Consider the following 57671-nt stretch of genomic DNA (forward strand, 5'->3'; position numbering starts at 1 on the left):
AAAACGATTGCGAAAGTGAGCGATGATATTGGTCGCCGTCAAACATTTAATACTGCAATTGCAGCAGTAATGGAGTTGATGAATAAACTGACTAAGGCTTCCTTAGAAAGCGATCAAGATCGAGCGGTCATGGCGGAAGCATTAAGTGCAGTTGTTCGTATGCTTTATCCAATTACGCCACATATCTGCTTTGAATTATGGCAAGCACTAGGAAATGAAAGCAACATCGATACCGCTGAATGGGTGAAAGCTGATGAAGCCGCAATGGTAGAAGATGAAAAACTCATTGTTGTGCAAGTAAATGGCAAAGTTCGTGGAAAAGTGACTGTCCCAGCAACCTCTTCAGAAGAAGAAATTAAAGAGGCAGCCAAAACAGATCCTAATGTTGCAAAATTCCTTGATGGAAAAGAAATCCTTAAAGAAATCTATATTCCATTAAAAATGTTGAATTTTGTGGTTAAACTATAATCCGTAGAATCTGTGGAATATTGATATTTCACAGATTCTATCTTTATTAGTGTATGGATTTTAAATTTATACACTCCATAATAAAGGTAATTTTTATGATTAAATCAATCAAAGCATTGTTCATTGTAGCAAGCATTACCGCGCTTTCTGCTTGCGGCTGGCATTTTCAAAACGGTACATTAATTCCACAAGAATTACGAACTCTTACATTTGAAAGCCCCGATCCATACAGCGAAATGTCAGTAGCGATGCGCAATCAGTTACAAGCGAATAATGTTCAACTCGTCAATTCGACTCAAGGCATTCCTGTTTTGCGCATAAATAAATTCCGCACAAATGATGAAGTAGCCTCCGTCTTTAAACGCGGACGCGAAGCTGAAAAAGTATTGATGTTAGAAGTGGAAGCAAGTATTCGTTTAGCGAATGGTGAAAGTCACCCAATCACGGCAAAAGTCAACCGCACTTTCTTTGATAACTCTCGCGCAGCATTAGCTAAATCTAGCGAACGAGAAGTAATTTGGAATGATATGCGAGAACAAGCTGCACGTCAGCTCATTACTAAAATGGTTGCATTAGAAAAACAAGTGAAAAACAAATAATGAATCGCATCTTCCCTGAGCAACTTAATCAACATCTTTCCCAACGTTTAGCCAAAGTTTACTTTTTGGTAGGGCAAGATCCATTGTTACTGAGTGAAAGTAAAGATGCCATTTATAAAACAGCCAACCAACAAGGATTCGATGAGAAAAATAACATTCAGATTGATAGCCAAACTGACTGGGCACAACTCATAGAATCCTGTCAGTCCATGGGATTGTTTTTTAATAAACAAGTCATGGTATTAAATTTACCTGAAAATTTCACCGCACTTTTACAGAAAAATCTGCAAGAATTTATTTCGGTTCTACATGACGATATCTTGCTGATTTTACAAATTGCAAAGCTAGCAAAAGCAAATGAAAACCAAGCATGGTTTGTTGAACTAAACCAATATGAAACCAGTGCGATTCTTGTAAATTGCCAAACACCTACGGCTGAAAATCTCCCTCGCTGGGTAAAAAATCGTACCAAAGCGATGGGGTTAGAAGCTGATGATGAAGCAATCCAACAACTTTGTTACAGTTATGAGAATAACCTGCTCGCGCTCAAACAAGCTCTGCAGCTTTTAGATTTGCTCTACCCTGACCATAAACTTAACTACAATCGAGTAATTAGCGTCGTAGAACAATCCTCGATTTTTACACCATTTCAATGGATTGATGCTTTGTTAATAGGAAAAGCAAATCGCGCTAAACGTATTTTAAAAGGGTTACAAGCTGAAGATGTGCAACCTGTTATTTTATTACGCACACTACAGCGAGAATTATTTACGTTGCTTGAACTCACCAAACCACAGCAACGTATTATGACAACGGAAAAACTTCCAACTCAACAAATTAAGACTGAATTTGATCGTCTAAAAATCTGGCAAAATCACCGACCGCTCTTTTTAAGTGCGATTCAACGTTTAACCTACCAAAAGCTCTACGAAATTATTCAAGAGCTCGCCAATATAGAACGTCTTGCTAAGCAAGAATTTAGCGATGAAGTGTGGATTAAACTCGCTGATTTATCTGTAAAAATTTGTTTGTAGAGCACTATTTTTCAGCTGTGAATTCACATTCCTTGCAAGCAATAGATTAAAAATAAACCCCAGCTAAAAACTGGGGTTTATTTTAAAGATAATTATTCGCTTCATTCAGTAATCGCTGAATTAATTTTGCATTAGCTGGCGGGAACTGTCCTGCATCTAATGCACGTTGCTCAACCCAAAAACCTTCTTGCCCTTCTCGCCCAAAAGGCTCACCAATCCATTCATCTACAACATAAAAGAAAAAAGAAATAATCTTTGTTGGATATTCAAATTGGAAGCGCTCGTAAAGTTCAGCATTTAATACCACAATGCCAATTTCCTCTTCCAGTTCACGTTTTAAAGCCTGTTCTGGGGTTTCCCCCGCATCCACTTTTCCACCTGGAAATTCTAAAGATTGCGCAAAATCCTGTCCTTCTAAACGCTGCGTTAAATAGATCTGACCAAACTCATTACGAATAATACCTGCAGAAACTTGTATAATTTTTTTATCCATTTCTTCTATCCAATAGCATCTATGAAAAAAGTGCGGTGAAAAATCACCGCACTTTGGCTAATCATTAATGGCGAGCAGCACGACTACCATGACAATGCTTATATTTTTTTCCTGAACCACAAGGACAAGGCTCATTGCGTCCAATGCGACGATCTGAATAATCTTCAGAATCTGAATTTTGGATTGCCTGACCATTTTCATCCACAGGTAAATTATTTTGATTGATACGAGCAGCCATCTCCTGACGAACACGTTCAGCTTCTTCCATTTCTTCTTGAGTACGCACACGTACACGCGTTAACGTCGTGATGACGTGGTGTTTTAAAGAATCCAACATTTCCGTAAACATACGGAAAGATTCTTTTTTATACTCTTGTTTTGGATCTTTTTGCGCATAACCGCGTAAATGAATACCTTGGCGCAAATAATCCATCGCAGCTAGGTGTTCTTTCCAAAGCTCATCTAAGGTTTGTAACATGACGCCTTTTTCAAAGTTGCGCATGGTTTCTTCACCAGCTAGCGCTTCTTTTTCTTTATATTCTTTTTCGGCGACTTCTACGATGCGTTCACGCAAGTTTTCTTCGTGAAGATTATTGTCTTCTTCCAGCCAATGAGAAATTGGTAATTCCATACCAAACTCTTGAGCTAAACGTTCTTCAAGCCCTTTAATATCCCATTGTTCTTCCAAAGATTGCGGTGGAATATATTGATCAATCACGCTATTAAATACATCGTGGCGAATTGCGTTGATAGTTTCAGAAATATCATCATTATCAAGCAAATAATTGCGTTGCTCATAAATTGCATGACGTTGGTCATTTGCAACATCATCATATTCAAGTAGGTTTTTACGGCCATCGAAATGGAAAGCCTCAACTTTTGCTTGAGCAGATGCAATCACTTTCGCCAACATTTTCGATTCCATAGCCTCACCAGGCACGGTGAACGCTTTACGCATTAAATTGAGTTTACCCTCATTTAAATAAATGCGCATTAAGCCATCTTCCAAAGAAAGATAGAAACGAGAAGATCCAGGGTCACCTTGACGACCAGAACGACCACGCAACTGGTTATCGATACGGCGAGATTCATGACGCTCCGTACCGATAATATGCAAACCACCTGCTTTCATTACGATCTCGTGGTTCTTTTCCCACTCAGCTTTAAGCGCTTCAATTTGTTCTTGAGTTGGATTTTCTAATTTGGCAGCCTGCGCTTTCCAGTTACCACCAAGGATAATATCCGTACCGCGCCCCGCCATATTCGTTGCGATAGTCACCGCACCAGGATAACCCGCTTCTGCCACGATTTCCGCTTCTTGTTGGTGGAATTTCGCATTCAACACATTGTGTTTGATACCCGCTTTATCTAAAGCCTTAGATAACTCTTCCGATTTTTCTACTGAAATCGTCCCCACTAATACTGGTTGCTGGCGTTCTACACAATCTTTGATATCTTCAATAATCGCATTAAATTTATATTGTTCATTTTTAAACATCACATCTGTGCGATCATCACGAATCATTGGGCGGTTTGTTGGAATCACAACGGTTTCCAATCCGTAAATTTGTTGGAACTCAAACGCTTCGGTATCCGCAGTCCCCGTCATACCCGCAAGACGCTCATATAAACGGAAGTAGTTTTGGTAAGAGATTGACGCAACAGTTTGGTTTTCACTCTTAATTTCAACCCCTTCTTTTGCCTCAATGGCTTGATGTAAACCATCTGACCAACGACGCCCAGCCATTGTTCGACCAGTATGTTCATCAACAATCACGATTTCACCATCTTTCACAATGTAATCGACATCTTTTTCAAACAATGTGTGCGCACGCAAGGCTGCCATAACATGATGAAGCAATACGATTCGACCAGGAGAGTACAAAGAATCCCCTTCAGGCATTAAACCTTGCGCAATCAACCAATCTTCCACTTTTTCTTGGCCACGTTCTGTTAAGTGTGCCTGTTTAGATTTAAGATCTAAAGTAAAGTCCCCTTCGCCTTGATATTCTTCTGTATCTTCTTTTTCCTGTTTAATTAAGTTTGGAATCAGTTTATTGACTGCAATATAAAGCGCAGAACTGTCTTCCGCTTGACCAGAAATAATCAATGGCGTACGGGCTTCATCAATTAAGATGGAATCTACTTCATCCACCAGCGCATACCCTAAAGTACGTTGGAAACGCTCTTCTTTTGAGTGAGCTAAGTTGTCACGTAAGTAGTCAAAACCAAGTTCACTATTGGTTGCATAAGTAATATCTGCTGCATAAGCGGCACGTTTTTCTTCCGGCGGTAAACCAGGAATATTTACGCCTACACTCATGCCCAAAAATTCAAATAACGGACGGTTTGTTTCTGCATCTCGGCGAGCAAGATAATCATTCACCGTCACAACATGAACGCCTTTACCTTCAAGTGCGATTAAATAACAAGGCAAAGTCGCCGTTAATGTTTTACCTTCACCAGTGCGCATTTCTGCGATACAGCGATTAGTCAATACCATCCCACCAATAAGCTGAACATCAAAATGTCTCATACCAAGCACGCGCTTACTTGCTTCACGTACCGTTGCGAATGCTTCTGGTAAAATTTGTTGCAAAGTTTCGCCCGCACTTAAACGTTGACGGAATTCATCTGTTTTTGCACGAAGTTGTTCATCTGTGAGAGCTTCAAACTCAGGTTCTAATTTATTGATTTTTGCAACTTGTTTTCTTAATTTACGTAAAATACGGTCGTTACGGCTGCCAAAAATTTTCGTTAAAATGCTCATAATTTCTCTTTTTAAATATATAAGTTAAATAGTTAAATGCGTATGAAAAACTTTATTTCATGCACAATAATTTTTTAAAAATATCGCTATTTCAATAGCAATATTCTTCACAAAAAACAGAAAAATTAAATAAGCAAAGGGCCTGCTCGAATTGGCGCACTAGGATTCAACGCATCAGCTAAAAAGTGCGGTTGAATTTTAAGTTGTTTTTCAGTTTGGGGGGAAATTGAAGGTTGAGGAATGGCTTGTCGTTGCACTTCACGTGCAACTTTTACCGTCTCTAACGCTTGTTGAATTGAAACACTCGAGGAATAATTTTCCGCATTATTTTGATTTTCAAAACTTTGTGCGTTAGGCAAAGCAAAAATCGCGATGATACTTAAAAGTAATCGCGACCAAAAAGTCGGTTTGACAGTGCCTGAAATCATCGTCTCGTTGTTTATTATGAAAATTGCGTGTATTGTAGCGGAAATCTAAACTAATGTCATTTATGGGGGCAGACTTTATGGAAAACAAGGCTGAACGTTATCAAAAAGCAGTCAATATTATGGATGTGCTTGAGCAATCACCCTTCGCCCAAATAATGAAAAAAGGCCTTGCCATCAATGAACTTAATCAAAAATTTAACCGCATTTTTCCACAGGAATTTCACGGAAAATTTCGTATTGGTTCCGTTAACGGTAATAGTCTTTTTTTAGAAGTATCGAATGCAATAGTGCGTCAAGGAATCTTATTTCGTCAAACTGAACTTATAAAATTAATTCAAGAGGATTTTCCACAAATCATAAAATTGGATATCGTTATAAACCCTGAGCTATCAAAGATTACACCTTAAAAATCGCAATCAACTCTCTTACTTTTACTCGTTTTTCTGAGCTCTGGCTAATCGAACGTTGTACTTTCACACGTTTAAATTTAGCCCCCTTATAAATTTCTCGGGTAAATTTGGTATCGTGGTTAGATATTAAAACCGGAATTTGTTTTTCTTTTTGTGTGAATTTTGCGAGTTCAGCTAAAATGCGTTGATGCTCACAACTAAACTCATTACCCGCATAGCTCGTAAAATTTGAATCCTGCAATAAGGGAGCATAAGGCGGATCGCAGTAAATCACCGAATCTTTATCAGCTAATGCAAATGTTTGCTGAAAATCGCCACATAAAAATATTGCACTTTGTGCCTTATGTGCAAAATAACGTAACTCGTTCTCTGGGAAATAATGCGTTTTATATGCGCCAAAAGGCACATTAAATTCATTTTTGCTGTTATAACGACATAGTCCATTAAACCCAAAGCGATTTAAGTAGAGAAAAAGCACAGATCGTTCAAAAGGATCAGTTGAAGCATTAAATTGGCGACGTTTGTCATAGTAGTAATCAGGATCATTCGCATTAGGGGCAAAAAAAATGGTTTTACAAGCCTCAATGTAAACATCTACATTTTCTTTCACTATATTAAAAAGATTAATTAAATCAGGATTAATATCAGCCAAAATATAGCGCTCAAAATTTGAGTTTAAAAAAACGGCCCCTGCTCCGACGAACGGTTCAATAAGACATTGTTTTCTCTTAGGAAAGATATTATTAATTTCATCTGTTAAACGAAACTTCCCACCAGCCCATTTCAAAAATGGACGGTGTTTAAGTTTCGGTTTTAGGGAATGTTTTTTTGGACGTAACATCTTAGTCCATTTGGGTACAACGCTTAATAGCGTTTAACACAAGATCCTTATCAGTATCAGTTGCTATATAAGCTTGACCTAGTGATTTAAGTAACACCAGACGCAACTTACCTGCTAGAACTTTTTTATCTCGCATCATATGCGGTAGATAGTCCTCCGGCTGCATCGAATCCGGTGATAAGGTGGGCAAATTAGCGCGTGCGAGTAATTTTTCTAAGCGTGAAACATCTGCCACAGAAATATCACCCAACTGCTCGGAAAGCGCGGCAGCCATCATCATTCCGGTAGATACCGCTTCACCATGGAGCCAGTTACCATAGCCGAGATGAGTTTCAATCGCATGTCCAAAGGTATGACCAAGATTAAGTAAAGCTCGATCACCTTTTTCTGTTTCATCACGAGCAACTACATCCGCTTTAATTTGACAGCAACGAGCAATACAATGTTGTAGGGATTCGTTATTTAATGCAACAAGCTCATCAATATGAGCTTCAAGCCATTCAAAAAATTCGTAATCTAAAATTGCGCCATATTTTATTACTTCAGCCAACCCCGCATTTACTTCACGTTTTGGTAACGTGCCAAGAGTATGCGTATCAATAATAACCATAGAGGGTTGATAAAATGCACCGATCATATTTTTCCCAAGTTCATGATTCACTGCTGTTTTTCCTCCAACAGAAGAATCCACTTGGGAAAGTAAAGTGGTTGGAATTTGAATTAATCGTACTCCTCGTTGATAACTTGCTGCGGCAAATCCTGCCACATCACCAATCACACCACCACCTAGTGCCATAATTGTTGTATCACGCCCATGATTACCTTGTAAAAGCGCAGTAAAAATTAAATTTAAGGATTCAAGCGTTTTATACTTCTCACCATCGGGCAAAAGAACATGATCGACTTCGCACCCGCGTTTTTTTAGCGCAAATGTTACCGTATCTAAGTAAAACTGTGCTACCGTGGGATTCGTCACAATCATCACGCGATCTCCTCGCTTAACCGGATAACTGCGTTCATCTTGCAATAGTCCATTACCAATTAAAATTGGGTAACGACGCTCCTGTAATTCCACGTTTACGCACAGCATAAATTTATCCTTAGACACACTTAAAGTGCGCCATTTAATCCATTCATATTATCAATGAGATCAACAATCTGGTTTACCATTACTTTGGCATTTTGCTCATCCGTAGGTAGGGTGATGTCAGCTACTTCCTCATAAAGTGGATTACGAATTTTTGCTAAGTCTTCCAATACTTGACGAGGATCTTCTGCGCCTTGCAACAGTGGACGTTTTTTGTCACGCTGAGTACGTTGAAATTGTTTTTCTACAGTAGTTTCTAAATAAATTACAATACCACGTGCAGATAAATAATTACGGCTATCTTTAGAAAGCACAGCACCTCCACCAGTAGACAGGACAATCCCCTGCATTTGTGTGAGTTCGTTAAGAATACGTTCTTCACGTTTGCGGAAGCCCTCTTCGCCTTCCAGATCAAAAATCCAGCTAATATCTGCGCCAGCACGTTCTTCAATTACGGCATCTGAATCAACAAAATCCATATTTAACTGTTGCGCTAACTGACGACCAATCGTGCTTTTTCCTGCCCCCATTGGCCCTACTAAAAAAATATTACGTTTTTCCGCCATTGTTCTTATCTAGTTTAAAGGTGAAATAAAAATCTAATCTTTCTAACAAAAAATAAACAAGCCAAAATAAACTTCAGTAGTTAAAAAGATTTTCCCGAAATGGTTTAGATTATCGCAATAAATCCCCCTATTTTTCAACCTTTTGAGGGAATTTATTTTCTTTAACGAAAAAGGAAAATAAAAGAGTGGTGAAATTTACAACGCTTCCAACTTAAATGTATGCTAAACGCTGACGCACAATTTCAAATAAACATACCCCTGTTGCGACAGATACATTTAATGATGAAACTGAACCAGCCATTGGAATGCTAATCAGTTGATCGCAATGTTCACGCGTTAAACGGCGCATTCCTTCGCCTTCAGCTCCCATAACAAGTGCTAGTGGCCCTGTCAGTTTGCTTTGATAAATGGTTTCAGTGGCTTCGCCAGCAGTGCCGACTACCCAAATATTATGATTTTGCTGTAAATCGCGTAGTGTGCGAGAAAGATTGGTTACACGAATTAACGGCACGGTTTCTGCTGCACCACAAGCAACTTTACGCGCGATAGACGTTAATTGTGCCGATTTATCTTTTGGTACGATCACTGCCACTGCGCCAGCCGCATCAGCTGTTCTCAGGCAGGCACCCAAGTTGTGTGGATCCGTCACGCCATCTAAAACTAATAAAAGAGGATTTTGTTTATTCGCAAGAACTTCATCAAGATCATTTTCATTAAGTTCTTTTGCCGCTTGTACTCGAGCAATAACACCTTGATGAACCTCTCCATCGGCTTTTTTATCAAGGGTTTGTCGATTAACGAATTGCACACCAATTCCTAGGGAATAAAGCTCGTTTAAGAGTGGCTGTAGACGTTTATCTTCACGGCCTTTAAGTACGAAGACTTCAATTAAACGTTCTGGTGAATGAGTTAAAATACTATTAACAGCATGAATGCCGTAGATTTGTTCTGACATAAATTTCTCTTTTTCTTATTTGAATTTTTAATTCATTCCATAATGGGAAGTGAATTATTTTCGTTTTCTAGATGTTTTCTTCGAAACTTCTTTCTTTTTTACCGCACTTTTTCGTTTTTGGGATGCTTTAGTCGGTAGTTCTTTAAAAACTTTCTTGGCTTTTTCTTTCGCAGTTTTTCCAGCACGACGAGGCTTACGTTCACTCCCTATCAGCGAGAAATCGACCATTTTATTTTCTAAATGTACAGCTTCAACTTTGATGCGAACTTTATCGCCTAAGCGATATTGCATTCCGCTATTTTCGCCAATTAAACGCTGTTTTGCTGCATCGAATTGGTAATAATCGTTTTCTAAGGTGGAAATATGGACTAAACCATCGATGAATAAATCATCTAAGCGTACAAATAAACCAAATCCAGTCACAGATGAAATCACACCGCTAAACTCACCGCCAACATGATCTTGCATATATTCACATTTCAGCCAATCAGCCACTTCACGAGTAGCGTCGTCAGCACGGCGTTCCGTCATTGAACAGTGATTGCCAAGTAAATCCATTTCATCAAAAGAGTAATGATAACCGCCAGTATCCGTTGTTTTACGTTTTGCGCCTTGTTCTTTAGCGAGCAAATATTTGATGCCTCGATGAAGTGTTAAGTCTGGATAACGGCGAATTGGCGAAGTAAAGTGAGCATACTCTTCCAAAGCCAAACCAAAGTGCCCAATATTATCAGCATGATAGACGGCTTGATTTAATGAACGTAGCAACATTGTTTGAATAAGTTCATGATCTGGTCGTTCTTTAACTTTTTCTAAGAGGGCAGCATAGTCTTTTGTGGTTGGTTTTAAGCCACCTTCTAAAGTTAAACCAAACTCACTTAAGAAAGTGCGGAACGATGTTAATTTTTCTTCGCTAGGAGTGGCATGAATACGATATAACGCAGGCTCTTTATGTTTTTCCATAAAATTGGCTGCTGCGATATTCGCAAGAATCATACATTCCTCAATGATTTTGTGGGCATCATTACGAACAACGGGTTCAATGCGCTCGATTCGCCCCATTGCATTGAAAATAAACTTAGTTTCAATGGTTTCAAAATCGATCGCACCACGTTGATGACGAGCACCAAGCAACGTTTGATAGAGTTTATAAAGATCTTCTAAATGAGGCACAAGCGTAGAATAACGAGCACGTAATTCTTCATCGCCTTCGAGCATTTTTGCTACTTTGGTATAAGTGAGGCGGGCGTGAGAATTCATCACCGCTTCATAAAAGCGATAATCTGTTAGCTTACCTTTGGCAGAAATTTGCATCTCACACACCATACATAAACGATCCACTTGTGGGTTAAGAGAGCATAAGCCGTTTGATAAAATTTCAGGTAGCATTGGTACAACTCGGTTCGGAAAATAGACTGAGTTACCACGATTATGCGCTTCCACATCCAAAGCAGAACGTAAACGTACGTAATAACTGACATCCGCAATCGCTACCCAAAGTTTCCAGCCTTTGCCATGTTTTTCACAATAAACAGCATCATCAAAATCGCGAGCATCTTCGCCATCAATGGTCACAAGCGGCAAATTGCGTAAATTCACACGACCTTTTTTTGCTTCTTCAGGGACTTCTTCAGTGAATTTTTTTACGTATTTTTCCACCGCACTTGGAAACTTATGGGGAATATCGTGGTTACGCAAGGCGATTTCCACTTCCATTCCTTTCGCCATATTGTCACCTAGGATCTCTGTGATTACGCCAATTGGCTGGTTAAAACTGGCAGAACGTTCTTGCAATTCGACAACGACCACTTGTCCCATGCGAGCACCATTACGATGTTCATTTGGCACAAGAATATCTCGGCCAATTCTGCTGTCATCAGGCACCACATAACTAAAACCGTTTTCTAAGAAAAAGCGGCCCACAATTTGTTTTTTACGGCTTTCTAATACGCGCACAATTCGCACTTCACGGCGACCACGACGATCTAATCCAGCAGGTTGCGCTAAGACAAAATCCCCGTGCATGACTCTTTGCATTTGATGGTTTGGAATGAATAAATCATCTTTTTTGCCATCGACCTGTAAAAAACCGAAACCTTCGCGATGACCAATTACCGTGCCTTTAAATAAATCTAATTTTTCTGGTAAGGCATAGCGTTTACGTTTGGTGAACACTAATTGGCCGTCATTTTCCATCGCGCGTAATCGGCGACGCATCGCTTCTATTTGATCTTCATTTAGAATGGAAAGTGCGGTCAAAATTTCATCCCGATTCATCGGCGAATTATTGTCTCGAATAACGCTTAAAATGAACTCACGGCTCGGGATTGGATTGCCGTATTTTTCCAATTCTCGTTTGTAATGAGGATCTTGGCTGATTAAGTTTTTACGTTTTTTTGTCATTATTTTTTACAGTTTTAAAAAGTGCGGAGAGTTTGACACTGTAAGGGGGATAATGCAAGGAAAAGAAAATCTGCACTCATGATGAGTGCAGATAAAAAGTGAATTAAGCCGATTTTTTGGTAAAGCCAATATAGGCGCAGAATATAAATCCAAGAACTAAAGCGTAAGGAGTGAATTCACCAATGCCAGAACCTGAAGCTGCAAGGCTTAAACGGTGGGCAGCAGCTGAACCTAAAAGCATACCAAGCACAAAAATAGCGGAGTCATTATCGCCTTCACCAAGATGAACTAAATGTTTGCCAGGACAACCACCGCCAAGGGCGAAGCATAATCCGCAAAGTGCCATGCCGAGGAAGTTCCAAAGATATTGATTATGTGTGCCAGGTTGTTGTTCAAAGCCTAAATGGAATTGACCAAGTAAAGCATTTGTAATTGCGGCAAATACCACTAGAGCGATGACACCATTCAATAACGAAGAATCACGGAATAGAATGAAATTACGGAATGCGCCAATTGAGCAGAAGCGTGATTTTTGCATTAATGCCCCTACGATTATCCCCCCCACTAAAGATAATGCCCAAAATGCATGTTGTGTGCCAGGGCCTTTTTGTGAGAAATAAAGCGGTAAACCTTCGCCAAAACTAAATTGGGTGATAACGCCAATAAGTAATAATCCCGCAATAATGACAGAAATCCAGCCTGTAACAGGAGCTTGTTCTTTTGCTTTGCCGAGCGAAAATCCTCGATTACTAAAGAAAATTCCGCCTAGTACGCCGACAAATAAACCGATAACACCGGCAATCGCAGATAAATCGCCACCGCCTAAACGCAAATATGCGCGCCATGGACAACCTAAGAAAGTTAAGGCACCAATCATGGCAAACGCCCCTAAAATTAAGCGAATGAATGGTGATGAACCACCACGAGCACGGAATTCTTTTGCAAATAACGCACTCACTAACGCACCGAATATTAATCCAATGAGTTCGGGGCGAATGTATTGAAGTGGAGCAGCTTGATGTAAGCCAATGGAACCAGCCGTATCGCGTAAGAAACAGGCTGCGCAGAATCCCATGTTGCCGGGATTTCCGCTATAAGTAAGTAGTGGACCGATGATACCAAGTGCAGCACCTGCAACCACAGGCCATTTTGATCCTTTCATAATGAAACCCTTGTGATATCTAAAGTTAAACTAAATTGTGTACTCTCGAATACTCGAAAAGCATGTTCATTTTAATCTAAGAAGTTAAATGGTAAAGAATGTTTTGATGAAAAGATGAGATAAATCAAAAATTTGGTAGGAAGAAAGTGCGGTAAAATTTTATTGATTTCCGTAATAAAAATAAAAGATCTATACTAACCGCATTCATTTTTTATTCGGAAGATACTATGACAGAACGTTCAGCCAATATCATTACCCACGATCCTTTTGGTAGCTTACTTGGATATGCTCCTGGTGGCGTGGCAATTTATTCCTCAGATTACAATACTGCAGATGATAAAGAGTTCCCGAATGATGCGGCATTTCGGAGTTATCTAGGGCGAGAATATATGGGCTATAAATGGCAGTGTGTGGAATTTGCGCGTCGTTATTTATATCTCAATCACGGTGTTGTATTTGCCGATGTCGGTATGGCGTACGAGATCTTTTCTTTACGTTTTTTACGCCAAGTAGTGAACGATGCCTTGTTGCCCTTGCAGGCATTTGCTAATGGTTGCAAACGTAAACCTCAAGCAGGTTCCTTATTAATTTGGCAAGAAGGGGGAGAGTTTAAACACACAGGGCATGTGGCAATTATCACCGAGGTGTTGCCTGATAGCGTTCGAATCGCCGAGCAAAATGTGATTCATTCCCGCTTACCAAGTGGTCAGCAATGGACGCGTAAATTGCCGATGATTGTTTCAGAACAAGGTTATTTTCTACAAGATACTTTTGATGATACTAAAATTCTTGGCTGGATGATTCAAACAAACGACACTGAATTTTCAGAACCCCAACCTTTCCCAAAATCAACCGCACTTCGGTTACAAGCTCATCATATTGACAATCACGGTCAATTTAGTGGGAAATGGTTAAATGAAAATGAACCATTTGATATGGCTTATATCAAGGCGATGGGCGGGCATAAAGTGAGCCATTCTGATCAATATCGCTATTTTGCCATGTCTGAAAGTGCTCAACAGGAATTAATTCACGCCACGAACGAACTCCATTTAATGTATTTACATGCAACAGACAAGGTACTTAAAGATGATAATCTGTTGCGGTATTTCAATATTCCGAAGCTCCTTTGGCCACGCTTAAGACTTTCTTGGCAAAATCGCCGTTATCAGACGATTACAGGTCGTTTAGATTTCTGTATGAGTGAACGAGGTTTGAAAGTCTATGAATATAATGCAGACTCAGCCTCTTGCCATGCTGAAGCTGGCGATATTATGAATCGTTGGGCAAAACAAGCTGGTGGTGTATTAGGGGAAAATCCGTCCGATGGTTTGCGTAATGCGTTAGCTGATTGTTGGCAACATAGTCAAGCCTCAAAATTAGTTCATATTCTGCAAGATCATGATGATGAAGAAGATTACCACGCTATGTTTATGCAACAAGCATTGGTACAAGCAGGATTTCAAGCAAAAATTATTCACGGCACAGAAGGATTGCATTGGGATAATCGTGGTCGCCTGATTGATGATGAAAATAACCAAGTTCAAACCGTTTGGAAAACATGGGCATGGGAAACTATGCTGGAACAACTTCGTGAAGATGCAACAGGAATGGAAGTTGCTCCTCCTATTCGCACTGGTTATCCTGAAGATAAAGTGCGGTTAATTGACGTACTACTTCGCCCAGAAGTGTTGGTTTATGAACCGCTTTGGACGGCAATTCCAAGCAATAAGGCGATTTTACCTGTGCTTTGGTCTTTATTCCCTAATCATCGTTATTTGTTAGAGGCAAGTTTTCATCTCACACCAAACTTAATCCAAAACGGCTATGCTCAAAAACCAATTGCAGGTCGCCGAGGCGATAACGTTAAATTGATTGGTGAAAATAATTCCATGCTAGACACAACCGATGGGCAGTTTAGTCAGCAAGATAGTATTTATCAACAGCTTTGGTGCTTACCACAAGTGGAAGATCAATATTTGCAAATCTGTACTTTTACTGTGGGGGGACATTATGGTGGAACTTGCCTACGTTCTGATTCAAGTCGTGTCATCATGGGAAATAGTGATATGCAGCCTTTGAGAGTGTTGAAGGATAAAGTATTTTTTGGACAAAAGAAATAATCAGGTTACCGTGCATTACCTACGAAAATAGGGTAAAATTAGCGGATCTAATTTTTAAAGATTAGCGGAATTTTTACCGCACTTTACTAGAATTTATATTTTTCTATTTATAAGTTATAAGGCAACCATAATGCATAAAATCAATTTGTTTCGTCCAACACTTTTGGCATTAAGTCTTGCTTTTGCGAATTCTTACGCGCAAGCCTCAATGGTCCGTAATGATGTGGACTACCAATTTTTCCGTGATTTTGCTGAAAATAAAGGACAATTTTCAGTCGGATCTAGCAATATTCCCGTTTTTAATAAACAAGGTCAGAAGATTGCAACAGTATTACCCAATTTACCGATGCCTGATTTACATGTGGCAAATAGGGTAAGCGGTATTGCAACTTTGTTTAATCCTCAGTATATCGCCAGTGTAAAACATAACTTAGGTTATGGCTCGGTACAATTTGGTGATAGTGATAATAATTCAGATAGTCATTATTTTAATTATCTTATTACAGATCGAAATAATCATAGCGGATTGGATTTTCATGCCCCGCGGTTACATAAATTGGTGACCGAAGTCGCACCGATACCTCTAAATAATATTGCTTTTGATAATGCTAAAAAAACAGGACCACGCAATGGTGCTTTTTTAGATAAAAATCGTTATCCATACTTTGTGCGAGTAGGCTCTGGACGTCAATATTTAAGAAGTAAAGATGGTAAAGATAAAACATCTTTAACATCTGCTTATCATTATCTTACTGGTGGAATACCGCTCGCACCACGAGGATCAATGGACAATTGGATATCATTTAATGGTGATATTTATGATGGGCTAGCAACTTATGGTTTGCCTGGTGATAGCGGCTCACCGCTATTTGCTTATGATGCGAAGGAAAAACGCTGGGTATTAGCCGCAGTGCTATCTACTTTTGCGGGTTATGATCGGACCGAGAACATTTATACGATTATTCAACCTGATGTCATAGCACAAGCTTTTAAAAATGATGAGATTCAGATTCCACTTCGCGCTAAAGAGATCCAATGGCGGAATTTAGGTAATGGCGATAGTGTATTAAAAAATGGTGCTGAAAATATTCATGTAGCATTAGAAAATTCATCTAAGAAATCATTAGATCAAAATACGCAACGCCCTTCTTTAGATAACGGTAAGACTATTCATTTCCAAGGTGGTGATGGTTCAACTCTCATTCTTAAAGATAGTATTAACCAAGGTTCGGGGGCTTTATACTTCAATCAAAATGCCATTGTTCGCGCAGAAAATAATGATACAACTTGGCTAGGAGCGGGAATTGTCGTTGACGGTGATAAAACGGTTCATTGGCGCGTAAAAAATCCTATTAATGACCGTCTTTCAAAATTAGGAACGGGCACACTTTATATTGATGGTCAAGGCAAAAACCTAGGTGATATTAGTGTAGGCGATGGAACTGTAGTACTTGATCAAAAGTCGTTTAATGGACAGCAGCAAGCCTTTAATCAAGTTGGGATAACAAGTGGCCGAGGAACAGTTATTCTTGCCAATAATAAGCAGGTCAATCCAGATAATATTTACTTTGGTTTCCGAGGTGGGCGATTAGATGTTAATGGAAGTTCGCTCACTTTCCATCGTATTCAAAATGCTGATGACGGCGCAAAAATTGTCAATAATCACCGCACCTATGCCGCTGAAATTAATGTAATTGGTCGTAATGATGTAACGGCTCAAAATATAGAATGGGTAAAATGGGGGCAGGAGCCGACCACTTCGTTTGCGTTGTATGAATATAAAAATAATCATAGAAATAACCGATTCGATTATTTCCGTCTAAAAGATGGGAAAAATCCTCGAGCTTATTTCCCTTTGGATATGACAACTACCAATGATTGGGAATTTTTAGGTAACGACAGACAAAAAGTTGTAAGAAATGAGGTTTTAAAAGAAAACTCTAAAAAACGTTTAGATACGTTTAGTGGTTTCCTTGGCGAGTATGATTCTCAACGTTATAACGGTGCGTTAACGTTTAATTACAACCCTAACCATTACAATAGTGTGCTTGTATTGAACGGCGGTACGAATTTAAATGGGAATTTAAACGTATCAGCGGGGCACTTAGTACTTTCAGGCATCCCTACTCCTCACGCTTATGATCATTTAAACAAAAAAGAAGTTATAAATGAAAATAGTTGGATTAATCGCCAATTCAAAGCGCGTGAATTTAATGTTTCAGGCAATGCAAAACTAGAAAGTAGTCGTAATGTAAGCTTATTAGAAGGGAATTTCAACGCTCGACATCAAGCCCAAATTCAGCTAGGTTTTACCCAAGGTAAATCCAATGAATGCATTCGTGCATCTTATACAGGTTACACAGCTTGTTCTGAGAATAAGACTTTAGGGCATTTAGCTTTTAATAGTATGCCTGTTACAGTTGTATTCGGTAACATTGATTTAAAAAATAATAGCCAGCTTAATTTAGGTAAAGCGCATTTAGTTGGGCGTATTAATGCAGCCCCTACGACACAAATTTACTTACAACCTAATAGCCAGTGGTCACTCAACGGAAATAGTACAGTAGGAAATTTAGAGCTTTTACCTAATAGCCAGATCACATTAAATGCCAATTATGATGATGTAAATAAAAACTATCGTGGTTGGATTCAATTTAATGAGTTAACAATTAATGGCAAATTGACAGGGAATGGTCACTTCCGTTTCTTAACGAATGTGGCGGAACATAGAGGCGATCATATTACAGTAAATGGGCTTGCCTCGGGTTCTTATATCCTTTCTGTAAAAAATACGGGTAAAGAACCTAATGAAGTAAATCCATTAAGCCTTGTTAAATTAAATCATCCAAATCAGCGAATAGGGCAAGCTCGCTTCGCGCTTGAAAATGGTTATGTTGATTTAGGGGCATATCGTTATATTCTAGCTAATCGCAACAATGACTATCGACTATATAACCCATTGCGTGAGGCTGAACAGTCTTTTCAAGGTAGTGAGCAACTTATTGCAAATAGTCAGCGTGAATTTGAGAAAGTGCACCAATTACTTAATCAAAAACAACAAGAGCTAAATCGATTAAATGCTCAATACGAGGATGTGAAAGCAAAAGAAAATACTTATAAATCACATGTTGCACGATTGCTTTCAGATATAAACCAAAGCAATAATCAAATTGATAATGCTTTTAATGAATACAATCGTACGCCTCGTATCCGTTTTATTAAACGTCGACGATTATATGAGCAATTTACGCAATATAAGTCTAAATTAGAAAATCAACGTAATGAATATCGTAATATTAATTCACAAGTAAATTACTATTCACAACAAGTATCCTCAGTACTTGGAAGTGTGAATACTATAAAAAATGAAGTGAATTCACTTTCATCTCAAAAAAGTAATTTGCAAGCAGAATTAAATCGTTTACAAGCGGGTTATGCAAATAAAATTGCACAAGCTCAAAAACTTTGTACTGCCCAAGGGCTTTCATCTGATGTATGTCGAAAAGTTGCTAAAGTCGCAAATGATAGTGATCTAGCGGCTTTTGAAGCGGAGCTTGATGCAAATATTGAGCAAGTAGAATTCGCTCAACAAGCATTAGAACATGCTAAAGTATCTGGTGATGAAAGTGCGGTTCATTTTGCGCAAGAAAATTTGGATCAAGCTATACGATCTCTTGTTAATGCGCTTGAAGATACTTATACAACTTTAGGTGATATTAATCATTTCTTAGGTGAGATACCTAAAAATGTGGCAATACCTGTACAGGCTCAATTAATCAGTCGTTATTCCAATACGGCTTTATCAGAGCTTTCTGCAAACGTTAATTCGGTATTACAAATTGGACGAAATTTAGATCGTCATTTATTAAGCCAAGATAAATCTAATGTTTGGGTGAATACGGAAGCAAGTCAGAGAACTTATCGCTCCGACTATAATCGTCCATATAAGCAAAATTTAACTTTAACTCAAATCGGTGTAATACAGGCATTAAATTCGAATATGCAAATTGGTGCGGTGCTTTCTCATTCTCGCGCTAATAATGAGTTTGATGAAAATGTATCAGGTACAAGCCGACTAACTGGTATAAATGGTTTTGTTAAAGGCGAGTGGAATAATGATGTCTTTGCAAGTTTTGACTTAGGTTATGGACGCAGCCGTAACAATGTAAAATTTGACGAAGAAAACAAAACGTTCCACCGTAATATTTTGAGTGCAGGCGGAAATATTGGAGTTTCTCTAGACTGGGGAATTAATATCATACCTTCAATTGGTATGCGCTATTACCGTCTATCTACCACAAACTACCAATTAGACGGTGCAAATATCAACAGTAAAACGTTACATTTAACGACTTATCGTGCTGGCGTAATGTTAGATAAAACGTTTGATATAAATGGTGTAAAATTCACCCCGAGTTTCTCAAGCAATTACTATGATGCTACTCAAAGAAAACTTGCCATTCAGAGGGTATTAAGCGTCAATGATGTCGCATTAAAACAACAATTCGGACGTTATTTTACTCATGAACTTGGTTTTAATGCTCAAATGAAACAGTGGAATATAAGCACGAATATTGGAATGCTTAAGGGCTCTGATGTCGCACCACAGAAATTTGCTTCATTAAAGGTCGGTTTTACTTGGTAGCATTATCTAGTAAGTAAATAAAAAAAGTACGGCTATATTTTGCCGTACTTTTTTATTAGTAATAAACAAACTCTATCCATAATAAGAATATAAACGCAACATCACACTTTTATATTAGTTCTGCAGCAATCTTTCTCGCTAAATGATCAACTTCCAATACATCCTCAACATATTGAATAGTTTGCGGTGTAATCTTCTCAATAGTACGCTCATTAATTTTTGCAATATCCATAAAACTAATTTGACGATCTAAAAATGCTTGTACGGCAATTTCATTAGCTGCATTCATTGCTGTTGTCGCATATTGACCCGCAGCAAAGGCATCAATAGCCAGTTTTAAATTTGGATAGCGATTAAAATCAGGTTCAATAAACGTCAGTTCTTTAATTTTAAAGAAATCAAGAGGTTCTACTCCGGCAAAAGTGCGATGAGGATATGCCATAGTTTCTGCAATTGGTGTACGCATATCTGGATTTCCCATTTGAGCAATGACTGAGCCATCAACATAACGCACCATAGAATGAATAATCGATTGTGGATGAATAATGACTTCCATTTCTTCCGCACTTGCATTGAAAAGCCAGCGAGCCTCAATGTATTCCAAGCCCTTATTCATCATTGTAGCTGAATCGACAGAGATTTTTTTACCCATAGACCAATTAGGGTGCGCAACTGCTTGTTCTGGTGTGATACTAGCAAACTGTTCGAGAGGTGTGTAACGAAATGGCCCGCCAGAACCGGTGAGTATAATTTTACTTACACCTAATTCAGAAAGTGGGCAAAAACCGATTTTTTCTTGTGCTTCTGGCGGTAACGATTGAAAAATAGCATTATGTTCACTATCTACTGGTAAAAGCTTCGCACCATAGTTTTTTACGGCATCAATAAAAAGCTGTCCGCAGGTTACCAATGATTCTTTATTTGCCAGTAATACCCGTTTACCTTCTTTAACCGCAGAAAGAGTCGGTAGCAATCCTGCGGCACCAACAATAGATGCCATTATCTGATCTGCATCTGGATGTGCTGCAAGTTCACAAATAGCTTGTTGTCCTGCTAATACTTCCGTTGGAATATGATGTGCAATTAATTTCTCACGTAAAATTTTAGCCGCATTTACATCATCAAGAGCCGCAAAGTGCGGTCGGAATTTTATGCATTGTTCAAACATTGCTTCTACATTTTTTCCGCCGACGAGTGTAAATGCATGATATTTCTGAGGGTTATTTTCAATAACAGAAAGGGTACTTTTACCGATTGATCCCGTTGAACCAAGAATGACAATGTTTTGTTTTTGCATAGAATCTTTACCGCACTTTTGTTTATTATATTTTCATTGGTACGTCTAAATCCGCATACCTAATAAAATAAAGGCAGACAAAACTGTCTGCCTTTCGCATTTTTTATGATTAGAAATCCATTAATTCTTTTTCTTTATCCGCTAATACTTCATCTACTTTTTTAATGTAAATATCTGTGATTTTTTGGATTTCTTCTTCTGCTTTATGTTGTTCGTTTTCGCTGATTTCTTTGTCTTTTAATAATGCTTTGATTTTATCATTCGCATCACGACGCACATTACGAACCGCAACTTTACCTTGTTCACCTTCGCCTTTCACAATTTTGATTAAATCGCGACGGCGTTCTTCTGTTAATGGAGGAAGCGGAACACGGATTGTGGTACCCGCTGAAGATGGGTTTAAACCTAAATCTGAGGTTAAAATTGCTTTTTCTACCGCAGAGATTAAAGAACGATCAAAAACAGTTACAGCTAAAGTACGCGCATCTTCTGCCACTACGTTTGCTAATTGGCGAAGTGGAGTTGCTGCACCATAATATTCAACTTGAATTGCATCAAGTAAACTCGGTTGTGCACGACCGGTACGGATTTTCGAAATATGGCCTTTTAATGCTTCAAGGCTTTTTTCCATACGATCTTGAGCATCTTTTTTAATTTGGTTAAGCATTACATTGTCCTTTTAATTGACGAAAGTTAAAACGCGGTGATTTTACTGGATTTTTGTAAATTTTTGAATACATTTATCAGCTTGAAAACAGATAAAAAATGACCGCACTTCAGTCACCCAAAGTGCGGTTAATATTTTTAGTATTTTTAGTTAAGCTTTAGGACCAGCAGCAATTAAAGCTTTGCCTTCTTCGTTAGTTGCATATTTAACAAAGTTTTTCACAAAACGACCAGCTAAGTCTTCAGCTTTTGATTGCCATTGTGCTTTATCTGCGTAAGTATCGCGAGGATCCAAGATTGCAGAATCTACACCTGGTAATGCTTTAGGAATTGCTAAGTTGAAGATTGGCAATTCACCCATTTCAGCTTTTTCAATTGAGCCATCTAAGATTGCATCAATGATTCCACGAGTATCTTTGATTGAGATACGTTTGCCTGTACCATTCCAACCAGTATTCACTAAGTAAGCTTCAGCACCAGCTGCTTGCATACGTTTTACTAACACTTCTGCATATTGAGTTGGGTGAAGGGTTAAGAACGCTGCACCGAAACATGCTGAGAAAGTTGGAGTTGGTTCAGTAATACCACGTTCAGTCCCTGCTAATTTCGCAGTGAAACCTGATAAGAAGTAGTATTTAGTTTGTTCTGGTGTCAATTTAGATACTGGTGGTAATACGCCAAATGCATCTGCAGTTAAGAAAATAACTTTAGTTGCGTGACCTGCACGAGAAACTGGTTTTACAATGTTATCGATGTGATAAATTGGGTAAGACACGCGAGTATTTTCTGTTTTTGAACCGTCATCAAAATCAACAGAACCATCGGCACGAACAACCACGTTTTCTAATAATGCATCGCGACGGATAGCGCGGTAAATATCTGGTTCATTTTCTTCTGAAAGGTGAATGGTTTTCGCATAGCAACCACCTTCAAAGTTAAAGATACCAACATCATCCCAACCGTGCTCATCATCACCGATTAATTCACGTTTTGGATCGGTTGAAAGGGTTGTTTTACCTGTGCCAGATAAGCCGAAGAAGATTGCTACATCGCCATCTTTACCAACGTTGGCTGAGCAGTGCATTGCGCCAACACCTTTAAGTGGTAGGAAGTAGTTCATCATTGAGAACATTCCTTTTTTCATTTCACCGCCGTACCAAGTACCACCGATTAATTGAATGCGCTCAGTTAAGTTGAAAGCAACGAAGTTTTCTGAATTTAAACCTTGTTCTTTCCAGTTTGGATTAGTTACTTTAGAACCGTTCATTACAACAAAATCAGGTTCAAAGTTTTTAAGTTGTTCTTCAGTTGGGCGAATGAACATATTTTTCACAAAATGTGCTTGCCATGCAACTTCAGTTACAATACGTACCGCAATACGGTCGTGTTCGCTAGCGCCACAGAAACCATCAACCACAAATAAGCGTTTACGAGAAAGTTGGTTAGTCACCAAGTCTTTTAAGCTTTGCCATGTAGCTTGGTTCATTGGTTTGTTGTCATTTTTCGCTGCTTCAGATGTCCACCAAACAGTATCTTTGGTTTTTTCATCTAATACGATATATTTATCTTTTGGTGAACGGCCAGTGAAGATACCAGTATCTACAGCTACTGCACCAGTCGTAGTTAAAGTACCTTTTTCAAAGCCTCCTAAACCTGGATTGGTTTCTTCTTCGAACAATTGCTCGTAGCTTGGATTGTAGACAACTTCTTTTACGTCATAAATGCCTAGAGCTTCAAGTTCTTTTACTACTTTGTTTAAGTCTGTCATAAGTCACCTCTAATATTTAAGATTAAAATTTAACTGTCGCCTATTCTAAAGAATGTCAATGCAAAAAAATGTTAACTAGATCTCATTTTTGAAAAATCATGGCTTTTTATTACCTATTTTTAGGTGTATTTATGATATAGATCAAAAATCCCGACATGGCGTCGGGATTGTTTTTAAAGTTTTGTTGATTTTAATTTTCCAATTGCTTCTTTATTAAAGAAGTAGTGTGTACCACAGCACTCACATTGCATATCAATACTGCCTTTATGCTCGGCTAATATTTCGTCAATTTCTTCATCGGAGATGAGCAGTAATGCAGAACCAGAACGCTCTGCAGAGCAGCCACAGAAAAATTGTACATCTTGTGCTGGATAAAGATTGACGGTTTCTTCGTGATATAAACGATAGAGTAACTCTTCTGCAGGGAGACCAAATAATTCTTCATCTTTTACTGTTGCTGCGAGCGTAGTTAAATGCTCAAAATCTTCTGGTGTACCAGAACCATCAGGCATAATTTGTAATAACATACCTGCTGCCACTGGCTTTCCTTCATATTCTCCAGTACGAATAATTAATTGAGTTTGAAGCTGTTCTGAGCGTACAAAATAATCTTCTAAGCATTCAGTGATCGTTGGTTTATCCAGGCTAATTACACCTTGATAGCGTTCTCCTTCTTTTGGTGCAATAGTAATGACCAATACGCCTTTGCCAATCATATTGTGCAGACTCATATTTTCAGTGATGTTGCCATCCACTCGAGCAAGGGCGCGGATTTGTTGTTGATCATTGCCATTTACTAATGCTAAGCGTAATGGACCATCGCCTTGAATTTGTACGGTGATATTGCCGTCAAATTTTAGTGTGGCAGTAAGCAAATTAGTCGCTACCATCATTTCACCCAATAAATCCTGTACTGCTTTCGGATAGTGATGGGTATTTAATGTATCAGTGAATGTTTTATTTAAGCGAACCCATTCCCCACGAACCGCACGATTTTGGAAAAGATAACGGTAAAGCTTGTCATTGTCTTGAATATGTTTTTCCTGTTCTGTCATTAACTATTTCTCATCGATAATACATTGAAAAATATGCGGTAATTTTGCATACTTCTATGAGTTTAAACCTCAATAACTATATCCTAGTCTCTAAAATTATTAAATTGGAATGGTTGGCCTAATTCAGCGCCTTTAACAAGTTGAATGACAGCCTGTAAGTCATCGCGTGACTTACCTGTCACACGTACTTGCTCACCTTGAATTTGAGTTTGAACTTTGATTTTAGAATCTTTTACTAATTTAGTAATTTTCTTCGCCATCTCCGTTTCAATCCCCTGTTTAAGTTTGATTTCTTTACTATAAAGTTTACCGTGGTGTTCGCTTTCTGCTGGAATATCTAAAGAGCTGTGCTCAATACCACGTTTAATACAAGATCCAATTAAAATCTCAATTAATTGTTCAAGTTGGAAATCAGATTCTGTGGTAATTTTAATCGTTTCATTTTTTTCATTTAATTCAATTACTGCTTCTACACCACGAAAATCATAACGCGTGCTAAGCACACGGTTGGCATTTTCCACGGCATTACGGACTTCGTGTAAAGTGATTTCAGAAACAATATCAAAAGATGGCATAGTCTTCTCCCATTTTATTAAATTCTATCATTAGCACTTAAAAGGCATAAAAGTGCGGTTAAGTCGGCGAAGTTTACCACAATTTGCGCTTGTTGTTGCACTTTAGGTTTAGCATGAAACGCAACACCTAACCCAGCTACGTTCATCATTGCCAAATCATTTGCACCATCACCAATAGCAATAGAATGTTGTGAATCAATACTGTATTCCTCTAACAAACGTTGTAATGTTTTAGCTTTATATTGGGCATCAACCACATCGCCTTTAACTAAGCCAGTGAGTTTTCCATCTTCAATATCAAACTGATTGGATGCAGCAAAATCAAGCTGCAATAAGGCTTTCAAATAATCCGCAAAATAAGTAAATCCGCCTGAAGCAATTGCGGTTTTCCAACCATATTTCTGTAAGGTTTGGATCGTTTCAACTAATCCAGGCATTAGCGGTAAATGCTCTCTAACTTGCTGCAAAATGCTTTCTGGCGCACCTTTTAATGTCCCCACTCGACGACGCAAACTTTGCTCGAAATCTAATTCACCTCTCATTGCGCTTTCCGTAATCGCAGAAACAAGTTCACCAACACCTGCTAGTTTCGCAATTTCATCAATACACTCAATTTGAATCGCGGTAGAATCCATATCCATCACCAATAACCCAGCTTGAGACAATTTAGGGCTAAAATCTAATTTAGCTATATCTACTTCAACATCATGAGCAAAGTTAACAAACTCAGCAAACCACTGGCCTTTTAATAAAACGACAATATTTTGCTCCACCATCCAAACATCAAAAATCTGAAAATTTTGACCGCACTTTTGTTGAAATTTTTCCAGCTTAGTCATGTCCAACTTTGTGCCGTATAAGATAAAAGGTTCCCCATTCTGTATAGGCTCCTCGTTAACTAAAAGTGCGGTAGGAAGTTGTGGGTATTTTTGTGTAATGCTTTCGAAACGTTGAATTTGCATAAAAATCCTGTAAATTGTGGCGACTGAAAAGATTTTAACCGATGTGAGTTGAAAAAGTGCAAATAATTAAAGAAAAACTAATCAAATCAACCATGCTTGCAACGATTATTGTGCTAAGCCTAACTGCACTTGGCGTTATCTTATTTGGTGTGAAGCAATTTAAGCTGAGTTCACAATTTGCTAGCGTAAACCAAGTGGCGAACATCTCACATATTTTGGTTCGTCAACAAGCCAATTTATTTTCAGTTTTACTTACAAACAATGCCAAAACAGAGCAATTAACGGATAATCTTGATCAAATAGTCAAAGAAGACTTTATTTTAGATGCAAGCTTATATGATGGCGAAGGAAAATTACTGGCTCAAAGTCGCGAGACTCGCAATTCACCCGATGAAAATAACCAACAAATTGTGGAGCCACTTTACGCCCAAAGCGGCATTAAAGGATTTTTACGCGTCACTATTGATGCGCAATATACGCAATCTAACCAATCAAAAATTAATCAGATTTTTCACCAATTATATGGTGAACTCATTATTGTCTTTTTACTTGGCGCGCTGATGGCAAGCTCTATTCATTATTTTTTAAGTCACTATCGACGGACTTACCGCAAATCCAAAGAGAAAAAAAGTGCGGTAAATTTGAAAGTAAAATCGAGTAGCGCGCGTTTTCACCAGCGTCGCCGTAGAATTTGATTATTGTCACAAACTATTAAATTGAGTGCGGATTTTTGCTAAATTTCCTTCAGAAATAAGGTAGAATGCGCAAGATTATTTTTTCAAAGCGAATTATAACAGGAGAACAAAATGGCAACTCGTAGACAATTAGCCAATGCAATTCGTTTCTTATCAATGGATGCTGTGCAAAAAGCTAAATCTGGTCACCCTGGTGCACCAATGGGGATGGCGGATATTGCTGAAGTATTATGGCGCGACTTTTTAAAACACAATCCGACCAATCCTAAATGGGCTGACCGAGATCGTTTTGTACTTTCTAACGGCCATGGTTCTATGTTGATTTATAGCCTTTTACATTTAACTGGCTATGATCTTTCTATCGAAGATTTAAAACAATTCCGTCAATTACATTCTAAAACCCCAGGTCACCCAGAATATGGTTATGCGCCAGGTGTTGAAACCACAACAGGTCCATTAGGCCAAGGTATCACTAATGCGGTGGGTATGGCGATTGCTGAGAAAACCTTAGCAGGTCAATTTAACCGTGAAGGTCATGAAATCGTTGATCACCACACTTACGTGTTCTTAGGCGATGGCTGTTTAATGGAAGGGATTTCTCACGAGGCTTGCTCTTTAGCAGGAACATTAGGCCTAGGTAAATTAATCGCATTCTACGATGACAACAACATTTCAATTGATGGTCATGTAGATGGTTGGTTCAGCGATGATACCGCAGCACGCTTTGAAGCTTATGGCTGGCAAGTAATCCGTAATGTGGATGGCCATGATGCAGAACAAATTCGTCAGGCTGTTGTACTTGCACAATCAGAAAAAGAAAAACCGACTTTAATTATTTGTAAAACGATCATTGGTTTCGGTTCACCAAATAAATCAGCGTCACACGATTGTCACGGTGCACCATTAGGCGATGAAGAAATTGCATTGACCCGCAAAGCCTTAAACTGGGATTACGCACCATTTGAAATTCCGGCTGAATATTATGCTGAATGGTCTGCAAAAGAGAAAGGAGCTGCAGCAGAAAAATCTTGGGAAGAAAAATTTGCTGCTTATGCAAAAGCATATCCAGAACTTGCCGCAGAATTTACACGTCGTGTAAACGGTGAATTACCAGCAAACTGGGCGGCAGAATCTAAAGCGTTCATTGAAAAATTACAAGCAAATCCAGCGAGTATTGCAAGCCGTAAAGCATCACAAAATGCAATCGAAGCATATGCTCATGTGTTACCTGAATTCTTAGGTGGTTCTGCAGACTTAGCAAGCTCTAACTTAACGTTATGGAGTGGTTCTAAACCGATTCGTGCGCATGAAAACGTAGGTGGTAACTACATCAACTACGGTGTTCGTGAATTTGGTATGTCTGCCATTATGAACGGTATTGCCTTGCACGGCGGTTTCATTCCTTACGGCGCAACCTTCTTAATGTTCTACGAATATGCACACAATGCGGTGCGTATGGCTTCATTAATGAAACAACGCTCATTATTCGTTTATACTCACGACTCTATCGGTTTAGGTGAAGATGGTCCAACTCACCAACCTGTGGAACAAACTGCATCACTACGCTTAATTCCAAACCTTGAAACATGGCGCCCATGTGACCAAGTGGAATCAGCCATTGCATGGCAACAAGCGGTTGAACGTCAAGATGGTCCAAGTGCGTTAATTTTCACTCGTCAAAATCTTGCACAAATGGACCGCACTTCTGCACAATTAGATGCCGTTAAACGTGGCGCTTATGTATTAAAAGACTGCGAAGGTACACCTGAATTAATTTTCATCGCGACAGGTTCTGAAGTGGAATTAGCAGTGAAAGCAGCGGATGTATTAACCGGTGAAGGTAAAAAAGTACGTGTCGTTTCTATGCCAAGCACTAACCGTTTTGATAAACAAGATGCAGCGTACCGTGAAAGCGTATTACCTGCAGCAGTAACTAAACGTGTTGCGATTGAAGCGGGTATTGCCGACTTCTGGTATAAATACGTTGGCTTTGAAGGTCATGTGGTAGGCATGAATAGCTTCGGCGAATCAGCACCTGCTGATCAATTATTCAAACTCTTTGGTTTCACTGTTGAAAACGTGGTAGAGAAAGCGAAAGAGATTTTATAATTCCCTCATGATAAAAAGCGGTCAGCAAAAACTGGCCGCTTTTGATTTTCCTAAACTTCATATCAAATAGCAATATTTCCAAAATTATGTCAAAATTCATTGCATTTTGCGGATCGGTATTCATCATTTATTTTTGACCGCACTTTTAAGGAATCCACATGACTGTACCAACCTTATATCAGTGGCCTAAAGCCGAATTGATTTATCCTGATAGACCTAATAAATCTTATGCAGCAAAACGTTTACGTTATCGTCTTCGTTCACTCTTACATTGTCAAACAATAAAAAAATTTGAAGCCTTCGTTAATCAAACTCCAGTTCTGATTAGCTTGCTAACACAACGTCCCAATTATAGCTATCCCTTAGTTCATCGTTTTTTAGATAAACGTTTCAATACCCAAAAACGTTTATCAACCATTTGTGATAATTTTCTATTTGTACCACAAAAATTATCAAACCTATCTCCTTCTATTTTGGAAACCCCCATTTCTTTTGGTGAAATTATTCCTGATTTTGAATTGCTATTCATGCTAAGCAATCAGCAACCCATGGAAGGTTTTTGGACATTAGAGTTACGTTATAAACCCACTGATGCTGAAGTTTATCTACTCACATTTGGGAAGTTAGAGGAGGCATTGCTTATTGCTGTTGTGCAAGGCCCAAATTTTGAAGGCGCTAAAGAAATGGTAAAACAACTCACTAAAACTTGCCACGGATTACGCCCAGCCTATCTAATGGTTGAAATAATGAAATCGCTCACAAAAATATTAGGCTATGACAAACTTTATGGTATTCCTCAAAAATACCAAAATAAGTCTCGCTTTGTTCAAAGTAAACATTTCGTGGTTGATTATGACGCCATATTTTCAGAAGCTGGTGGTGAACGAAAAAATTATTGGATGTTACCTCTTATTAGAGATACAAACCTAGACGATGTTCCAAGTAAAAAACGCTCAATGTATCGTAAACGCTATGCTATGTTAGATGAAATTGAAACCACACTTAAAAATAAACTTCAAATGTAAATCTTCCGTGCAGATCAATGTCTGCACCTATTTTTTCTATTGAAAAATTTTTCCTTTTCGTCATAAATTTATGCTATCGTAGCTGAGATTATTTATTCCATTTCATTTGAATAGGAGAGACTGATGACAACTCAATTAGATTCACTTCGTAATATGACCGTTGTGGTTGCTGATACTGGCGATATTGAGGCCATAAAAAAATACCAACCACAAGATGCGACAACTAACCCATCTTTAATTTTAAGTGCATCTGCCCTACCACAATATTCACCACTTATTGACGAAGCTGTTTCTTACGCGAAAGCACAAAGCAATGACAAATCCCAACAACTCATCGATGCAGAAGATAAATTAGCGGTAAACATTGGTTTAGAAATTTTAAAAATCGTTCCAGGACGTATTTCTACTGAAGTGGATGCCCGTCTTTCTTATGACACGCAAGCAACGGTTGAAAAAGCACGTAAATTAATTGCACTTTACAATGCTGCTGGTATTTCAAATGATCGCATTCTGATCAAAATTGCATCAACATGGCAAGGAATTCGTGCTGCAGAAATCCTTGAAAAAGAAGGCATCAACTGTAACTTAACCTTATTATTCTCTGAAGCTCAAGCTCGTGCTTGTGCAGAAGCAGGCGTTTACTTAATTTCTCCATTCGTAGGCCGTATTTTAGACTGGTACAAAGCAAACTCCGATAAAAAAGAATATGCGCCAGCAGAAGACCCAGGTGTTATTTCTGTTACCAAAATCTATAATTACTACAAAGAATATGGCTACAACACCGTTGTGATGGGCGCAAGCTTCCGTAATGTAGGCGAAATTACTGAACTTGCAGGTTGCGATCGTTTAACCATTGCACCGGCATTGCTGAAAGAATTACAAGAAAATTCAACCGCACTTGTACGTAAACTAGAATACAAAGGCGAAGTAAAAGCGAAACCACAACCTCTTACTGAAGCTGAATTCTATTGGCAACATAATAGCGATGCGATGGCAGTAGAAAAATTAGCAGATGGTATTCGCAAATTTGCTGTTGACCAAGAAAAATTGGAAACCATGCTTTCAGCAAAACTTTAGTTGCATGAAAGTGCTAACATATCTTTATGTCAAAACTCGCCATATATGTATGGCGAGTTTTTTATTGAGAAATTAAAAATGAATTATTTCTGTATTGTTTCTTCTCTATCTTGATGTAAATCATCCTCATCGATTAACAATTCTGCCGTTTCATCATTTAAAGCCTGAGCATCAGCATGAGGTTTAATAAAAGGTTTTGGCGTCCAATACTTTTTCACAATTTCATTAGAAAAACCATGCAGAACTTCCTCATTTAGACGTTCTTGATCCAATGCTCGCACTTCTTTAATGACTTCATCAGCCTCAATCTTATCAATGCCAAGTTTCATCAATGTTGCTTGGCTAAGCGCAATGGCGGATTCAAAAGTTTCACGCACAATAAAGTCCACATCTTGCTTAATTAGGCTCACGGTCGTTTTTCTATCATAAGTGCGGGTTAAAATCGGCAAGTTTGGATAAGCCCCTTTAAGTTGGCTCACAATCGTTTCAATGCGATCTGTATCATTAATACCAATCACCACACATTTAGCTTTTTCAATTCCAGCGGCGTAAAGTACATCCAAACGAATACCATCACCATAATAGACTTTAAAACCAAATTTTGCCGCAGCACGGATATTTTCTATATTACGATCAATCACTGAAACGCTGATGCCACGGATTAATAATGTTTGACATACGATCTGGCTAAAACGCCCAAAACCAATTACAAGCACGTTATCTTCTAAATCATCAATAGGCGACAGATCGCTCGTATCTGGTTGAGTCGCCGATTTTCTCTCTCCACATTGCGCTAATTTACGAGTAATTTGTGTAATAAATGGAGAAAACAACATGGAAATAATTACCGCTGCAGTAAAAGTAGCGTTTTCATGGTTGCTCATTACGCCTGCTGTTGTTGCGGCAGAGAAAAGTACGAAAGCAAATTCACCACCGTGCGCCAAGAGTGACATTCTTCCTACTGCTTCTCTATGTTCTAAGCGAGTGATTCGGGCAACGACATAAACGGAAAGCCCTTTGCCAATAATGTAAAGAAATACAATTCCGAGTAGTAATAACCAGTGATTAAACACTAACATCAAATCCAATGACATCCCCACGCCCATAAAAAACAGGCCAAGCAATAAACCACGAAATGGCTCGATATCCGCTTCTAATTGATGGCGGAACGAAGACTCTGACAGCATAACGCCCGCTACAAATGCCCCCATTGCCATTGAAAGTCCACCTATTTCCATGGCTAATGCCGCGCCAAGTACAACTAATAAAGCGGCTGCTGTCATCATCTCGCGAATATGTGCTTTAGAAATTAATCGGAATAACGGATTCATTAACCATTTACCCGCAACAATCAAGCCGATTACCGCGCCTAATGCGATGCCGATTGACATCCAATCGGTATGAGTGCTTTCTTCAGAATGAGGCGCAAGAAACGCCACTGATGCCAATAATGGTACAATAGCAATATCTTCAAAAATTAAAGTCGAAATAATTCGCTGACCTTTAGATGTGCTGGTAATACAACGTTCTTCCAAAGTTTGCATCACAATAGCAGTTGAAGAAAGTGTAAATCCCATGCCTGCTATAAACGCGACTTCTTTCGGTAAATCGAGCAAATAAATTCCAGCTAAAGTAAGTAATGCACCACAGCATCCCACTTGCAAAAAACCACGTACAAAAATTGCTTTTCTCATTGCCCAAAGGCGTTCAGGGTGCATTTCAAGACCAATAATAAATAAAAACATTACCACCCCAAGTTCAGCCAAATGCACAACTGCAGCAGGATCTTGAATTATGCCAAATACAGAAGGCCCAATTAGACAACCAGCCACCAAATAACCTAACACACTACCAAGACCAAGGTGTTTAAATAGTGGCACAATGGTTACACTGGAAGCGAGTAAAATAACGGTTTTGATGAGTTCATGGTTAGCTAGATGCTCAATAGTATTCGACATAAAAACGCTCAATAAAACTGAAATGTAGCTTGTATTTTAGCCTGTTTTATTGAAATAAAGAACACATCAATTATCTAAACTTGCTATAATTCTTCACAACTTTTAACCGCACTTTTACTTATGACGTTACAATTTAATATTGTCGCCTTATTATTGGTGATTTTAATTATTCTCGGATTACTCAGCCATAATAGCGCGATCACAATTTCTGCTGCTGTCTTGCTCATTATGCAACAAACTTTTTTATCACAGTATATTCCTTGGATCGATCAATATGGTTTAAAACTAGGAATTATGGTTTTAACCCTCGGTGTCCTCAGCCCTTTAGTGTCAGGGAAAATTCCATTGCCTGAACTTTCTTCCTTTATTCACTGGAAAATGTTTTCCTCTATCGGCGTTGGTATTTTTGTAGCCTGGCTTGCAGGCCAAGGTGTTGACTTAATGACAAATCAACCCGTTCTCGTTACAGGGCTTATGATTGGTACGGTTATCGGCGTATCTTTCTTTGGCGGCATACCCGTTGGCCCACTTATTGCTGCAGGTATATTAGCTTTACTTTTAGGGAAAATTTAAATGAAAAACAAATATCTCACTCTTGCAGCTTTAAGCGGATTCTTCTGTGTCGCACTAGGCGCATTTGCGGCGCATGGTTTAAGCCATGTATTAGAAGCCAAAGCATTATCATGGATTGATACGGGTTTAAAATATCAAATGTTCCATACTATTGCAGTACTTGCCGTTGCATTATCTGCTTTACGTGACAACAAATTCGCCCGATTATCCATGTCTTCTTGGTTAATTGGAACCTTATTATTTAGTGGAAGTTTATATGCACTCGCTTTTGGAGCAAGTAATGTAATAGTGTGGATTACGCCTATTGGCGGAACTTTATTTTTAATCGGATGGATTAGCTTAGCTTACGGAAGTTTCAAAAGTAAATCGCTATGAAAAACAGATCGGTAAAACATGCATTAACTCCTTTACAACAATCCCTTTTTTCTCAATTAAATGACATCATGTTGGTAGATAAACGCCGTTTATCCGCCCGCATTCATGGTATTGGAAAAATTAAAAGCCAAGAGGCTCAACAAGCCGTTGCAGATGAAATCCAACAGCGAATTGAACAAGCAAGATTACGTGTAAAAAGCCGTAAAAGTGCGGTGCAAAATCCCATTGTTTTTCCAGAAAGTTTGCCGGTTAGCCAACGTAAAGCAGAAATTCAAAAACTGCTTTCTGAACATCAGGTCATTGTGGTGGCAGGGGAAACTGGTTCAGGTAAAACCACCCAATTGCCGAAAATGTGTTTGGAATTAGGTTTCGGCAATTTAGGTATGATTGGTCATACTCAGCCGCGTCGTATTGCCGCTCGTTCTGTGGCTGCGCGTATTGCGGACGAACTGGAAACGGAGCTTGGCGGTTTAGTTGGTTATAAGGTTCGTTTTAACGATCAAATCAGTGATGATACGCAAATCAAGTTGATGACCGACGGGATCCTGTTAGCTGAAATTCAAAACGATCGTTTCCTTAATCAATATTCTTGTTTGATTATTGACGAAGCCCACGAACGCAGCCTGAACAACGATTTTATTCTTGGTTATCTGAAACAGCTTTTACCACGTCGTCGTGATTTAAAACTTATCATTACCTCTGCGACCATTGATGTGGAACGTTTTTCCAAGCATTTCAACAATGCCCCGATTATTGAAGTCTCGGGCAGAACCTATCCTGTGGAAGTGCGTTATCGTCCCGTAGTGGAAGAAGACGATCAAGATCAGCTACAAGGCATTCTTAACGCGGTGGATGAACTGCAAGCGGAAGGTCGAGGCGATATTTTGATCTTTATGAACGGTGAGCGTGAAATTCGTGATACTGCCGAAGCTTTACAAAAACAAAACCTAAAACACACGGAAATTCTACCGCTCTTTGCACGCCTTTCTGCTCAAGAACAAAATAAAATTTTCCATCCGAGTGGATTAAATCGCATCGTGTTGGCGACCAACGTCGCAGAAACCTCATTGACCGTGCCGGGCATTAAATATGTGATTGATCCAGGTACTGCGAGAATTTCTCGTTATAGTTACCGCACCAAAGTACAACGTTTACCGATTGAACCCATTTCACAGGCATCTGCTAATCAGCGTAAAGGCCGTTGTGGTCGTGTAAGTGAAGGGATTTGTATTCGTTTATATTCGGAAGAGGATTTTAATTCTCGTCCAGAATTTACTGATCCTGAAATTCTGCGCACCAATTTAGCCTCCGTTATTTTGCAAATGACAGCATTGGGTTTGGATGATATTGAAGCTTTCCCATTTGTTGATGCGCCAGATAAACGCCATATTCAAGATGGTATAAAACTGTTGGAAGAATTGGGTGCGTTTGAAATGGTTCGCACTAAAGCGGGCGAGAAACGTCAATTAACGGCAGTAGGTCGTCAATTAGCTCAACTCCCTGTGGATCCTCGTTTAGCGAAGATGTTGCTGACCGCTGTCTCACAAGGTGCGTTACATGAAGTGATGATTATTGTCGCGGCGTTATCCATTCAAGATCCGCGCGAGCGTCCACAAGAAAAACAACAAGTTTCCGATGAAAAACATCGCCGTTTTGCCGATAAAAAATCGGATTTCTTGGCCTTCCTCAATCTTTGGCATTATCTACAAGAACAACAAAAAGAATTGAGTAAAAACCAATTCCGTCGTCAATGCCAAAAGGATTTCTTAAATTATTTACGTATTCGCGAATGGCAAGATATTTATCATCAAATTCGTTTAACCGTCCGTGAAATGGGCTTGCCGATTAATTCTGAAAAAGCAGAATATCAGCAAATTCATACCGCACTTTTAAGCGGTTTGCTTTCTCATATCGGTTTGAAAGAAACGGAGAAACAACAATATCTTGGCGCACGTAATGCCCATTTTGCAATTTTCCCCAATTCTGTGCTTTTCAAGAAACAACCGAAATGGGTGATGGCGGCAGAGTTAGTGGAAACCTCCAAACTTTGGGGGCGTATGGTGGCGGAAATCGAGCCAGAATGGATCGAACCACTTGCCGAGCATCTAATTAAAAAATCCTATTCAGAACCGCGTTGGTCGAAATCCCGTGGGGCGGTAATTGCCGATGAAAAAGTCACGCTTTACGGTGTGCCGATTGTGGCTGCACGACCAGTGAATTACGGTTCTATTGATCCGACGGTAAGCCGCGAGATCTTTATTCAATCTGCCTTAGTGGAAGGGGATTGGAATACCAAACATAAATTCTTCAAAGAAAATCAACGACTCGTTCGAGAAGTAGAGGAATTGGAACACAAAAGCCGCCGCCGTGATATTTTGGTGGATGACCGCACGCTTTTTGAATTTTACGATCAGCGTATTGGCACAGAAGTGGTCTCTCAAAAACATTTTGATACGTGGTGGAAAAAGGCGCAGCAAAAAGATCCTGAATTACTTAATTTTGAACGCTCATTTTTGATTAACGATGATGCGGAACAAGTGAGCAAGCTGGATTTCCCGAATTTCTGGCATCAAGGCAATTTAAAGCTCAAACTGACCTATCAATTTGAACCGGGTACGGATGCGGACGGCGTGACCGTGCATATTCCGTTGCCGTTGCTCAATCAAGTGGAAATGACGGGTTTTGACTGGCAAATTCCGGGCTTGCGGGAAGAACTGGTGATTGCGCTGATTAAGTCTTTGCCGAAATCTTATCGCCGTAATTTTGTTCCGGCACCAAATTATGCCCAAGCTTTTTTAAGTCGCGTCGTGCCGTTGGAAAAACCGTTATTGGATACGCTGATTTATGAATTGCGTCGCATGACGGGCGTCACCGTAGAAGCGGAACATTGGAATTGGGAACAAATCCCGAGCCATTTGAAAATGACTTTCCGTGTGGTGGATGAAAACGGCAAGAAAATCGCCGAATCTATGAATTTAGACGAGCTGAAATTTAGCTTAAAAGATCGTGTGCAAGAAAGCATTTCTGCCGTGGCGGACGATGGTATTGAGCAAAGCGGACTGCATATTTGGAGTTTCGCCGAGCTGCCGCAGTGTTATGAACAAAAACAGCGCGATTTCAGTGTGAAAGCCTTTCCTGCCATTGTGGACGAAAAAGATGCGGTGGGCATTAAACTGTTTGAAACGGAATTTGAACAAGCGGTGGCAATGCAACAAGGTTTACGTCGCTTATTGTTGCTCAACGTGCCGTCACCGATTAAATATCTGCATGAAAAATTGCCGAATAAAGCTAAATTGGGGCTGTATTTTACACCATTCGGTCGCGTGTTGGATTTGATCGATGATTGTATCGCTTGTGCCGTAGATAAACTGATTGCCGATTTTGGCGGTTTTGTATGGGATGAAGCCGGTTTTGAAAAATTGCGTGATTTTGTTCGAGAAAACCTTAACGAAGTGACCGTAGATATTGCGCAGAAAGTGGAGCAAATCCTATCCCTTAACCATGCCTTAAACCAACGTTTAAAAGGCAAAATGGATTTCACTATGGCCTTTGCGTTGTCGGATATTAAATCACAACTTGCGGATCTTATTTATCAAGGTTTTGTGCAAAAAAGCGGTTATGATCGCCTACCTGATTTACAACGTTATTTACAAGCTATTGATAAACGTATCGATAAACTGGCTCAAGATGTAAATCGTGACCGTGCCGCGATGCTACGCGTGGAACAAGTACAACAGGCTTACCAACAATTGCTAGCTAAACTGCCGAAATCTAAACCGATTTCTGATGAAGTTGCGGAAATTCGTTATATGATCGAGGAATTACGTGTGAGCTTATTTGCACAGCAGTTAGGCACAAAGTATCAGATATCAGATAAGAGAATTTTGAATATAATGAGAGAAATATAAATAAAGATACTCATAGAAATAATATAAGCAATATGTAATTACTCTATTTTACTGGATTACAAGCTTACTATTCAAATAGTACCTATCTAGAGATGTAGTTCGTTTATTTAATTAGGAAACCTATTTAGCATAATAATTATCTGATAAATACCATTCTACTGTTTTACGAAGTCCTTGTTCAAAGGTTATTTGCGGTTTCCAGCCCAATTCTTCATGAATTTTAGAACAATCCAATGAATATCGCACATCGTGACCTGGTCGGTCTTTTACAAAAGTAATTAAATCTTCGTAATACTTAATGTGATTAGGCTTATTTAGCACCAGTTCTTCGAGTAGTTCACAAATCATTTTAACTACTTCAAGGTTCGTTTTTTCACAATTTCCACCAATATTATAACTTTCCCCGACTCGACCTTTTGTCAAAACTAAATATAAGGCTTGAACATGATCTTCCACAAATAACCAATCACGAATTTGCTGCCCATCACCATAAATTGGCAAAAACTTCCCCATCACAGCATTTGAAATCATTAAAGGAATGAGCTTTTCAGCATGTTGATAAGCCCCATAGTTATTGGAACTGTTTGTGATAATCACAGGCAAACCATAAGTACGATACCAAGCGTGCACCAAATGGTCACTCGCCGCTTTTGAGGCTGAATAAGGACTACTCGGATGATAAGGGGACTGTTCGGTAAAGGCTGGTTCGGAAAGGGATAAATCTCCATACACTTCATCAGTAGAAATATGATGGAATCGAAAGGTCGTTTTTTTAGTTTCGTCTAAGGTATGCCAATAATTCTTAGCAACCTCTAACAAGGCATAAGTCCCCATAATATTGGTTTGAATAAAATCAGCCGCTCCCGTAATAGAACGATCGACATGACTTTCAGCTGCCAAATGCATCACCGCATCCGGTTGATATTTCTCAAAAATGCTTTCTATCGACTTAAGATCACAGATATCAACTTGCTCAAAAGTATAACGAGGATTATTTGCTACCTCTTTCAAAGCTGATTGATTTGCCGCATAGGTCAGTTTATCAATATTGATAACAGAATCTTGAGTCTGATTAATAATATACCGAATAAGGGCGGAACCGATGAAGCCGGAACCGCCGGTGATGAGGATGCGTTTCACTAATAAGCTCCAGTTTTATTCCAAACAACTTTCACTGTTTTAAGTAAAATCACAATATCATTCCATAAAGACCAATTTTTAGCATACCAGGTATCGAAATAAACGCGAGTATCATAGCTCACGTTATTTCGCCCACTGACTTGCCATAAGCCAGTCATTCCAGGTTTAGCCATAAGGTAATAATCCACATCTTCTTGATAGTAAGGCAATTCCTTTTTCACTATTGGACGAGGTCCGACTAAACTCATTTCACCTTTAAGTACATTCCAAAGTTGAGGTAATTCATCTAAGCTTCTTTCTCTTAACCATCTGCCTATTGGTGTAATGCGTGGATCATCTTTAAGTTTAAAGTCTTTTTCCCATTCTAATCTAGCACTTTCATCCATTGCTAAAATCTTTTCTAACACTTCATCTGAATTATTCACCATTGTTCGAAACTTCAAACATTTGAATTTCTTTTTGTGCTGACCAATTCTTGAATGCTCGTATATGAAATTACCGCCATCTCTTGTGATTATAAAATATAAAGGAATACAAAATGGTAACAATAAAAGTAAGAGAAAAGATGAGCCTAAGATATCAAAGGTTCTTTTTACAATCTTAGATGAACGTTTTGCTAAATTATTATTTACTCTAAAAAGCACCATTTCCTGGCTAAATAAAAAAGACATATCCGTGCCATAAAGTGGAATACCTCGAAAATCAGGAATTACTGAAATAGAACGGCATCCTTTACGAATTAAATAACGTAACCAAAAATCTTGCTCAACTTTCTTTTCCTCATCAATCGCCAGAATAAACTGAGTAAATTCAGGTGAAACCAATTCCATTAGCCGTTCAGAGTTATGGTCCATGATAGGGACCCCCTCTAGAAACTCTGAATGATCATCTTCCGTTGTAACAAAAAATTTTATGTCGAATCCTAAATACGATTCATCATTTAAAGCGTTAAATACCGCTTTAGCATTTTTCCCATTGCCTATAATGATAGTTTCTTTTAGATACATGCCGCTTTTTATTAAAAGATTTTTTACAAAAATTCGGGAGAAAGGAAGTCCTACAAAGATACAAATCCAAGTTACAGACCAGAAATAACGGGAAACATATAGACGAGAAAAGGCAACAATTGCTAATTCAATAATGAAAAGAATCAATAAGGTACGGATAATTTCTTTTAATTCAAACCAAAACGGTTTGCGGTAAGTATAGTGCCGTAATCGTATCCAAAACCATAACACACCAACGAAAGATACACAGGCATGAATCAATACATAGTCATTAAATTCTTCCAAAGGAAAATAAAAACGGCCGCCACGAGTAATATCTAACACTTCATAGGCAATAAATAATGAACTAAAAAGTGTTAAAAAATCAGTAGCTAACAAAATAAATTTACACCACGTAATTTTATGCATAGTGAAATCCTAATCTTAAAAATTTCCGTTTTAATAAATTAATCGCTTTTTTTAACAAATTCTCGCCTTCCAAATTAACTACCGGAATTTCACAAAACTTTAACTGATGATGAACCAACCAAACATTGAATAGGCGCTCGGCGATAAAACCAAATACTCTTTTTTGGTAGCTATCATACTGGGTTATATCTATTCGCTTTTCTAATTCAAACAAAATAGGGAAAAGCCACTTACAGTATTCTGATGCGTTCTCTGATGACATAACAAACATATTATAAATATGAATCTTTCGGCCTTGCATAATTGTATCAAAGCTCGTTATGTACTCAGGATGCAATTCAGAAATAATTTTCCTTGTACAATTCAGATCCTTAACATGATGGGCATGTTGGTAGTGAGAATAAATTGATTCAATAAAATAATTTCGTTTTTTCGGTAAAATCGCATCATATTTTTCTAGAAGAGATAGCAACTCTCTTTCTGATGCAATATGCTGTTTCTTCAAACATAACTCTTTACCTGCAAAATAACGCCGATAGTGTACTAACCCAACATATTGGTTATTTTTAAAGATACCATTTTGCCAAGCCCAATAAAGTCCGGTTAATTCACAAAAACTACTATTTTTTTCAGCTATATTCACACCAACACTATCTTGGTAAAACCTTTCATTTTTTAAATCACTTGTAGTCTCCCCTCCCACAAAAAGCGGGCAATAGCATGCAGAATCTGGAAACTCGTAGTCTTTATGCGTAATCACTAATACAGTAAGTTTTTGCATGTTATTTTAAGTAATCCTTGTGATGAAAAAAATTACCAGTAAGCCCGTGCCACATTGCACGCCAAGCAAATAGTAAACGAGAAAGACTTGGCTGAGTAAATGCATAAAACCAAGTCGTTTTAACAAAAAAAGTCAGAGCATAAATAAACCCTTTATGCTTGGCAAAAGTAGCAATTGTATTACGACAAAAACAATATTGTTTTAAATCTGAATGTGCATTATTAAACCGTAATTTACCCCAAAACATTGGTTCTGATATAGAGCTGGCTATAGGGTGATAAAACAATGCATCAATCACTGTCAAAATTTTGGCACGGTATGCCTCCGCACGCAGAGTATATTCTCGCTCATCTCCCCAAATAAAGTACTCCTTCATAGGAAATCCCATTTGTTGGACAAGATCTCTTCCGATTAATGTACCATTAAAAGGCAATACTGTATCCTTAATTTGATTATCTATTTTGAAAGACTGAGGAATATCAGAGTAATGATCGAGTACTTGCAAACTATTTGGTAAACGTAAGCTAAAACTTAGTTTCTCTTTGCCTTCACAATCAAGCACAATCGGACCTATATAACAATTCTCAGTAGTGTAAGGTAAGAGTTTTTCCAAACATGTTTCAGCTGGAAATCCATCATCATCCATTAACCAAATATAATCAAAACCTTGTTCAAACGCATACTTAATTCCTTCATGGAATCCACCTGCACCGCCCATATTTTCGGATAACGTGATTAAAGTAAAAGCATCATTGTTTATCCAACCATGCTCACCTAAAAAATCGGCTGTACCATCAGTACTGGCATTATCAATCACCACAATATGAGATAAAGGGTGTGTTTGAGCTTTCAGTGCATTTAAACAATTTAATAATAATGCTTTGCGGTTAAATGTCACAACCACTGCACAAATTGATTTTTCAGTATGCATAATTGACTCAATTTTATTTAAACAAAAGCCATACACGAAATCGTATATGGCTTGATGATAGACTCGCTATACTTTAGTCCATATTTACATAAAAAGGTTTAAGTACAGTCTGTTTTTCTAATGATTCTCTTACAACATCAGCTGTTTCTAAGGCTTCTTTAATCGTCACATCCATATCTAAATAACGATAGGTACCTAAACGCCCTACGAAAGTCACTTGCGTTTCTTTATTCGCCTTTTCAACATATTGTTGCAAGAGTACTTTATCTTTCACTAAACGAATCGGGTAATACGGAATATCATTTTCACCACATAGACGACTAAATTCACGATAACAAATTGTTTTCTCGTGTTGTTCCCATGGTGCAAAATGTTTGTGTTCTGAAATACGAGTATATGGTACTTCTTCATCACCATAGTTAATTACCGCATTACCTTGAAAATCACCCTCATCGCGGAATGCTTCAAAATCTAAAGTACGATAACCTAAGCGACCAAGTTCAAATCCAAAGTATGCATCTAACGGACCTGACCAGAAAATGTGATCAAATTCTGCCTTCATCGATTCAGCAAATGGCGTATTTAAACGCACTTCAATATTTTCATGATCTAAAATCGCTTCCACAACTTGCGTATACCCCTCTTTCGGCATACCTTGGAATTTATGTGCGAAGTAGTTATCGTCATAGTTAAAACGTACAGGTAAGCGTTTTAAAATGCTTGCCGGTAACTCTTTTGGCTCTACACCCCATTGTTTTTTGGTGTAACCATAGAAAAACGCTTTATACAAATCCTTACCGACAAAACGCATTGCTTGCTCTTCAAAGGTTTGCGGATCAGTAATAGACAAATCTGCTTGCGCCTCAATTAAAGCTTTTGCTTCTTTCGGTGAGCACGTTTTGCCAAAGAATTGGTTAATCGTATGCAAGTTAATTGGGAGAGAATACACCGCACCTTGGCTAATCGTTTTTACACGATTAACAAATGGCATAAACTCACCAAAGTTGTTCACATAATTCCATACTCGCTCATTATCAGTATGGAAAATATGTGGGCCATAAACATGCACCATTACATTTGTTTCAGCATCACGTTCAGAATGGCAGTTGCCTGCCACATGGCTACGAGAATCGATAACAACTGTTTTATAACCTTTCTCTGCTAATTCACGAGCAATAACGGCATTTGAGAAACCAGCGCCGACTAATAAGAATTTTTTCATTATATTCACCTAATTTAAGATTTAGTCATAAAAGTACGATATAAACGCAGAGCATTTGCAAGCATTGCATCTTGTCTATGGGGTTTATCATAATGTAATGGTATCATTGATAAAAATAATAAAATTGTAGGAGCTATAATATCTTCATGTTGAATATTTGGTATTATTAATTGCTTCATGAAAACAGCTTGTATTTTTTCTAAACGAGCATCTAAGTTAAACGTTAATTTAACACCAATATCATTATTTTTTTCTAAATTAAATGAGTCCGCAATAATAAAATCATATAATCCAATAAAAGAATGACAAAGTTTAGCCAAATCATAACTTTGATTTCCATAAATTGTTAATTCATGATTAATATTTAATCCTCTAGGATCTATGACTTTTATTGAATTACTACGAGAATCATACATTATATTACTAAAACATAAATCACCATGAACTACTGACGGTATTATAGGAAGTGCTAATGCTTTATTTACACAGTCTTCCGCAATTTGCCACAAAGAAGGCAAGTCAATACCATCGTAACGAGTCGGCTTATATAAGTCTAGACCTACTTGCTTTGCATATGCTATCAAGCGCTCGTATGTTTTATCTGCATAAAGTGCGGTAGAATCCTGATTGATTTTTTCAAGAAGCACTTCATCTCCTCTAGGAAAATATTTTCTTGATTCACTCATATAAAATGAGATCAATCCTAAAACTTTCTCCCAAAAAATTACCGGATTTCTTCCATGCACAAAAATTTCATTCAATGGAAGTATTGGTAAATACTCTGTTTCATAAAACGGATTATCTTGTTCTGTTTTACCAACTTGAATAAGCTGTGGAGTAAATCTTTTTAATCCCGCAGGTAAAGCCTTAAACCAATTTGCTTCAGCCTCAATTTTTCGTGGCGGTGAGCCCGATTTCCACACAACACCGTCCTCTATTTTTAATGAATTAAATGCTCGTTGGGTTGTTATAAGTGAACGCGATTTAAAGTAGGTATTAATATGTCCAAAGTCGTACCACGATGATACATCTTCGTATTCAATACCATTTTCTTCTTCATAAATATTGACGGCTTGGGAAAAATCACCTTGAGATAAGGCTAAAGCCCTTACAAATGCTTTAGGATTACTAAAGGAAAAAAAACCACACCACACCGCATTATATTTTTCATTAAATTGCCAGATGTAATCATCTTCCGCTTTTGCTAAAGCAATGCAATTTTCATTTTGAGGAAATGAGCCTAGTAGCGTATCTCCATGTAGTAAACGTAAAGGTTCGTTATTATCCCCGATGGTATTCAAGACATAAAGAAGAGCCATTCCTAACGAAATGCCATCTTGAACAAAAATAGGCTCGATATTTAGCTCATCTAGCAGCAATGATTCTTCTATACTTAATGCATAAGTACTCGGTAAAGAAACCACTATTTTAATATCTTTTGAAAACTGCTCACGAAGCATACTAATCTGATGAGTTAATAATTTCTTATTACCTATAGGTAAAAAAACCGGGGGGATTGCACCAAATTCATTACGAAATTCAGCATTAACATAGGCCGCAGAATTAATTAGAATCATATTCACCATCCATTTTTATTAATTTACGGATTTCATCATAACTCATAGAACTAAATTCATCTGGACGAATTGCACGATCATCGACATAAAAACCATCATGTCCACACCACGGCTTACCAACATAAATTTCATCATAAGGTACATTATGACGCTCTAACCAATCAATAATTATAGGTAATGTATTAACATTAATTTTTCCCACATTCCCTTCATAGGTTCTCATATTACGACTAGAACTAATAATTATCTCAAAGCCTTGAGCTTTATATTCTTTTAATTTTTCAATAACTGAAACAATGGGCTTAGCATTCTTATAATCACCATTTTCAGTTAAGGTGATAGTATTATCTAGATCCATGATAAGTCGTTTCATATTAAGCATCCCCTTTTAATAATTGTTGGTATTCATCTGGAGTTCCACAGAATAAGATACGTTCATTTTCAATTAAATCATAGAAGACTATCGAACCAACTTCGATTAAATCATTATAAAGTGGTGCAATATAATATTCATTCTTTGTCGTTTTTTGATTTTCTTTTGCAGAAAGAAATAATTTCTCAAATACTGACTTTCTCTTAAAATAATAAAGGCCATCACTGCATAAATCAGAAATCCGCTCTTTTTCAGTCGTGCAGATTACCTTTTTAGAATTCTCTTCTGCTAAAGCAAAAGACCAATGCTCTCCTTCACCTTTAAAAACCTCTAAATAACCATCACAGTCATTCACCCACTCAGGTTTAACAAAATCAATTATGCGAGAATCAATATTAAAAATATAAATCTCTTCATCATGATCGAGCTTATTAATTCCTTGGTATACCGTATCTGCCTGTCCGAGTGTTTCTTCTGGCAAACAAACTAATTCGTAATCTAAGATACCGAGCTCAACTATCGCTTTCTCTAAGAATTGTTTAGTGTCATAAACATCTCGATAAATAAAAACAAACTTATCAGTTTTAAAATATCGCTCAAATGAGCGAACTGACCAAGAAAAAACAGTTTCACCGTTTAAATCTAATTGATATTTTGGTTTTGTATAACCTGCTTTAAAAAAACGGGAACTTAGTCCCGCCATTGGAATAATAAACATATTTAACCTTATTATTTATGAAGTATATTTCACTCTAAGTGACATAAATGGTTTCTCTATTAAATTAAATATCAACATAGATATCAAAATAATAGGAATCATTCGAACACAAGACTGTAATAATGAGTCACTTAGAGTATTAGGTGATACAAAACCTAACAACTTATTAACGAATATTCCCACAGGAAGATGAATTAAATATAGAGAAAAGCTGATCTCTCCCAATTTAGATAATATAGTATCTAATAAATTATTAAATTTAATCCCAACTAAAAAATAAGAACATACCACCCCTCCCCATAACAATGCCTCTATGCTAAATAAAAGTGAAGCTACGTAAGGGTTATCTTTATTTAAAGTAAATAAATAGGTTAATAATGTAAAAGATATTAAAGTTAAAAAGATAGAAAATATATAAGAATGGAATAAATTTAAGTATCCTCTATTCCATAATACAGCAAATATCATACCTATAACAAATTGATCTAATCGACCTAAAATTGTATGGTAAAAATTCCAATACATAGGATTTGGTACAAGATTAGCTACATTTATTCTAATAAGAATAGATAATAAAACTATACCTAACAAATACTTTAGACCATATCGTTTGAGAAATAGCGCCAAGAATGGGAATATAAGATAGAATTGGAATTCAACACTAATCGTCCATATAGGACCAACTGGAAAAAACTCATGTCCCCATCCTGTACCAGGATTTCCTGTATTTAACTGTAAAGTCAATACTCGAAATATATCCATAGGTGTAGAATTAGCTCTATTTATAGCAATTACTATTGCCACCAACACAATTAATAAAGGAAATATCCTTAATATTCGATTATAAATAAACCCTTTATAATTAATTTTTTTATTACCTATATCACTTATAATACAAAACAGGAATCCAGTTAAAAATAAAAATAAACTTACACCTGTAGATCCTTTTTGAAGCCAAGTTATAAAAAAGTTAGTAATTAAGCCAGCATCTGGACTAACTGCAATATTACCACTGAAATGATGAAATATAACAAGTGTAGCTGCAAAAAATCTTAAGTGATCTATTCTAGAAAAATACGAACTATTGAGTGATTTCATAATAATTATCTAAAAAGTTTATCCCAACTATCACGTTCTTTTGAACTTTCTCTAAACTCTAATAATTTAGAACGATAAGATTCAATATTACGTATCAAATGAATATAATTTTTAACAAATCTAATGGCCAACCGAATACTTTTACCTCTTTGTAAAGTTGCTTCTTCCATTGTTCGATTCAATGTATTGAATAATCTTACTTTTTTTCGACCATAGAAAAAAATAGGCTGCCTTTCAAAACCATACTTAGATGAACCTTCAGTGCCTAATCCAAGATAAGATAAAATTATGCCTAGTAATTTTGTTGATTTCTTATGAAAACGCGGCTCAGTATAATAATAATCAACATCAGAAACAGTGACTGTATTTTTCTTAAGCTCTTTAAGTGTTTTCATAGCCCATTGATGCAAATCGGCAGGATCTTTTTTATACTCCTCATTTATCACATGCTCTAATGCCAACACATTAAATTCAGCAGCCACATAATTAAATGTAATCAAATTCTTTATAAATTTTTTCAATGAAAATAATTTAATCAAATTATAATATCTTTGGTAAGAAAGAAGGGCATTCATAATCATATTACGTGGAAGATAATAATCTTCCATAATTTCATTGTATTTTAAGATAAATGGATCATGCCAAACATTAATACCATTTAAAGAAACAATTTCTTTATTATTTCTCATTGAAAATTCAATATCATCACCTCTAACAAAGATTGGTAAAGGCAACCCATTTTCTTTAATTAATTTAGTTGAAAATGCAGAAAACCACCAACCAGATAGGCCGTAGATACTTTCCGAAAATGTATTATTTAATGCAACCCCACGATCCCGCATATCTTGGAAATGCCCTTGGTGGTGAAAGCCATTATTATCTAAAATTGTATTTCGTTCATATTGCAACCAACGTTCATCTGATGAAAACATTGAACCAGCCAACATCACATCAAAATACTCAGGTCTAATAAATTGAAAGAAACGATAGGTTCTTAATAAAGATTCAAAGTGAAAGTTGATATCATCATCCATTAATAACACATGGGAACTATTTGACTCAATTGCTTTACAAATAGAATGCGTAAAACCACCTGCGCCTCCCATATTCTTACTTTTATAGATATGAATATTTTTGTACTCTTTATTCAGTTGAATTGGATCACCATTATTTGTAATTATTACATCCATATTCAATCCATTTTTATCAATACCTGTTTCAAGAACATCAGCTGATTTTTGAATATAGCTTTGTCTATTATAAGTACAAATACAACAAGAAAGTTTATATTCTTTATTAACAACTTCCGACTCTGTAGTAAAGCAAACATTACTAATAATACTATCCACATCATTTGCTCTAACACTTACATAGAGCACTTTTTGCATATTGAATTGATCAATTCTAATCTTATGATGTTTTTCTTTATCAGAAGATAAAATTTCTTGATGTAAATCCTGCTCATATTGATAGAATGTATGGCGATAATCTAACCCTATCAAGTTAATCTGAATATTTCCTTTAAAGGAAAACTCTAGATACAGATTATCTAGAGAACAATATCTTAACCATTTTTCAATAGAAAAAAAGTTAAAGTAAGTATCAAATGCAATACTATTATATGCCTTAATTTTAATCGTTTCATTATTCAATAAAGCATAGTTATTTCCTCGTACATATAAATGAGAAAGCTCTAGAGAATGTGGATAAAATATAACATTTTGTAAAACAATAGACATTTTTAATTCAGACCTCTAATGTAAATTCTTAATGGATTATTAATCTCTCTCTCAACTCTTTTTACTGCAAAAAGATTATTTGAATTAAATATTTTCCATTTATTATCACCATCGTATAAATACTCAAATTTCTCTAAGTATTTGATATCATTATTTCTAATTGCCTCAATATCCTTAGGTTTAATCTCATAAAATTTACTCCTAAAGAAAATTGTATTTACAATCTTTCTTAATAGGTCATTGCGATGAATTCTTTTGTACTTCATAAAGAACTTCCACAATTTGCTATCGAATCGGTGTACTTCTGATAATACGTAAGGTAATCCATCTGACTTTATATTCAAAGCATTTGCCAACGATGAAAATACGATTTCTTCTCTAGGATAGTGAAGCTGGCTCTCTAATAAATTATGCTTTTCACATAACTCTATTATTCTCATAAGTAAATCAATCTTATACATACTCCCTTCAATTTGAGAACCTATGATCATTGATGAATTATGCAATTTTAATAAATTAAGGAGTTTTTTGTCTTGCTTTGCTACAGCACCGACCCACCAATAAGTAAAAAATGAATTTACCCTTCTGAAATTAAATAGATAATCTTTACCTTTCAAATATTCTTCTATTCCTAATTTAACAAACATATCATTAGATGAGTGAAACAAAACATGAGCATCAGAACTGATATTATTATAAATATATTTAATATTTAAAAAATGGGCTGAAATAATCCCTCCCCAAGTAGTTTGAGCTTGATTAGGGTTTACATGATAGTTATCTACTTTACCTCTTAAATACTCTTCTAGTTCAGATAAAGCAAAATTTGCTGACTTAGAAACATGGACAACTACTTTTGCTGAAGGGAAATACTTTTGAATATTCAAAAGCTGCTCCAAAATAATATCCTTTTTTTCATGCACAAGTAATGAAATTATATACATAAAATACCTATAAAATTAATATATTGATTTAACGACAAGTTCTTAATCGAGGTTTATTATTTTTTCTAATAAAACTAACATCACACCCTAAATGCCTATATAAACTAGTATGTTTTTCTAATCTTCTAGGAAGAATACCTTCTATATATTTAAGTTTATCATAAACAATATCCTGAGCTGATATAAAATCAATGTGGTGATCATATTCATCTCTAGAAAATTGTTTATTACAAACCAGTTTATCCATAGAATAAACAAAGTCTGGTAAACAATTGATTACTGGTAGTAATGCTGACAATTTAACAGCAAAATCAAATAATATCTTCCCTCTAACTAACTCTGAAATTTGATCCAAGCCAAAAACATCTTTCCAGAATGATTTTGGTAATTTAGGAGGAGGAGATGTAAATACGGCATAAATATGACAAAAACCCAAATTATTCAGATACTCTTTGAGAGCCAAGATTCCATCAATCATCTCCTTAATAAATAGCGGAATATCATAAAAACCAGAATTAGCCATTTTATACGGTAAATTAAAATCAGTATCAACAGAACCAAAATGGAGTAAAATAACACTATCTTTGGGAATTTTAATTAATGTATTCAAATATGGTTTCATTTGCTCATTAATTTTTCTTAATCCTCTAGCAGACCAGCCTGAAGCCCAAAATGGCAAGTAATTCTCATTATCACCAAAGATATAATCAAAAATTTCTGTTGAAGATGAACCAAAAGCAACAACTTTTCTCTCATTCTCATTCTGAATAGGTAAGCTATCCTTAACAAATGTTGCTTCTTTATCTAATATTGGAAATAATGATAAATAATTACTGAATTGCTCACCTTGAACAATTCTTAAAATACCATTACAATCAGCAATATAATACATTTGCATCCCTGGATTTGTACAGAATAAAGTAACGGAATTATCAATGACTTGAAACTTGAAACTTGAATCGTATAAAAATAATTCATCTGCCTCATATGATGAATCTATAATAATACCATCTCGATGACGAGCAAACTCTCCTGTCATCACATTTATTAAAGAAACTGCTTCAGATAAATCAAACTTATGAGGATTTACGAACTTATATAAATTACAACCTAAATAAATATACTTACCTTTTATCATGTTTATTTACCCTCGTATTTTTGAATAATATCTTCTGCCCTCCCTTGCGCTACGACATGTCCCTTATCCAACCAAATTACATTTTGACAAAGCTCTTTCACTTGCTTACTAGAATGAGATACAAAAAGTAATGTCGTACCATTTTGAAGTAATGACTCCATACGCTTCCTGCATTTTTCTTGAAATGCTATATCTCCTACTGCAAGTACCTCATCCACAATTAAAATGTCAGGTTTAACAATTGTGGCTACAGCAAATCCTAGCCGAGCAGCCATACCAGAAGAAAAGTTCTTAATTGGGACATCAATAAAATCACCTAGTTCAGCGAATTCAATAATTTCATTAAAATGCATCTCCATAAAAGCTTTTTTATGCCCTAATAATGCACCATTTAGATAAATGTTTTCTCTAGCTGTTAACTGTGGGTCAAATCCAGCTCCTAGCTCAATAAGTGGAGCAATTTTACCATGTACTTTTACAGTCCCCTTATAAGGTTTCAAAATGCCACAAATCAACTTTAAAAGTGTCGACTTTCCCGAACCATTGGCACCGATTACCCCCCAAGATTCCCCTTTTTTAACTTCAAAATTAACTTCTTTTAATGCTAAAAACTCTTGAAACATAAGCTCACCTTTTAGCATCTTAATCACATATTCTTTTAAGCCATTATAGTTTTCAGTCGCTTTATTAAATCTAACTGTTGCATTTTTTACTTTAATTATTGTTTCAGTATTCATCATATATATAAAATAAATTCATCTTGTTTTTTATTAAAATACCAAGCTCCCAAATACAAGACAATAAGAGCAGTTATAAAGCCAATTAGTATAGTTTCTAGATTTGGAAATCTTGCATATAGAATAATATCTCTAAATTGTTCTATATAACCATACATAGGATTAGCATTTTGATATAATATACGGTATTCTTCAGGAATAATTGACACCGGATAAAATAAAGGTGTCATATAAACCCACATAGAAATAAAAACGCCCCATAAATATTGGATATCTCTAAAAAATACTGTAATTGAAGCGAGCCATAAGCCCAAACCTAAACTAAAAATAAATACTTGTAAAATAACTATTGGAAAAAATAAAAGACACCAAGAAAATTCTGCATTAGTAAAAACCATCACAATCACTAATGCACCTAGAGAAAAAAACAAATTAACAAGAGAACTTCCAACTTTTGATATCGTGAAAATATATTTAGGCACATAGGTCTTCTTTATTAAAGAAGCATTTCCAGATATGGATCCAACAGACATATTTGTTGCTTCAGTCATAAAAGTAAATAAAAACTGTCCTGAAATCATATAAAGAGGGTAATTAGGAATATCAAATCGAAATAGATTAGAAAAAACAACAACAAGAACCATCATTAACATTAATGGATTCAAAATACTCCACAGATACCCCAAATAACTACGACGATATTTAAGTTTTACATCCCTTATAATCAATTGTTTTAGCAATTCATCGAAAGCCAAGAATCGGCGAAATTTACCTAAAAACTTATTTAGCATAATCTATATCCTATCTATAACCAGATGCTGATTATACACTAATTCAAAGCTATATCACATACAAAAAGTGCGGTCAAAAATTACCGCACTTACCTTGTTCAATATCTAATCTAATTAAGCATAATACATCTCAAACTCAACAGGATGTGGTGTCATATTTAAACGTTCTACTTCTTTACGTTTAATGTTAATAAATGCTTCGATAAAGTCTTTCGCAAACACACCACCTTGCGTTAAGAATTCATAGTCTTTTTCTAACGAATTCAGCGCTTCTTCTAATGAGCTTGCGACTGCCGGAATATCTTTTAATTCTTCAGGTGGAAGATCATAAAGATTTTTATCCATTGCATCGCCTGGGTGGATTTTGTTTACTACGCCATCAAGGCCAGCCATCAATAATGCAGCGAATGCAAGATATGGGTTTGCCAATGGATCTGGGAAACGTGCCTCAATACGGATCGCTTTAGGACTGGTAACAGCAGGGATACGGATTGAAGCAGAACGGTTGCTTGCAGAGTAAGCTAATAATACTGGCGCTTCAAAACCTGGCACTAAACGTTTGTATGAGTTAGTGCTAGGGTTAGTGAATGCATTTAATGCTTTAGCATGCTTAATGACACCGCCGATGTAATAAAGCGCGGTTTCAGAAAGACCGGCATATTTATCACCTTGGAAAATATTTTTACCGTCTTTGCTTAATGACATATTACAGTGCATACCAGAACCATTATCACCTGTGATTGGTTTTGGCATAAAGCAAGCGGTTTTGCCGTGTTCTAATGCAACGTTTTGCACCACATATTTATAGATTTGTGTTTCATCTGCTTTTAAGGTTAAGTTGTTGAATTTCGTTGCGATTTCATTTTGACCTGCTGTCGCCACTTCATGGTGGTGAGCTTCGATAACTAAGCCCATTTCTTCTAAAATTAAACACATTTCAGAACGAATATCATGAGCCGTATCAATTGGTGCCACCGCACAATAACCACCTTTTCTCAATGGACGATAAGCATTGTTACCACCTTCGTATTTTTTGTTGGTGTTCCAAGCTGCTTCAATGTCATCAATGGCGAAAGAAGCGCGGTTCATTGATACATCAAAACGCACATCATCAAATAAGAAGAACTCTGGCTCAGGACCAAAGAATGCTTGATCAGCAATACCGGTTGAACGCATATAGTTTTCAGCACGAATAGCAATTGAACGCGGATCACGATCATAGCTTTGCATGGTTGTTGGCTCATAAACGCTACAACGAATTGAAAGTGTTGGGATCTGCGCAAATGGATCGACTACTGCAGTTTCAGCAATTGGCATTAAAAGCATATCGGCTTTGTTAATGGTTTTCCAACCTTCAACAGAAGAACCATCGAACATTTTACCATCTTCAAACATATCTTCATCGACAAGGCTAACAGGGATCGAAACACCGTGTTCTTTACCTTTAATGTCGGTGAAACGAAGTAGCGCGAATTTAATATCGTTCTCTTCGATCAGTTTAAATACGTTGGCAATTGCATTTGCATTTGGCATAAGGAGTCCTCTATTTTGCTATGTGTATAATCTTTAATAAAATTAAAAAAGCATTATAACGCAATCGCTTGCTTTTTTCATGGGATTTATTTTAAACACCGGCATAGCAGAGTAACGAAATATCGTGTATAATTTTTGCCCTTTCGCGATTCTCGTAGGGTGAGTTTTACTCACCAATTTAAACTACTTGGACTATTCGGTGGTATAAAAATTCCACCCTACAAAACTTAAACTTTAAGAACGTAATAAATGAAAAACGACATTGATATTAATAAATTGCGCAATATCGCAATTATCGCTCACGTTGACCATGGTAAAACCACCCTCGTTGACAAACTTCTTCAACAATCCGGTACATTTGAATCAACTCGTGGTGATGTTGATGAACGCGTAATGGACTCAAACGATCTTGAAAAAGAACGTGGTATTACCATTCTTGCAAAAAATACCGCAATTAATTGGAATGGTTATCGCATTAACATCGTAGATACCCCAGGACACGCCGACTTCGGTGGTGAAGTAGAACGTGTACTTTCTATGGTGGACTCTGTACTTTTAGTGGTAGATGCCTTTGACGGCCCAATGCCACAAACGCGTTTCGTGACACAAAAAGCCTTTGCTCATGGTTTAAAACCAATCGTAGTTATCAACAAAGTTGACCGTCCAGGCGCACGTCCTGATTGGGTGGTGGATCAAGTATTCGATTTATTCGTTAATCTTGGTGCAACCGATGAGCAATTAGACTTCCCGATTATCTATGCATCTGCATTAAATGGTGTAGCAGGTCTTGAACATGAAGATTTAGCGGAAGATATGACGCCGTTATTTGAAGCGATTGTTCAACACGTTGAACCACCAAAAGTGGAACTTGATGCGCCATTCCAAATGCAAATTTCCCAATTAGACTATAACAGCTATGTGGGTGTTATTGGTATCGGTCGTATCAAACGTGGTTCAATCAAACCAAATCAACCTGTGACTATCATTGATGGTGAAGGTAAAACTCGCCAAGGCCGTGTTGGTCAAGTCTTAGGCCACCTTGGTTTACAACGTTATGAAGAAGATGTTGCTTACGCAGGCGATATCATCGCGATTACTGGTTTAGGTGAATTAAATATCTCGGATACTATTTGTGATATCAACGCCGTTGAAGCCTTACCTTCATTAACCGTTGATGAACCAACCGTAACCATGTTCTTCTGTGTAAATACTTCACCGTTTGCAGGTCAAGAAGGTAAATATGTGACTTCTCGTCAAATTCTTGAACGTTTAAACAAAGAGTTAGTTCACAACGTGGCATTACGCGTAGAAGAAACACCAAACCCAGATGAATTCCGTGTTTCTGGCCGTGGTGAATTACACCTTTCTGTATTAATTGAAAATATGCGTCGTGAAGGTTATGAACTTGCGGTTTCTCGTCCTAAAGTTATCTACCGTGAAATCAATGGTAAAAAACAAGAGCCTTACGAACAAGTGACTATCGACGTAGAAGAACAACACCAAGGTTCTGTCATGGAAGCATTAGGTATCCGTAAAGGTGAAGTTCGTGACATGATGCCGGATGGCAAAGGCCGTGTACGTTTAGAATACATCATCCCAAGCCGTGGCTTAATCGGTTTCCGTGGTGAATTCATGACGATGACATCAGGTACAGGTTTACTTTACTCCAGTTTCGATCACTACGATGACATCAAACCAGGTGAAATTGGCCAACGTAAAAACGGTGTATTAATTTCTAATGCAACTGGTAAAGCATTAGCCTATGCACTATTTGGTTTACAAGAGCGTGGTAAATTAATGATCGACGCCAACGTAGAAGTTTACGAGGGTCAAATTATCGGTATTCACAGTCGTACAAACGACTTAACTGTTAACTGTTTACAAGGTAAAAAACTCACCAATATGCGAGCATCAGGTAAAGATGATGCCATCGTCTTAACCACGCCGGTGAAATTCACCCTTGAACAAGCTATTGAGTTTATCGATGACGACGAGTTAGTAGAAGTGACACTAGAATCGATCCGTATCCGTAAAAAACTCTTAACGGAAAATGATCGTAAACGTGCAAACCGTACTACAACCAGCACGAGTACTCACTAGAAAAAATGGGATCATTGCGATCCCATTTTTATTTTCCTAAATTCATCATAAAGTTTCATGAAAATTATATATAAGGTGTAAATTCGTTATTTTCACCTCGTAGTAACGACATCAATTTAGGATGAATAAATAATTTATCTCTTCCCAAAGATATCTCACTCAAAACACCTATATCACAAAGCTCTTTTAAGTATTTAGAAGCATATAGCTTATAAACTACTAGAACTGCTATTTTATTAAGGTTTATAGATAAACTCTATACCTTCATCATCTTCTTCGGTCCAATCATCATCCCAATCTTCGCCATCATCAAATTGATGCTCAGCTAGTTGTTCTTGATGATAATCTTCCCATTTAAATTTCACTTCTTCAGGTGCAACTTGTTGTGTTTCAGCTTCGCGTGGATTCGCTATGATAAAGTCCATAATATCACGACAAAGTGGTGGAACATTTTTCCCTGTTGCAGCTGAAATCAGGTAATAGTCTTCTTCCCAACCTAATTGTTCAGCAATTTCTCGAGCCCGCTCTTCAGCTTCTTCATCGCTCATCGTATCAATTTTATTGAATACTAACCAACGTGGTTTTTCTGATAATTTTTCACTGTATTGGAAAAGTTCAGACTCAATAATAGCAACATTATCTTCTGGGTTAGAGCCATCAATTGGGGCAATATCGACTAAATGAATAAGCACTCTACAACGTTCTAGATGTTTTAAAAAGCGAATTCCTAGCCCTGCACCATCTGCTGCGCCCTCAATTAATCCTGGAATATCGGCGACTACGAAACTGTGTGAGTCGTCCACTTTCACAACACCGAGACTTGGTACTAAGGTAGTAAATGGATAGTCTGCAACTTTTGGTTTGGCTGCTGAAACGGCACGAATAAAAGTGGATTTACCCGCATTAGGTAAACCGAGCATTCCCACATCAGCAAGTAGCATTAATTCCAATAATAAATCGCGTTTTTCCCCCGGTGTTCCCATTGTTTTTTGACGCGGTGCACGGTTTACCGATGATTTGAAACGGGTATTCCCTAAACCGTGATAACCACCTTTGGCTACCAACATTTTTTGACCGTGTTGGGTTAAATCCCCCAAGGTTTCTTTGGTGTCGTTATCAATAGCGCGAGTTCCTATGGGAACAGGTAAAATAATATCTTTACCGCGACGCCCTGTACAATCTGAACTTCGTCCATTCTCTCCACGCTCTGCTGCAAAGCGTTTATTAAAGCGGTAGTCGATTAAGGTATTGAGGTTTTCATCGGCTTGTAAATATACATCGCCACCATCACCACCGTCGCCACCATCAGGGCCGCCTTTAGGAATAAATTTCTCTCGACGGAAACTTACGCAACCGTTGCCACCATCCCCAGCCTCAATTCGAATAAGGGATTCATCAATAAATTTC

The 57671-nt window shown here is 37.4% G+C and carries 47 protein-coding genes (2 of these 47 only partly in view); 14 read left to right on the plus strand and 33 right to left on the minus strand.

Annotation, left to right across the window (positions count from 1 at the left end):
• The 3 genes from leuS to holA all read left to right on the plus strand — a co-directional run.
• Window positions 1–468: the 3' portion of a leucine--tRNA ligase gene (leuS, locus tag A9501_RS07225; RefSeq protein WP_048952777.1), read on the plus strand. The gene continues 2118 nt to the left of window position 1, outside the view; 468 of the gene's 2586 nt are visible here — the last part of the coding sequence; its start codon lies off the left edge, out of view; its stop codon occupies window positions 466–468.
• A 95-nt stretch (window positions 469–563) separates the two neighbouring features.
• Window positions 564–1067: an LPS-assembly lipoprotein LptE gene (locus tag A9501_RS07230; RefSeq protein WP_048952776.1), complete on the plus strand. Its 504-nt coding sequence runs from the start codon at window positions 564–566 to the stop codon at window positions 1065–1067.
• A complete protein-coding gene (gene holA / locus A9501_RS07235) occupies window positions 1067–2101 on the plus strand; it encodes a DNA polymerase III subunit delta (RefSeq protein WP_048952775.1) in 1035 nt (344 codons plus the stop codon). The genes A9501_RS07230 and holA overlap by 1 nt, the downstream gene beginning before the upstream one ends.
• 82 nt (window positions 2102–2183) lie before the next feature.
• Here holA and mutT read toward each other — a convergent pair whose 3' ends face one another.
• The 3 genes from mutT to secM form a co-directional block, all read right to left on the minus strand.
• Window positions 2184–2594, minus strand: a complete 411-nt coding sequence (gene mutT / locus A9501_RS07240; protein WP_048952774.1) for an 8-oxo-dGTP diphosphatase MutT — start codon at window positions 2592–2594, stop codon at window positions 2184–2186.
• Window positions 2595–2658: 64 nt separating this feature from the next.
• On the minus strand, window positions 2659–5364 hold the full coding sequence (secA, locus tag A9501_RS07245; protein WP_065265405.1) for a preprotein translocase subunit SecA: 2706 nt from the start codon (window positions 5362–5364) through the stop codon (window positions 2659–2661).
• 125 nt (window positions 5365–5489) lie between these two features.
• Complete coding sequence (gene secM / locus A9501_RS07250; protein ID WP_065265406.1) at window positions 5490–5792, minus strand: secA translation cis-regulator SecM; 303 nt, start codon at window positions 5790–5792, stop codon at window positions 5490–5492.
• Window positions 5793–5869: 77 nt separating this feature from the next.
• On the opposite strand from secM, the gene A9501_RS07255 reads away from it, so the two are divergent.
• The gene (locus tag A9501_RS07255; protein WP_065265487.1) at window positions 5870–6199 is read left to right on the plus strand and encodes a DciA family protein; all 330 of its coding nucleotides are present in this window, start codon (window positions 5870–5872) and stop codon (window positions 6197–6199) included.
• Here A9501_RS07255 and A9501_RS07260 read toward each other — a convergent pair.
• The 6 genes from A9501_RS07260 to yedE all read right to left on the minus strand — a co-directional run bounded on the left by A9501_RS07260 (window position 6189) and on the right by yedE (window position 13216).
• On the minus strand, window positions 6189–7043 hold the full coding sequence (locus A9501_RS07260) for a Dam family site-specific DNA-(adenine-N6)-methyltransferase (protein ID WP_065265407.1): 855 nt from the start codon (window positions 7041–7043) through the stop codon (window positions 6189–6191). The two genes, A9501_RS07255 and A9501_RS07260, sit on opposite strands and share 11 nt — an antisense overlap.
• A gap of 1 nt (window position 7044) precedes the next feature.
• Entirely contained in the window at window positions 7045–8133 is a 1089-nt protein-coding gene (gene aroB, locus A9501_RS07265) for a 3-dehydroquinate synthase (RefSeq protein ID WP_065265408.1), read from the minus strand.
• Window positions 8134–8153: 20 nt separating this feature from the next.
• Window positions 8154–8696: a shikimate kinase AroK gene (gene aroK, locus A9501_RS07270; protein WP_065265409.1), complete on the minus strand. Its 543-nt coding sequence runs from the start codon at window positions 8694–8696 to the stop codon at window positions 8154–8156.
• A gap of 211 nt (window positions 8697–8907) precedes the next feature.
• Complete coding sequence (rlmB, locus tag A9501_RS07275) at window positions 8908–9651, minus strand: 23S rRNA (guanosine(2251)-2'-O)-methyltransferase RlmB (protein WP_065265410.1); 744 nt, start codon at window positions 9649–9651, stop codon at window positions 8908–8910.
• Between the two features lie 54 nt (window positions 9652–9705).
• Window positions 9706–12054 carry a ribonuclease R gene (rnr, locus tag A9501_RS07280; protein ID WP_065265411.1) on the minus strand — a complete coding sequence of 783 codons (2349 nt, stop codon included), beginning with the start codon at window positions 12052–12054 and terminating at the stop codon, window positions 9706–9708.
• A gap of 103 nt (window positions 12055–12157) precedes the next feature.
• Window positions 12158–13216, minus strand: a complete 1059-nt coding sequence (yedE, locus tag A9501_RS07285) for a YedE family putative selenium transporter (protein WP_065265412.1) — start codon at window positions 13214–13216, stop codon at window positions 12158–12160.
• Window positions 13217–13443: 227 nt separating this feature from the next.
• Here yedE and gss point away from each other — a divergent pair, with 227 nt between their 5' ends.
• Both gss and A9501_RS07295 read left to right on the plus strand, forming a co-directional pair.
• Complete coding sequence (gene gss, locus A9501_RS07290; protein ID WP_065265413.1) at window positions 13444–15339, plus strand: bifunctional glutathionylspermidine amidase/synthase; 1896 nt, start codon at window positions 13444–13446, stop codon at window positions 15337–15339.
• Between the two features lie 130 nt (window positions 15340–15469).
• Window positions 15470–19984 (plus strand): S6 family peptidase, encoded by a 4515-nt coding sequence (locus A9501_RS07295; protein WP_065265414.1) that lies wholly within the window; start codon window positions 15470–15472, stop codon window positions 19982–19984.
• A gap of 109 nt (window positions 19985–20093) precedes the next feature.
• Here A9501_RS07295 and ispC read toward each other — a convergent pair whose 3' ends face one another.
• The 6 genes from ispC to serB all read right to left on the minus strand — a co-directional run bounded on the left by ispC (window position 20094) and on the right by serB (window position 26307).
• Window positions 20094–21281: a 1-deoxy-D-xylulose-5-phosphate reductoisomerase gene (gene ispC / locus A9501_RS07300; protein ID WP_065265415.1), complete on the minus strand. Its 1188-nt coding sequence runs from the start codon at window positions 21279–21281 to the stop codon at window positions 20094–20096.
• Between the two features lie 109 nt (window positions 21282–21390).
• Window positions 21391–21948, minus strand: coding sequence for a ribosome recycling factor (frr, locus tag A9501_RS07305; RefSeq protein ID WP_005632773.1), 558 nt, complete (start codon window positions 21946–21948; stop codon window positions 21391–21393).
• A gap of 150 nt (window positions 21949–22098) precedes the next feature.
• On the minus strand, window positions 22099–23715 hold the full coding sequence (gene pckA, locus A9501_RS07310; RefSeq protein WP_065265416.1) for a phosphoenolpyruvate carboxykinase (ATP): 1617 nt from the start codon (window positions 23713–23715) through the stop codon (window positions 22099–22101).
• 173 nt (window positions 23716–23888) lie between these two features.
• Window positions 23889–24770, minus strand: a complete 882-nt coding sequence (gene hslO, locus A9501_RS07315; RefSeq protein WP_065265417.1) for an Hsp33 family molecular chaperone HslO — start codon at window positions 24768–24770, stop codon at window positions 23889–23891.
• Between the two features lie 83 nt (window positions 24771–24853).
• The gene (locus tag A9501_RS07320; RefSeq protein WP_005629625.1) at window positions 24854–25345 is read right to left on the minus strand and encodes a YajQ family cyclic di-GMP-binding protein; all 492 of its coding nucleotides are present in this window, start codon (window positions 25343–25345) and stop codon (window positions 24854–24856) included.
• A gap of 17 nt (window positions 25346–25362) precedes the next feature.
• On the minus strand, window positions 25363–26307 hold the full coding sequence (serB, locus tag A9501_RS07325; protein WP_065265418.1) for a phosphoserine phosphatase: 945 nt from the start codon (window positions 26305–26307) through the stop codon (window positions 25363–25365).
• Window positions 26308–26363: 56 nt separating this feature from the next.
• On the opposite strand from serB, the gene A9501_RS07330 reads away from it, so the two are divergent.
• The 4 genes from A9501_RS07330 to tal all read left to right on the plus strand — a co-directional run bounded on the left by A9501_RS07330 (window position 26364) and on the right by tal (window position 31213).
• Window positions 26364–27002, plus strand: coding sequence for a YtjB family periplasmic protein (locus tag A9501_RS07330; protein WP_065265419.1), 639 nt, complete (start codon window positions 26364–26366; stop codon window positions 27000–27002).
• Window positions 27003–27113: 111 nt separating this feature from the next.
• Window positions 27114–29111, plus strand: a complete 1998-nt coding sequence (gene tkt / locus A9501_RS07335) for a transketolase (protein WP_065265420.1) — start codon at window positions 27114–27116, stop codon at window positions 29109–29111.
• Between the two features lie 158 nt (window positions 29112–29269).
• A complete protein-coding gene (locus A9501_RS07340; RefSeq protein WP_065265421.1) occupies window positions 29270–30136 on the plus strand; it encodes a VirK/YbjX family protein in 867 nt (288 codons plus the stop codon).
• A 123-nt stretch (window positions 30137–30259) separates the two neighbouring features.
• Window positions 30260–31213: a transaldolase gene (gene tal / locus A9501_RS07345; RefSeq protein ID WP_065265422.1), complete on the plus strand. Its 954-nt coding sequence runs from the start codon at window positions 30260–30262 to the stop codon at window positions 31211–31213.
• 83 nt (window positions 31214–31296) lie between these two features.
• On the opposite strand, the gene A9501_RS07350 is transcribed toward tal, so the two are convergent.
• Entirely contained in the window at window positions 31297–33159 is a 1863-nt protein-coding gene (locus A9501_RS07350) for a monovalent cation:proton antiporter-2 (CPA2) family protein (RefSeq protein ID WP_140449886.1), read from the minus strand.
• A 132-nt stretch (window positions 33160–33291) separates the two neighbouring features.
• On the opposite strand from A9501_RS07350, the gene A9501_RS07355 reads away from it, so the two are divergent.
• Genes A9501_RS07355 through hrpA form a run of 3 tightly spaced genes read left to right on the plus strand, consistent with a single transcriptional unit; the run spans window position 33292 to window position 38027 of the window.
• A complete protein-coding gene (locus tag A9501_RS07355; protein ID WP_048952754.1) occupies window positions 33292–33744 on the plus strand; it encodes a DUF441 domain-containing protein in 453 nt (150 codons plus the stop codon).
• On the plus strand, window positions 33745–34119 hold the full coding sequence (locus A9501_RS07360) for a DUF423 domain-containing protein (protein WP_005646825.1): 375 nt from the start codon (window positions 33745–33747) through the stop codon (window positions 34117–34119).
• The gene (hrpA, locus tag A9501_RS07365) at window positions 34116–38027 is read left to right on the plus strand and encodes an ATP-dependent RNA helicase HrpA (protein WP_065265423.1); all 3912 of its coding nucleotides are present in this window, start codon (window positions 34116–34118) and stop codon (window positions 38025–38027) included. The genes A9501_RS07360 and hrpA overlap by 4 nt, the downstream gene beginning before the upstream one ends.
• A gap of 120 nt (window positions 38028–38147) precedes the next feature.
• On the opposite strand, the gene rfbB is transcribed toward hrpA, so the two are convergent.
• The 15 genes from rfbB to glnA all read right to left on the minus strand — a co-directional run bounded on the left by rfbB (window position 38148) and on the right by glnA (window position 54164).
• On the minus strand, window positions 38148–39167 hold the full coding sequence (gene rfbB, locus A9501_RS07370) for a dTDP-glucose 4,6-dehydratase (protein WP_065265424.1): 1020 nt from the start codon (window positions 39165–39167) through the stop codon (window positions 38148–38150).
• Window positions 39167–40582, minus strand: coding sequence for an undecaprenyl-phosphate galactose phosphotransferase WbaP (wbaP, locus tag A9501_RS07375; RefSeq protein WP_065265425.1), 1416 nt, complete (start codon window positions 40580–40582; stop codon window positions 39167–39169). The genes rfbB and wbaP overlap by 1 nt, the downstream gene beginning before the upstream one ends.
• Window positions 40575–41363 carry a DUF4422 domain-containing protein gene (locus A9501_RS07380; RefSeq protein ID WP_065265426.1) on the minus strand — a complete coding sequence of 263 codons (789 nt, stop codon included), beginning with the start codon at window positions 41361–41363 and terminating at the stop codon, window positions 40575–40577. The genes wbaP and A9501_RS07380 overlap by 8 nt, the downstream gene beginning before the upstream one ends.
• Window position 41364: 1 nt before the next feature.
• Window positions 41365–42294 carry a glycosyltransferase family 2 protein gene (locus tag A9501_RS07385; protein ID WP_065265427.1) on the minus strand — a complete coding sequence of 310 codons (930 nt, stop codon included), beginning with the start codon at window positions 42292–42294 and terminating at the stop codon, window positions 41365–41367.
• Window positions 42295–42367: 73 nt separating this feature from the next.
• Entirely contained in the window at window positions 42368–43516 is a 1149-nt protein-coding gene (gene glf, locus A9501_RS07390) for a UDP-galactopyranose mutase (protein WP_065265428.1), read from the minus strand.
• A 14-nt stretch (window positions 43517–43530) separates the two neighbouring features.
• Window positions 43531–45093, minus strand: coding sequence for a hypothetical protein (locus A9501_RS07395; protein WP_065265429.1), 1563 nt, complete (start codon window positions 45091–45093; stop codon window positions 43531–43533).
• Window positions 45080–45466 carry an HAD-IIIC family phosphatase gene (locus A9501_RS07400; RefSeq protein ID WP_065265430.1) on the minus strand — a complete coding sequence of 129 codons (387 nt, stop codon included), beginning with the start codon at window positions 45464–45466 and terminating at the stop codon, window positions 45080–45082. The genes A9501_RS07395 and A9501_RS07400 overlap by 14 nt, the downstream gene beginning before the upstream one ends.
• Window position 45467: 1 nt before the next feature.
• Complete coding sequence (locus tag A9501_RS07405; RefSeq protein WP_065265431.1) at window positions 45468–46184, minus strand: glycosyltransferase family 2 protein; 717 nt, start codon at window positions 46182–46184, stop codon at window positions 45468–45470.
• Window positions 46185–46199: 15 nt separating this feature from the next.
• On the minus strand, window positions 46200–47282 hold the full coding sequence (locus A9501_RS07410; protein WP_143421508.1) for an acyltransferase family protein: 1083 nt from the start codon (window positions 47280–47282) through the stop codon (window positions 46200–46202).
• 5 nt (window positions 47283–47287) lie between these two features.
• Window positions 47288–49021, minus strand: a complete 1734-nt coding sequence (locus A9501_RS07415; RefSeq protein ID WP_065265432.1) for a glycosyltransferase — start codon at window positions 49019–49021, stop codon at window positions 47288–47290.
• A 2-nt stretch (window positions 49022–49023) separates the two neighbouring features.
• Window positions 49024–49965 carry a hypothetical protein gene (locus tag A9501_RS07420; RefSeq protein ID WP_065265433.1) on the minus strand — a complete coding sequence of 314 codons (942 nt, stop codon included), beginning with the start codon at window positions 49963–49965 and terminating at the stop codon, window positions 49024–49026.
• Window positions 49966–49993: 28 nt separating this feature from the next.
• Window positions 49994–51103, minus strand: coding sequence for a hypothetical protein (locus A9501_RS07425; RefSeq protein ID WP_065265434.1), 1110 nt, complete (start codon window positions 51101–51103; stop codon window positions 49994–49996).
• Window positions 51104–51105: 2 nt separating this feature from the next.
• The gene (locus A9501_RS07430; protein ID WP_049380793.1) at window positions 51106–51840 is read right to left on the minus strand and encodes an ABC transporter ATP-binding protein; all 735 of its coding nucleotides are present in this window, start codon (window positions 51838–51840) and stop codon (window positions 51106–51108) included.
• A complete protein-coding gene (locus A9501_RS07435; RefSeq protein WP_065265435.1) occupies window positions 51840–52631 on the minus strand; it encodes an ABC transporter permease in 792 nt (263 codons plus the stop codon). Before A9501_RS07435 ends, A9501_RS07430 begins: the two co-directional genes overlap by 1 nt.
• 114 nt (window positions 52632–52745) lie before the next feature.
• The gene (gene glnA, locus A9501_RS07440; protein ID WP_065265436.1) at window positions 52746–54164 is read right to left on the minus strand and encodes a glutamate--ammonia ligase; all 1419 of its coding nucleotides are present in this window, start codon (window positions 54162–54164) and stop codon (window positions 52746–52748) included.
• A 249-nt stretch (window positions 54165–54413) separates the two neighbouring features.
• On the opposite strand from glnA, the gene typA reads away from it, so the two are divergent.
• A complete protein-coding gene (typA, locus tag A9501_RS07445; protein WP_065265437.1) occupies window positions 54414–56264 on the plus strand; it encodes a translational GTPase TypA in 1851 nt (616 codons plus the stop codon).
• A 64-nt stretch (window positions 56265–56328) separates the two neighbouring features.
• Here typA and A9501_RS09900 read toward each other — a convergent pair whose 3' ends face one another.
• Together A9501_RS09900 and cgtA are read right to left on the minus strand one after the other, a co-directional pair.
• Window positions 56329–56511: a hypothetical protein gene (locus A9501_RS09900; protein ID WP_373554076.1), complete on the minus strand. Its 183-nt coding sequence runs from the start codon at window positions 56509–56511 to the stop codon at window positions 56329–56331.
• Window positions 56501–57671, minus strand: partial view of an Obg family GTPase CgtA gene (cgtA, locus tag A9501_RS07450; protein WP_065265438.1) — the 3' portion only. 2 nt of this gene lie beyond the right edge of the window; 1171 of the gene's 1173 nt are visible here — the last part of the coding sequence; the start codon is cut by the window's right edge — 1 of its three bases falls inside, at window position 57671; it ends in the stop codon at window positions 56501–56503. The genes A9501_RS09900 and cgtA overlap by 11 nt, the downstream gene beginning before the upstream one ends.

The sequence above is a fragment of the Haemophilus sp. CCUG 66565 genome, assembly GCF_001679495.1.
GTDB classification, from domain to species: Bacteria; Pseudomonadota; Gammaproteobacteria; order Enterobacterales; family Pasteurellaceae; genus Haemophilus; species Haemophilus haemolyticus_K.

What these genes read in the sequence shown, in the direction of transcription:
- glf (WP_065265428.1), bottom strand. Translation starts at nt 43,516, where the DNA reads ATGAAAAAATTCTTATTAGTCGGCGCTGGTTTCTCAAATGCCGTTATT.
- typA (WP_065265437.1), top strand. Translation starts at nt 54,414, where the DNA reads ATGAAAAACGACATTGATATTAATAAATTGCGCAATATCGCAATTATC.
- A9501_RS07400 (WP_065265430.1), bottom strand. Translation starts at nt 45,466, where the DNA reads ATGAAACGACTTATCATGGATCTAGATAATACTATCACCTTAACTGAA.
- hslO (WP_065265417.1), bottom strand. Translation starts at nt 24,770, where the DNA reads ATGACAGAACAGGAAAAACATATTCAAGACAATGACAAGCTTTACCGT.
- ispC (WP_065265415.1), bottom strand. Translation starts at nt 21,281, where the DNA reads ATGCAAAAACAAAACATTGTCATTCTTGGTTCAACGGGATCAATCGGT.
- tal (WP_065265422.1), top strand. Translation starts at nt 30,260, where the DNA reads ATGACAACTCAATTAGATTCACTTCGTAATATGACCGTTGTGGTTGCT.
- A9501_RS07360 (WP_005646825.1), top strand. Translation starts at nt 33,745, where the DNA reads ATGAAAAACAAATATCTCACTCTTGCAGCTTTAAGCGGATTCTTCTGT.
- rnr (WP_065265411.1), bottom strand. Translation starts at nt 12,054, where the DNA reads ATGACAAAAAAACGTAAAAACTTAATCAGCCAAGATCCTCATTACAAA.
- A9501_RS07410 (WP_143421508.1), bottom strand. Translation starts at nt 47,282, where the DNA reads ATGAAATCACTCAATAGTTCGTATTTTTCTAGAATAGATCACTTAAGA.
- aroK (WP_065265409.1), bottom strand. Translation starts at nt 8,696, where the DNA reads ATGGCGGAAAAACGTAATATTTTTTTAGTAGGGCCAATGGGGGCAGGA.
- A9501_RS07295 (WP_065265414.1), top strand. Translation starts at nt 15,470, where the DNA reads ATGCATAAAATCAATTTGTTTCGTCCAACACTTTTGGCATTAAGTCTT.
- A9501_RS07415 (WP_065265432.1), bottom strand. Translation starts at nt 49,021, where the DNA reads ATGTCTATTGTTTTACAAAATGTTATATTTTATCCACATTCTCTAGAG.
- glnA (WP_065265436.1), bottom strand. Translation starts at nt 54,164, where the DNA reads ATGCCAAATGCAAATGCAATTGCCAACGTATTTAAACTGATCGAAGAG.
- A9501_RS07340 (WP_065265421.1), top strand. Translation starts at nt 29,270, where the DNA reads ATGACTGTACCAACCTTATATCAGTGGCCTAAAGCCGAATTGATTTAT.
- yedE (WP_065265412.1), bottom strand. Translation starts at nt 13,216, where the DNA reads ATGAAAGGATCAAAATGGCCTGTGGTTGCAGGTGCTGCACTTGGTATC.
- A9501_RS07260 (WP_065265407.1), bottom strand. Translation starts at nt 7,043, where the DNA reads ATGTTACGTCCAAAAAAACATTCCCTAAAACCGAAACTTAAACACCGT.
- A9501_RS07385 (WP_065265427.1), bottom strand. Translation starts at nt 42,294, where the DNA reads ATGCATACTGAAAAATCAATTTGTGCAGTGGTTGTGACATTTAACCGC.
- wbaP (WP_065265425.1), bottom strand. Translation starts at nt 40,582, where the DNA reads ATGCATAAAATTACGTGGTGTAAATTTATTTTGTTAGCTACTGATTTT.
- secM (WP_065265406.1), bottom strand. Translation starts at nt 5,792, where the DNA reads ATGATTTCAGGCACTGTCAAACCGACTTTTTGGTCGCGATTACTTTTA.
- A9501_RS07395 (WP_065265429.1), bottom strand. Translation starts at nt 45,093, where the DNA reads ATGATTCTAATTAATTCTGCGGCCTATGTTAATGCTGAATTTCGTAAT.
- hrpA (WP_065265423.1), top strand. Translation starts at nt 34,116, where the DNA reads ATGAAAAACAGATCGGTAAAACATGCATTAACTCCTTTACAACAATCC.
- A9501_RS07255 (WP_065265487.1), top strand. Translation starts at nt 5,870, where the DNA reads ATGGAAAACAAGGCTGAACGTTATCAAAAAGCAGTCAATATTATGGAT.
- frr (WP_005632773.1), bottom strand. Translation starts at nt 21,948, where the DNA reads ATGCTTAACCAAATTAAAAAAGATGCTCAAGATCGTATGGAAAAAAGC.
- A9501_RS07435 (WP_065265435.1), bottom strand. Translation starts at nt 52,631, where the DNA reads ATGCTAAATAAGTTTTTAGGTAAATTTCGCCGATTCTTGGCTTTCGAT.
- aroB (WP_065265408.1), bottom strand. Translation starts at nt 8,133, where the DNA reads ATGCTGTGCGTAAACGTGGAATTACAGGAGCGTCGTTACCCAATTTTA.
- A9501_RS07405 (WP_065265431.1), bottom strand. Translation starts at nt 46,184, where the DNA reads ATGTTTATTATTCCAATGGCGGGACTAAGTTCCCGTTTTTTTAAAGCA.
- rlmB (WP_065265410.1), bottom strand. Translation starts at nt 9,651, where the DNA reads ATGTCAGAACAAATCTACGGCATTCATGCTGTTAATAGTATTTTAACT.
- tkt (WP_065265420.1), top strand. Translation starts at nt 27,114, where the DNA reads ATGGCAACTCGTAGACAATTAGCCAATGCAATTCGTTTCTTATCAATG.
- pckA (WP_065265416.1), bottom strand. Translation starts at nt 23,715, where the DNA reads ATGACAGACTTAAACAAAGTAGTAAAAGAACTTGAAGCTCTAGGCATT.
- A9501_RS07380 (WP_065265426.1), bottom strand. Translation starts at nt 41,363, where the DNA reads ATGCAAAAACTTACTGTATTAGTGATTACGCATAAAGACTACGAGTTT.
- A9501_RS07320 (WP_005629625.1), bottom strand. Translation starts at nt 25,345, where the DNA reads ATGCCATCTTTTGATATTGTTTCTGAAATCACTTTACACGAAGTCCGT.
- mutT (WP_048952774.1), bottom strand. Translation starts at nt 2,594, where the DNA reads ATGGATAAAAAAATTATACAAGTTTCTGCAGGTATTATTCGTAATGAG.
- secA (WP_065265405.1), bottom strand. Translation starts at nt 5,364, where the DNA reads ATGAGCATTTTAACGAAAATTTTTGGCAGCCGTAACGACCGTATTTTA.
- A9501_RS07425 (WP_065265434.1), bottom strand. Translation starts at nt 51,103, where the DNA reads ATGATAAAAGGTAAGTATATTTATTTAGGTTGTAATTTATATAAGTTC.
- gss (WP_065265413.1), top strand. Translation starts at nt 13,444, where the DNA reads ATGACAGAACGTTCAGCCAATATCATTACCCACGATCCTTTTGGTAGC.
- A9501_RS07420 (WP_065265433.1), bottom strand. Translation starts at nt 49,965, where the DNA reads ATGTATATAATTTCATTACTTGTGCATGAAAAAAAGGATATTATTTTG.
- A9501_RS07355 (WP_048952754.1), top strand. Translation starts at nt 33,292, where the DNA reads ATGACGTTACAATTTAATATTGTCGCCTTATTATTGGTGATTTTAATT.
- A9501_RS07430 (WP_049380793.1), bottom strand. Translation starts at nt 51,840, where the DNA reads ATGAATACTGAAACAATAATTAAAGTAAAAAATGCAACAGTTAGATTT.
- serB (WP_065265418.1), bottom strand. Translation starts at nt 26,307, where the DNA reads ATGCAAATTCAACGTTTCGAAAGCATTACACAAAAATACCCACAACTT.
- holA (WP_048952775.1), top strand. Translation starts at nt 1,067, where the DNA reads ATGAATCGCATCTTCCCTGAGCAACTTAATCAACATCTTTCCCAACGT.
- A9501_RS07230 (WP_048952776.1), top strand. Translation starts at nt 564, where the DNA reads ATGATTAAATCAATCAAAGCATTGTTCATTGTAGCAAGCATTACCGCG.